53 protein-coding genes, 3 tRNA genes and 1 pseudogene (2 of these 57 only partly in view) are annotated in these 55,687 nt (G+C 68.6%); 26 read left to right on the forward strand and 31 right to left on the reverse strand.

Annotated elements, in window-relative coordinates; translation table 11 throughout:
* From RCO27_RS08455 to RCO27_RS08495, 9 genes are all read left to right on the forward strand, one after another.
* Positions 1–172: the final stretch of a LysR family transcriptional regulator gene (locus RCO27_RS08455; RefSeq protein ID WP_309002237.1), read on the forward strand. The gene continues 710 nt to the left of window position 1, outside the view; 172 of the gene's 882 nt are visible here — the last part of the coding sequence; the start codon falls outside the window, past its left edge; the stop codon is at positions 170–172.
* Between the two features lie 65 nt (positions 173–237).
* On the forward strand, positions 238–1,155 hold the full coding sequence (locus tag RCO27_RS08460; protein WP_309002238.1) for an alpha/beta hydrolase: 918 nt from the start codon (positions 238–240) through the stop codon (positions 1,153–1,155).
* 41 nt (positions 1,156–1,196) lie between these two features.
* Positions 1,197–1,883 (forward strand): type 1 glutamine amidotransferase, encoded by a 687-nt coding sequence (locus RCO27_RS08465; RefSeq protein ID WP_309002239.1) that lies wholly within the window; start codon positions 1,197–1,199, stop codon positions 1,881–1,883.
* 121 nt (positions 1,884–2,004) lie between these two features.
* Entirely contained in the window at positions 2,005–2,850 is an 846-nt protein-coding gene (gene fghA, locus RCO27_RS08470) for an S-formylglutathione hydrolase (RefSeq protein WP_309002240.1), read from the forward strand.
* Positions 2,847–3,524 (forward strand): AraC family transcriptional regulator, encoded by a 678-nt coding sequence (locus RCO27_RS08475; protein WP_309002241.1) that lies wholly within the window; start codon positions 2,847–2,849, stop codon positions 3,522–3,524. Before fghA ends, RCO27_RS08475 begins: the two co-directional genes overlap by 4 nt.
* Positions 3,525–3,580: 56 nt before the next feature.
* Positions 3,581–5,644 carry an alkaline phosphatase D family protein gene (locus RCO27_RS08480; RefSeq protein ID WP_309002242.1) on the forward strand — a complete coding sequence of 688 codons (2,064 nt, stop codon included), beginning with the start codon at positions 3,581–3,583 and terminating at the stop codon, positions 5,642–5,644.
* A 308-nt stretch (positions 5,645–5,952) separates the two neighbouring features.
* The gene (locus tag RCO27_RS08485; RefSeq protein ID WP_309002243.1) at positions 5,953–6,291 is read left to right on the forward strand and encodes a P-II family nitrogen regulator; all 339 of its coding nucleotides are present in this window, start codon (positions 5,953–5,955) and stop codon (positions 6,289–6,291) included.
* Positions 6,292–6,304: 13 nt separating this feature from the next.
* Complete coding sequence (locus RCO27_RS08490) at positions 6,305–7,642, forward strand: ammonium transporter (protein ID WP_309002244.1); 1,338 nt, start codon at positions 6,305–6,307, stop codon at positions 7,640–7,642.
* A 158-nt stretch (positions 7,643–7,800) separates the two neighbouring features.
* Complete coding sequence (locus RCO27_RS08495; RefSeq protein ID WP_309002245.1) at positions 7,801–8,553, forward strand: TorF family putative porin; 753 nt, start codon at positions 7,801–7,803, stop codon at positions 8,551–8,553.
* Here the strand turns inward: RCO27_RS08495 and RCO27_RS08500 are convergent.
* The 3 genes from RCO27_RS08500 to RCO27_RS08510 are packed head-to-tail and all read right to left on the reverse strand — an operon-like array spanning position 8,550 to position 13,982.
* Positions 8,550–9,488, reverse strand: coding sequence for an alpha/beta hydrolase (locus RCO27_RS08500; protein WP_309002246.1), 939 nt, complete (start codon positions 9,486–9,488; stop codon positions 8,550–8,552). The two genes, RCO27_RS08495 and RCO27_RS08500, sit on opposite strands and share 4 nt — an antisense overlap.
* A 10-nt stretch (positions 9,489–9,498) precedes the next feature.
* Positions 9,499–12,591 (reverse strand): TonB-dependent receptor domain-containing protein, encoded by a 3,093-nt coding sequence (locus RCO27_RS08505; RefSeq protein WP_309002247.1) that lies wholly within the window; start codon positions 12,589–12,591, stop codon positions 9,499–9,501.
* A gap of 14 nt (positions 12,592–12,605) precedes the next feature.
* On the reverse strand, positions 12,606–13,982 hold the full coding sequence (locus tag RCO27_RS08510) for a dicarboxylate/amino acid:cation symporter (protein WP_309002248.1): 1,377 nt from the start codon (positions 13,980–13,982) through the stop codon (positions 12,606–12,608).
* Positions 13,983–14,275: 293 nt separating this feature from the next.
* Between RCO27_RS08510 and RCO27_RS08515 the strand changes: the two genes are divergently transcribed.
* A complete protein-coding gene (locus RCO27_RS08515) occupies positions 14,276–15,994 on the forward strand; it encodes an ATP-binding protein (protein WP_309002249.1) in 1,719 nt (572 codons plus the stop codon).
* Positions 15,991–17,328 (forward strand): sigma-54 dependent transcriptional regulator, encoded by a 1,338-nt coding sequence (locus tag RCO27_RS08520; protein WP_309002250.1) that lies wholly within the window; start codon positions 15,991–15,993, stop codon positions 17,326–17,328. The genes RCO27_RS08515 and RCO27_RS08520 overlap by 4 nt, the downstream gene beginning before the upstream one ends.
* Positions 17,329–17,346: 18 nt before the next feature.
* On the opposite strand, the gene RCO27_RS08525 is transcribed toward RCO27_RS08520, so the two are convergent.
* Positions 17,347–17,610, reverse strand: a complete 264-nt coding sequence (locus tag RCO27_RS08525; protein ID WP_309002251.1) for a hypothetical protein — start codon at positions 17,608–17,610, stop codon at positions 17,347–17,349.
* Positions 17,611–17,683: 73 nt separating this feature from the next.
* Positions 17,684–18,613 (reverse strand): subclass B3 metallo-beta-lactamase, encoded by a 930-nt coding sequence (bla, locus tag RCO27_RS08530; protein WP_309002252.1) that lies wholly within the window; start codon positions 18,611–18,613, stop codon positions 17,684–17,686.
* 99 nt (positions 18,614–18,712) lie between these two features.
* Between bla and RCO27_RS08535 the strand changes: the two genes are divergently transcribed.
* A complete protein-coding gene (locus RCO27_RS08535) occupies positions 18,713–19,594 on the forward strand; it encodes a LysR family transcriptional regulator (RefSeq protein ID WP_309002253.1) in 882 nt (293 codons plus the stop codon).
* Between the two features lie 783 nt (positions 19,595–20,377).
* Here the strand turns inward: RCO27_RS08535 and RCO27_RS08540 are convergent.
* Complete coding sequence (locus tag RCO27_RS08540) at positions 20,378–20,998, reverse strand: DNA-3-methyladenine glycosylase 2 family protein (protein ID WP_309002254.1); 621 nt, start codon at positions 20,996–20,998, stop codon at positions 20,378–20,380.
* An 82-nt stretch (positions 20,999–21,080) separates the two neighbouring features.
* On the opposite strand from RCO27_RS08540, the gene RCO27_RS08545 reads away from it, so the two are divergent.
* Positions 21,081–21,398, forward strand: coding sequence for a 2Fe-2S iron-sulfur cluster-binding protein (locus RCO27_RS08545; protein WP_309002255.1), 318 nt, complete (start codon positions 21,081–21,083; stop codon positions 21,396–21,398).
* On the opposite strand, the gene rlmB is transcribed toward RCO27_RS08545, so the two are convergent.
* Together rlmB and RCO27_RS08555 are read right to left on the reverse strand one after the other, a co-directional pair.
* Positions 21,395–22,135, reverse strand: coding sequence for a 23S rRNA (guanosine(2251)-2'-O)-methyltransferase RlmB (gene rlmB, locus RCO27_RS08550; RefSeq protein WP_309002256.1), 741 nt, complete (start codon positions 22,133–22,135; stop codon positions 21,395–21,397). The two genes, RCO27_RS08545 and rlmB, sit on opposite strands and share 4 nt — an antisense overlap.
* Positions 22,135–23,739 (reverse strand): M20/M25/M40 family metallo-hydrolase, encoded by a 1,605-nt coding sequence (locus tag RCO27_RS08555; RefSeq protein WP_309002257.1) that lies wholly within the window; start codon positions 23,737–23,739, stop codon positions 22,135–22,137. Before RCO27_RS08555 ends, rlmB begins: the two co-directional genes overlap by 1 nt.
* A gap of 131 nt (positions 23,740–23,870) precedes the next feature.
* Between RCO27_RS08555 and RCO27_RS08560 the strand changes: the two genes are divergently transcribed.
* Positions 23,871–23,957, forward strand: a tRNA-Tyr gene (locus RCO27_RS08560).
* Positions 23,958–23,986: 29 nt separating this feature from the next.
* On the opposite strand, the gene RCO27_RS08565 is transcribed toward RCO27_RS08560, so the two are convergent.
* The 6 genes from RCO27_RS08565 to RCO27_RS08590 all read right to left on the reverse strand — a co-directional run bounded on the left by RCO27_RS08565 (position 23,987) and on the right by RCO27_RS08590 (position 30,794).
* The gene (locus RCO27_RS08565) at positions 23,987–25,213 is read right to left on the reverse strand and encodes an acyltransferase (RefSeq protein WP_374990374.1); all 1,227 of its coding nucleotides are present in this window, start codon (positions 25,211–25,213) and stop codon (positions 23,987–23,989) included.
* 66 nt (positions 25,214–25,279) lie between these two features.
* A complete protein-coding gene (locus RCO27_RS08570; protein WP_309002259.1) occupies positions 25,280–25,561 on the reverse strand; it encodes a c-type cytochrome in 282 nt (93 codons plus the stop codon).
* Positions 25,562–25,615: 54 nt separating this feature from the next.
* Entirely contained in the window at positions 25,616–27,367 is a 1,752-nt protein-coding gene (locus RCO27_RS08575; RefSeq protein WP_309002260.1) for a YadA-like family protein, read from the reverse strand.
* A gap of 121 nt (positions 27,368–27,488) precedes the next feature.
* Complete coding sequence (gene nhaA, locus RCO27_RS08580) at positions 27,489–28,781, reverse strand: Na+/H+ antiporter NhaA (RefSeq protein WP_309002261.1); 1,293 nt, start codon at positions 28,779–28,781, stop codon at positions 27,489–27,491.
* Between the two features lie 7 nt (positions 28,782–28,788).
* A complete protein-coding gene (locus RCO27_RS08585) occupies positions 28,789–30,495 on the reverse strand; it encodes a cation acetate symporter (protein ID WP_309002262.1) in 1,707 nt (568 codons plus the stop codon).
* Entirely contained in the window at positions 30,492–30,794 is a 303-nt protein-coding gene (locus RCO27_RS08590; protein ID WP_309002263.1) for a DUF485 domain-containing protein, read from the reverse strand. The genes RCO27_RS08585 and RCO27_RS08590 overlap by 4 nt, the downstream gene beginning before the upstream one ends.
* A gap of 275 nt (positions 30,795–31,069) precedes the next feature.
* On the opposite strand from RCO27_RS08590, the gene RCO27_RS08595 reads away from it, so the two are divergent.
* A complete protein-coding gene (locus RCO27_RS08595) occupies positions 31,070–31,681 on the forward strand; it encodes a superoxide dismutase (protein ID WP_309003189.1) in 612 nt (203 codons plus the stop codon).
* A 28-nt stretch (positions 31,682–31,709) separates the two neighbouring features.
* Here RCO27_RS08595 and RCO27_RS08600 read toward each other — a convergent pair whose 3' ends face one another.
* Positions 31,710–32,519: a class I SAM-dependent methyltransferase gene (locus tag RCO27_RS08600; RefSeq protein WP_309002264.1), complete on the reverse strand. Its 810-nt coding sequence runs from the start codon at positions 32,517–32,519 to the stop codon at positions 31,710–31,712.
* Positions 32,520–32,575: 56 nt separating this feature from the next.
* Here RCO27_RS08600 and RCO27_RS08605 point away from each other — a divergent pair, with 56 nt between their 5' ends.
* The 3 genes from RCO27_RS08605 to RCO27_RS08615 all read left to right on the forward strand — a co-directional run bounded on the left by RCO27_RS08605 (position 32,576) and on the right by RCO27_RS08615 (position 35,212).
* Positions 32,576–34,627 (forward strand): TonB-dependent receptor domain-containing protein, encoded by a 2,052-nt coding sequence (locus RCO27_RS08605; protein WP_309002265.1) that lies wholly within the window; start codon positions 32,576–32,578, stop codon positions 34,625–34,627.
* Between the two features lie 13 nt (positions 34,628–34,640).
* Positions 34,641–35,027 (forward strand): MerC domain-containing protein, encoded by a 387-nt coding sequence (locus tag RCO27_RS08610; RefSeq protein ID WP_309002266.1) that lies wholly within the window; start codon positions 34,641–34,643, stop codon positions 35,025–35,027.
* A gap of 111 nt (positions 35,028–35,138) precedes the next feature.
* Positions 35,139–35,212: transfer RNA gene (locus RCO27_RS08615), tRNA-Gly, on the forward strand.
* A 109-nt stretch (positions 35,213–35,321) separates the two neighbouring features.
* Here RCO27_RS08615 and RCO27_RS08620 read toward each other — a convergent pair.
* Together RCO27_RS08620 and RCO27_RS08625 are read right to left on the reverse strand one after the other, a co-directional pair.
* Positions 35,322–36,248, reverse strand: a complete 927-nt coding sequence (locus tag RCO27_RS08620) for a DMT family transporter (protein WP_309002267.1) — start codon at positions 36,246–36,248, stop codon at positions 35,322–35,324.
* On the reverse strand, positions 36,245–37,249 hold the full coding sequence (locus RCO27_RS08625; RefSeq protein WP_309002268.1) for a beta-eliminating lyase-related protein: 1,005 nt from the start codon (positions 37,247–37,249) through the stop codon (positions 36,245–36,247). The genes RCO27_RS08620 and RCO27_RS08625 overlap by 4 nt, the downstream gene beginning before the upstream one ends.
* Positions 37,250–37,463: 214 nt before the next feature.
* Here RCO27_RS08625 and RCO27_RS08630 point away from each other — a divergent pair, with 214 nt between their 5' ends.
* The 3 genes from RCO27_RS08630 to RCO27_RS08640 all read left to right on the forward strand — a co-directional run bounded on the left by RCO27_RS08630 (position 37,464) and on the right by RCO27_RS08640 (position 38,528).
* Positions 37,464–37,874 carry a PilZ domain-containing protein gene (locus RCO27_RS08630; protein WP_309002269.1) on the forward strand — a complete coding sequence of 137 codons (411 nt, stop codon included), beginning with the start codon at positions 37,464–37,466 and terminating at the stop codon, positions 37,872–37,874.
* Between the two features lie 11 nt (positions 37,875–37,885).
* On the forward strand, positions 37,886–38,275 hold the full coding sequence (locus tag RCO27_RS08635; RefSeq protein WP_309002270.1) for a PilZ domain-containing protein: 390 nt from the start codon (positions 37,886–37,888) through the stop codon (positions 38,273–38,275).
* A gap of 88 nt (positions 38,276–38,363) precedes the next feature.
* A complete protein-coding gene (locus RCO27_RS08640) occupies positions 38,364–38,528 on the forward strand; it encodes a hypothetical protein (RefSeq protein WP_309002271.1) in 165 nt (54 codons plus the stop codon).
* A gap of 22 nt (positions 38,529–38,550) precedes the next feature.
* On the opposite strand, the gene RCO27_RS08645 is transcribed toward RCO27_RS08640, so the two are convergent.
* The 3 genes from RCO27_RS08645 to RCO27_RS08655 form a co-directional block, all read right to left on the reverse strand.
* Positions 38,551–38,625 (reverse strand) — tRNA-Thr (locus tag RCO27_RS08645).
* 203 nt (positions 38,626–38,828) lie between these two features.
* Positions 38,829–39,269: a thioesterase family protein gene (locus tag RCO27_RS08650; protein ID WP_309002272.1), complete on the reverse strand. Its 441-nt coding sequence runs from the start codon at positions 39,267–39,269 to the stop codon at positions 38,829–38,831.
* Positions 39,266–41,065, reverse strand: coding sequence for an aminopeptidase P family protein (locus tag RCO27_RS08655; protein ID WP_309002273.1), 1,800 nt, complete (start codon positions 41,063–41,065; stop codon positions 39,266–39,268). The genes RCO27_RS08650 and RCO27_RS08655 overlap by 4 nt, the downstream gene beginning before the upstream one ends.
* A gap of 155 nt (positions 41,066–41,220) precedes the next feature.
* Between RCO27_RS08655 and RCO27_RS08660 the strand changes: the two genes are divergently transcribed.
* The 3 genes from RCO27_RS08660 to RCO27_RS08670 are packed head-to-tail and all read left to right on the forward strand — an operon-like array spanning position 41,221 to position 45,097.
* Positions 41,221–43,311, forward strand: a complete 2,091-nt coding sequence (locus RCO27_RS08660; RefSeq protein ID WP_309003190.1) for a S9 family peptidase — start codon at positions 41,221–41,223, stop codon at positions 43,309–43,311.
* On the forward strand, positions 43,308–44,708 hold the full coding sequence (locus RCO27_RS08665; RefSeq protein WP_309002274.1) for a hypothetical protein: 1,401 nt from the start codon (positions 43,308–43,310) through the stop codon (positions 44,706–44,708). The genes RCO27_RS08660 and RCO27_RS08665 overlap by 4 nt, the downstream gene beginning before the upstream one ends.
* A complete protein-coding gene (locus RCO27_RS08670; protein ID WP_309002275.1) occupies positions 44,705–45,097 on the forward strand; it encodes a thioesterase family protein in 393 nt (130 codons plus the stop codon). Before RCO27_RS08665 ends, RCO27_RS08670 begins: the two co-directional genes overlap by 4 nt.
* On the opposite strand, the gene RCO27_RS08675 is transcribed toward RCO27_RS08670, so the two are convergent.
* From RCO27_RS08675 to RCO27_RS08705, 7 genes are read right to left on the reverse strand one after another with little or no spacing between them, the layout of a single operon-like run.
* The gene (locus RCO27_RS08675; RefSeq protein ID WP_309002276.1) at positions 45,094–45,783 is read right to left on the reverse strand and encodes an alpha/beta hydrolase; all 690 of its coding nucleotides are present in this window, start codon (positions 45,781–45,783) and stop codon (positions 45,094–45,096) included. The genes RCO27_RS08670 and RCO27_RS08675 overlap by 4 nt on opposite strands.
* Complete coding sequence (gene serS / locus RCO27_RS08680; RefSeq protein WP_309002277.1) at positions 45,770–47,029, reverse strand: serine--tRNA ligase; 1,260 nt, start codon at positions 47,027–47,029, stop codon at positions 45,770–45,772. The genes RCO27_RS08675 and serS overlap by 14 nt, the downstream gene beginning before the upstream one ends.
* Before the next feature lie 51 nt (positions 47,030–47,080).
* Positions 47,081–47,680 (reverse strand): Holliday junction branch migration protein RuvA, encoded by a 600-nt coding sequence (gene ruvA / locus RCO27_RS08685; RefSeq protein ID WP_309002278.1) that lies wholly within the window; start codon positions 47,678–47,680, stop codon positions 47,081–47,083.
* The gene (gene ruvC / locus RCO27_RS08690) at positions 47,677–48,171 is read right to left on the reverse strand and encodes a crossover junction endodeoxyribonuclease RuvC (RefSeq protein ID WP_309003191.1); all 495 of its coding nucleotides are present in this window, start codon (positions 48,169–48,171) and stop codon (positions 47,677–47,679) included. Before ruvC ends, ruvA begins: the two co-directional genes overlap by 4 nt.
* Positions 48,168–48,911, reverse strand: coding sequence for a YebC/PmpR family DNA-binding transcriptional regulator (locus RCO27_RS08695; protein ID WP_309002279.1), 744 nt, complete (start codon positions 48,909–48,911; stop codon positions 48,168–48,170). The genes ruvC and RCO27_RS08695 overlap by 4 nt, the downstream gene beginning before the upstream one ends.
* A gap of 50 nt (positions 48,912–48,961) precedes the next feature.
* On the reverse strand, positions 48,962–49,282 hold the full coding sequence (locus RCO27_RS08700; RefSeq protein ID WP_309002280.1) for a heavy metal-binding domain-containing protein: 321 nt from the start codon (positions 49,280–49,282) through the stop codon (positions 48,962–48,964).
* A 13-nt stretch (positions 49,283–49,295) separates the two neighbouring features.
* Positions 49,296–49,538 carry a DUF2312 domain-containing protein gene (locus RCO27_RS08705; protein WP_309002281.1) on the reverse strand — a complete coding sequence of 81 codons (243 nt, stop codon included), beginning with the start codon at positions 49,536–49,538 and terminating at the stop codon, positions 49,296–49,298.
* Between the two features lie 102 nt (positions 49,539–49,640).
* Between RCO27_RS08705 and pyk the strand changes: the two genes are divergently transcribed.
* Positions 49,641–51,119 (forward strand): pyruvate kinase, encoded by a 1,479-nt coding sequence (gene pyk, locus RCO27_RS08710; protein WP_309002282.1) that lies wholly within the window; start codon positions 49,641–49,643, stop codon positions 51,117–51,119.
* A 61-nt stretch (positions 51,120–51,180) separates the two neighbouring features.
* On the opposite strand, the gene RCO27_RS08715 is transcribed toward pyk, so the two are convergent.
* Positions 51,181–53,235 carry a 3-hydroxyacyl-CoA dehydrogenase NAD-binding domain-containing protein gene (locus RCO27_RS08715; protein ID WP_309002283.1) on the reverse strand — a complete coding sequence of 685 codons (2,055 nt, stop codon included), beginning with the start codon at positions 53,233–53,235 and terminating at the stop codon, positions 51,181–51,183.
* A 99-nt stretch (positions 53,236–53,334) separates the two neighbouring features.
* Complete coding sequence (locus RCO27_RS08720; protein ID WP_309002284.1) at positions 53,335–53,949, reverse strand: glutathione S-transferase family protein; 615 nt, start codon at positions 53,947–53,949, stop codon at positions 53,335–53,337.
* 216 nt (positions 53,950–54,165) lie between these two features.
* Here RCO27_RS08720 and RCO27_RS08725 point away from each other — a divergent pair, with 216 nt between their 5' ends.
* On the forward strand, positions 54,166–54,474 hold the full coding sequence (locus RCO27_RS08725; RefSeq protein ID WP_309002285.1) for a hypothetical protein: 309 nt from the start codon (positions 54,166–54,168) through the stop codon (positions 54,472–54,474).
* A gap of 90 nt (positions 54,475–54,564) precedes the next feature.
* Here the strand turns inward: RCO27_RS08725 and RCO27_RS08730 are convergent.
* A pseudogene (locus tag RCO27_RS08730) lies at positions 54,565–54,890 on the reverse strand (GIY-YIG nuclease family protein).
* 75 nt (positions 54,891–54,965) lie between these two features.
* Positions 54,966–55,687: the 3' portion of a dihydrolipoyl dehydrogenase gene (gene lpdA, locus RCO27_RS08735; protein ID WP_309002286.1), read on the reverse strand. The gene runs 676 nt beyond the window's last position; 722 of the gene's 1,398 nt are visible here — the last part of the coding sequence; the start codon falls outside the window, past its right edge; the stop codon is at positions 54,966–54,968.

The raw sequence follows: 55,687 nt of genomic DNA on the forward strand, positions 1-55,687 counted from the left end.
TCTGGAGCCGGGGATGCGGCGCATCGACGGTCATTATGGCCTGCCGCCCCTCCCCGACGCGGATTTCCGGCTGATCTGGAGCCGCGACGGCCGCCGCTCCCCCGCCGCCCGCGCCTTCGGGGAGATGCTGACCGGCATGGAAGCAGCGGAGGCGCCCGCGACCGGCCGGTAGAGCGTCCGGCCGGAACCGCACGCCGCGGCGGCGGGTTCTGACCGGCGGACCGGAAGGAGCCCGCCATGACTGCCGCCGCCGACCCCGATGCCGTCCGCCACCGCTGGCTCGATCTGGGCGACCAGCGCATCTTCTACCGCGAGGCGGGCCGTGAGGACGCCCCTGCCCTGCTGCTGCCACACGGCTATCCCTGCTCGTCTTACGAGTTCCGCAACCTGATGCCGCGACTCGCCGACCGCTGGCGCCTGCTCGCGCCGGACTTTCCCGGCTTCGGCTATTCGGACACGCCGGCCGCGGCCGATTTCGAGAGCTACACGGAGTTTCTCGACCGCTTCGTCGAGGCACTCGGCGTGGACCGGTTCGTCCTCTATCTGCACGATTACGGATCGCAGATCGGCCTGAGGCTCGCGATCCACGCGCCGGCCCGCATCGCCGGACTGATCATCCAGAACGGCGACATCTACGGCGACACGCTCGGCCCCCAGTACCACGCCCTGCTCGACCATTTCGACAGCCCCACACCCGAAAAGCGTCAGAAGCTGGTCGACGCGGTGAGTGAGGAGGGTTTCCGCGAGGAATTCCTGAACCATGTGTCGCCCGAAGTGGCCGCGCGCATCCCCCCGGACCTGTGGAAGCTGCACTGGCCGCTGATGGACACGCCCGAACGGCGCGCGATCTCGGTGGCGCTGATGGAAGGGCTCAAGGCCAATCTCGACTGGTTCGGCCGCTATCAGGCCTACCTGCGCACCCACCAGCCGCCGACCCTGATCCTGTGGGGGCCGCGCGACGGCTACATGCCGGAGGCGTCCGGGCGCGCCTACCTGCGCGACCTGCCCGACGCCGAGCTCCACATGTTCGACGATGGCGGCCACTGGCTGCTCGAGACCCATCTCGACGCCGTCGTGCCGCTGATCCGGGATTTCCTTGGCCGCGTCCACGCGCGGGCCAGCGCAGAGCGCGTGCCTGAGACCGCCGAGGCCTGAAGACGGCGTGACTCCGCCGCCGCGCGCGGTAAGCTGCGGCCATGAAGGTCGCCATCCTCGAGGCCGGCAAGCCGCCCGCGCCGCTGATCGAACGCTATGGTCGCTATCCGGCGATGTTCCGGGACCTGCTGGCCGACGGCTTCGACTATGCGAGCTATGACGTCGAGGCGGGCGAGCTGCCACACGATCCGAGCACGCACGACGCCTATGTGGTCACCGGCTCGCCGGCCGGGGTCTATGACCCGCTGCCCTGGATCGGCGGCCTCATCGATTTCCTGAGCGCCGCGAAGAGCCGCAAGATGGTCGGCATCTGCTTCGGCCATCAGGCGATGGCACAGGCGTTCGGCGGCCATGTCGAAAAATCGACGCGCGGCTGGGGAATCGGCCTCCACACCTATCCGATCGTCGAGCGGACGGCCTGGATGAACGGCGATCAGGCCGCGTCGGTCGCGGTGCCCGCCTCGCATCAGGATCAGGTGGTGATGCAGCCGCCGGCCACCGACGTCATCGCCTCGTCGGTCTTCACCCCCTATGCCGGCCTCGCCTGGCGCGACCGGCCGGCCATCTCCTTCCAGTTCCACCCGGAGCTGTCCGCCGACTTCACCAGGGCGCTGATCGACAGCCGCCGGGAACGCCTGCCCAATCCCGACGCCGCGATCGCCTCACTGGACGCGCCGAACGACAATGCGAAGGTCGGCGGCTGGATCAGGACGTTTCTGAAGAGTTGAACCCAGCCGTCATCCCGGCGAAGGCCGGGATCTCGGGACGAAAAGGCGCCGAGCCCTTCACTCTCTGAGACCCCGGCCTTCGCCGGGGTGACGGATGCAGGGTCGGAAGGAGTGATGCATCGTGACCATCGATACCGTTTCGGTGAATCGCAGCCATGGCGGCACGCAGCATGTGGTGACGCACCGAAGCGACGCGACCGGCACCGAGATGACGTTCTCGATCTTCGTGCCGCCGCAGGCGGACGACGGCACGAAGCTGCCGGTCGTCTGGTATCTCTCCGGCCTCACCTGCACCCACGCCAACGTGACCGACAAAGGCGAGTATCGCCGCGCCTGCGCCGAGCTCGGCCTGATCTTCGTCGCGCCGGACACCAGCCCGCGCGGCGACGGGGTGCCGGACGACCCGGCCGGCGCCTATGACTTCGGGCTCGGCGCCGGCTTCTACGTTGACGCCACCCGGGCCCCGTTCGACCGGCACTATCGCATGTCCAGCTATGTGACCGGGGAGCTTCCCGCCCTCGTCGCCGACATCTTTCCCGTCGACATGGGCCGGCAGGCGATCACCGGCCATTCGATGGGCGGCCATGGCGCACTCACCCTCGCGTTGCGCAATCCCGGCCGCTATCGCAGTATCTCCGCCTTCGCGCCGATCGTCGCGCCGTCGCAGGTACCATGGGGCGAGAAGGCGCTGGGCGGCTATCTGGGCGCCGGCCGCGCCGACTGGCGGGCGCATGACGCGGTCGCGCTGATCGAGGACGGCGCGCGGGTGCCGGAGCTTCTCGTCGACCAGGGCGAGGCCGACCAGTTCCTCGCCGAACAGCTCCGGCCCGAGCTGCTGGAAGCGGCCTGCGCCGATGCCGGCATCGCACTGACCTTGCGGCGGCAGCCGGGCTACGACCACAGCTATTATTTCATCTCGACCTTCATGGAGGACCATCTGCGCTGGCACGCGGCGCGGCTCGGATGAGCTTCCGCCGCATCCGCTACGGGGTCGAGACGATGCCGGCCGGCCACGACGTGCCGCGGCATCGCCATGACGGCGGCTATGCGACCGTCGCCCTTGCCGGCCGTTTTTCCGAGGCGAGCTTCGCTGGCCGCGCGACCGTCGGCCCCGGCGACGTGCTGCTGCACGGGCGGTTCGATTGCCACGGCAATGCGATGATGAGCCATCTCGGGACGACGATCCTCAGATTGCCCTGGCAGGACGACGCGATCGAGGGACTCTACACCATCGCCGATCCCGATGCGCTGGCGCGGCTGTGCGAGATCGACCCCTTCGAGGCGGCTGCCGAGTTGGGGCGGACGATGCGCAAGGCCGCCATGCGCTGCGACCATTGGGTCGACATTCTCGCCATCGATCTCGACGCCATGCCGGACCTCTCCCTCGCGCGATGGGCAGAGGAACGCGACCTTGCTCCCGAGAGCCTGTCGCGGGGCTTCCGCCGCGCCTTCGGTACCTCGCCGAAATCGTTCCGGATGGAAACACGCGCCCGCCGCGCCCGGCTGGCCGCGATGCAGTCGGGGCGGCCGCTGACCGAGATCGCCCACGATCTCGGCTTCGCCGACCTCGCCCATATGACCCACGCTGTGCGCGCCTTCACCGGCCTGCCGCCCTCGCTCTGGCGGGCGGCGCGGGGTTAACTGGCTACAAGCCAGCGGCGCGATCTTCTGGCAGAAAGCGGATCGGGAGAGCGCCGATGAAGCTGAGCCGCCGCCAGTTCCTTGAAACCGCCGCCGCGATCGGCGCCACCGTCGCCTGGGGCGCCGCCGAGGCCCGCCCCTCGCGCACCAACTGGCGGGAACGACGCGATCTCTATCCGGAAGGCGTCGCTTCTGGCGATCCCGCGCCGGACAGTGTGCTGCTGTGGACCCGCCGGGCGTTCGACGGCGTCGAAGCAGCGGATCTGACCGTCGAGGTCGCGCGCGACGCGACGTTCCGCGAGGTGGTGGCGACCGCCCCGGCGCGCGTGTCGGCCGTCGCCGACTGGACCTCCCGGGTGCTGGTCGGCGGCCTGAGGCCGGCCCAAGTCTACTGGTACCGCTTCAGCGATACCCAAGGAAACGGCAGCCGCATCGGCCGCACGATCACCGCCCCGGCGGACCGCGACGGCCGTCCGGTCAAGTTCGCCTTCGTCAGCTGCCAGAACATCAACGAAGGCGCCCAGAACGCCTGGCGCAAGATGATCCATGAGGACGAGCGCCTGCCCGAAGCCGAGCGGCTCGGCTTCGTCCTCCACCTCGGCGACTTCATCTACGAGGTCGTGCAATATCCCGCGGAGGTGCAGACCCGCTACGACCGCCGTATCCGCGACATCGGCCGCGTCCCCGACAGCGTGAAGGTCCGCGACTTCCACATTCCCCAGACCGCGGACGGCTATCGCGCCATCTACCGCGCCTATCTCGCCGATCCGGACATCCAGGACGCGCGGGCGCGCTGGCCGTTCGTGGCGATGTGGGACAATCACGAATTCTCGTGGATGGGCTGGCAGAGCGTGATGAAGGCGCCGCCGATCGAGCGGCCGGCGCAGACCCTCAAGGTCGCCGCGATGCAGGCCTGGTTCGAATATCAGCCGGCGCGGATCGCCAAGCCCGGCCCGTCGCTCGACACTTTCGATCCGCCCACGGTGACCGACGCGCCGATCGAGACCTTCGACGACGACGGCCTCGGCCAGGAACCGAACAACCTCGCCGCGATCGGCAGCCTCACCGGCTACCGGGCGCTGCGCTACGGCCGTCACCTCGACCTCTTCGTCACCGACCAGCACAGCTACCGGATGGAGGAGCCGACCGGCCAGCCGCAATGCGCGCCCCTGAGCAGCCCGGATTTTCCCAACCTGTTCCCGCAGGAAGCGATGGAGATCCTCGATGCGGGTCGCACTTATGACGGCGGCAATCCGCCCGACGAAATCGTCTTCGGCGAGGTGCGCGTGCCCAATTTCCGCAAGGCCGGCGCGCCCTACACCATCCTCGGCGCACAGCAGAAGGCGTGGTTCAAGACGCGGTTGCAGGCCGCCCGCGCGACCTGGAAAATCTGGGGCAATTCACTCGGGACCCTCGACTGGCGCGCCGATCCGCAGAATCTGCCGGAAGGGCTGACCCGACCCTGGCCGGGCAACGGCTATGCCGGCTTCGGCGGCGGCGACCATAGCGGCGCCTATCACGAGCGCGGCGAAATCTACGATCTGGTCCGCGACGCAGGCATTACCGGCTTTGCGGTCGTGTCCGGCGACCGGCACAGCTTCTGGGCCGGCTATGCTGCGAAGGCGCTGCCGCCCCACGACTTCGCGCCGATCGGCGTCGCCTTCATCACCGGCTCGATCTCCAGCCCCGGCCTGGTCGAGGCGTTCGAGCACCGATTCCCGCGCGACCATCCGCTGCGGCCCTTGTTCATGGCCGACCGGCCGGGCCGCGAACGGCCGCAGGCCGCGGTCAACATGCTGCTCCGCCACGGCGTCCGCTCCTGCCTCGAATACGGGCGCACCGGCGATCTCGCGCGGGCGCGCGCGGCCTCCAATCCCGATCTGTCGCCCCACCTCTCCTTCCTCGATCTCGGCGGCCATGGCTATACGACGGTGTGGCTGACGGCCGACGACCTCACCACCGAATTCGTCTGCATCCCGCGTCCGCTCGAGCGCAGCGAGCGCGGGGATGGCGGCCCGGTGCGCTATCGCGTCCGCCATCGCGCTCGGATGTGGTATGCCGGTGAGCGCCCGCATCTCGAACAGCAGCTTGTCGAAGGCGATCCGGAGCTCGCGATCTAGCCGCCTTTGGGGGTTAGGATTCCATCTCGACTCTGCCGAAAATGCCGCGGTTCGGCACGGCGAATCGTGCGGCGCAGCAATGAAACTGAGCCGAGTTTCAACATCCGACCGGTCGGTCGAAGAATAATATTCTCACATAGAAATAATAGCTTATCGACGATCAGGTGAATTCCTCACCTCGCGTTGACGCACTGCAGCAATTTGCGCGATGCAACATGAGCGGCGCCGTGCGGGCTGCCGACACATGGCCCGCCCGAGCCGCTTCAAGCGGCCCGGCATCATGCCTGGCCCAAGGTGAAGGGGGCAGCATGAAGCTGATCATCGCCATCATCAAACCCTACAAGCTCGAGGAGGTTCGCGACGCTTTGGCCGCCATCGGCGTCCAGGGCATGACGATCGCCGAGGTGCGCGGGTTTGGCCGGCAACGGGGGCAAACCGAAATCTATCGCGGCGCCGAATATACGACGAGCTTCGTGCCCAAGGTGCGGCTCGACATCGCCGTGCCGTCCGATCTCGCGCCCAAGGTGCTCGAGACGATCCAGCAAACCGCGTCCACCGGCTCGATCGGCGACGGCAAGCTCTTCGTCCTCGACATCGCGCAGGCGGTGCGCATCCGCACCGGCGAACTCAACGAAGACGCCATCTGACATGGGGGGTGCAATGATCCTTCTTACCCGACTTCGCGCCTTCCTTCCGGCGCTCGCCGCGGTTGCGCTGCCGCTCTTCTTCCCTGCGGCAGCGCAAGCGGCCGCCGCAGCGCCGGAACTGACCGTCGACAAGGGCGACACGGCCTGGATGCTGGTTTCCACCATCCTCGTCCTCGCCATGATCGTGCCGGGCCTCGCCCTGTTCTACGGCGGCCTGGTGCGCGCCAAGAACCTGCTCTCGGTGCTGACCCAGGTGCTCGGCGTGACCTGCGTCGCGCTCGTCGTCTGGTTCATCTGGGGCTACAGTCTCGCCTTCGGGACCGGCGGCGCGCTTATCGGCGACGCCAGCAAGCTGTTCCTCGCCGGCATTCGCGGCGACACGCTGGCGGCGACGTTCAGCGCCGGCGTCGGCATCCCGGAGCTGGTGTTCGTCGCCTTCCAGTCGACCTTCGCGGCGATCACCGCGGCGCTGGTCGTCGGCGCGCTGGTCGAGCGGGTGAAGTTCACGGCGATCCTGCTGTTCGTGCCGCTCTGGCTCACCATCGTCTATGCGCCGATCGCGCATATGGTGTGGACGAGCGGCGGCCTGATCTTCGCCATGGGCGCGCTCGACTTCGCCGGCGGCACGGTGGTGCACATCAACGCCGGCATCGCGGGCCTGGTGGGCGTGTTCTTCGCCGGCAAGCGGATCGGTTTTCTCAAGGAGATGATTCCGCCCCATTCGCTCGGCCTGACGCTGATCGGTACCGGATTGCTGTGGGTCGGCTGGTTCGGCTTCAACGCCGGCTCGAACCTCGAGGCGACGGGCGGCGCGGCGGTCGCGCTGATGAACACCCTCGCCTGTCCGGCGGCGGCGGCGATCACCTGGCTGATCGCCGAGCGCGTCGTTTCCGGCAAGCCGTCGCTGCTCGGCGGCGCCTCGGGCGTCATCGCCGGGCTCGTCGCGGTGACGCCGGCGGCCGGCACGTCGGGCATCATGGGCGCGATGGTGCTGGGCGTGGTCGCGTCGCTCGGCGCCTACTGGTTCGTCGGCAGCCTCAAGAACCGGCTGAAGCTCGACGACAGCCTCGACGTGTTCGGCATCCACGGCATTGCCGGCATCATCGGCTCGATCGGCACCGGCATCGTCTCGGCACCGTCGCTGGGCGGGTTCGGCGCCGACACGTTCGTGATCGCCACGCAGACGGTGACGCAGATCAAGGCGGTGCTGATCGCCATCGCCTGGTCCGGCATCGGTTCGGCGATCGTCTGGGCGATCCTGAAATATACGGTGGGCCTGAGGGTTCCGGACGATGCCGAGCGCGAAGGGCTCGACATCACCGACCATGGCGAGCGCGCCTACAACCTCTGACCTGCTGAACGACTGACGAGAACCATAACGACAACGCCGCCGACGGACCTGCTCCCGTCGGCGGCGGACAGGAGAGGCTTGCCCGCACGAACCGTGGGGACGGGGGAAGCGGACAGGTCTGGGAGGAGCAACCCGTAACCCAAGGGGGGAGAAATCCCATGCGCATCAAGACACTCGTCCACACCGCTATCTGTTCCCTGTCCCTCGCGGCCGTGAGCCCGGCCTTCGCCGCGGAGCTCGGCAGCGGCTTCACGATCAACGGCGGCGCCACGCTCGTCTCCGACTACCGCTTCCGCGGCATTTCGCAGACCGACAAGCGTTTCGCCGTGCAGGGCACCTTCACGCTCGGCCATGCCTCCGGCCTCTACGCGACGGTCTGGGGCTCCTCGATCGACGACTATGTGGCCGCCGGCTCCGACCAGGAGATCGATTTCATTCTCGGCTATCGGCGGACGTTCGGCGCGACCACGATCGACGCCGGCCTGCTCTATTATTACTATCCCGGCTCCTCGAGCGTCGTTCCCGGCTACAGCAGCGACTTCTTCGAGCCCTATGTCTCGGTGTCCCACACGTTCGGGCCGGTGACCGCCAAGGTCACCGCCAACTATGCCTGGAGCCAGTCGGCGCTCTCGATCGGCAACGGCAACGAGGACAATCTCTACCTCGCCGGCGATCTCTCCGCGTCGCTGGGCAGCGGCTTCGCCGTCTCAGGCCATCTCGGCCACAGCTTCGGGCCGAGCTACCTTACCATCGGCGACGAATATACCGACTGGAATCTGGGGGTGAGCTACACGACCGGGCCGCTCACCCTCGGCGTCCAGTATGTCGACACCGACGGCGACTACCTGACCCCCACGGGCCGCAATGCGAGCGGCAGTGGCGTGGTCGGCTCGGTCGGCGTGTCGTTCTAGGAGTCCGGCGTGCCGGCCGGCGTCGCTTGTGGCGCCGGGAACTGATGGCTGCGCAACCACGTCTCGAACAGGGACGGCCAGGCGGCGACCTGGCTGCCGGGCGCGCCCATGCCCCAGCTGTGGCCGCCGCGATCGAAGACGTGGAGCGCGACCGGCCGGTTCGCCGCGCGCATGGCTGCGAACAGGGCGAGGCTGTGCCCGACATCGGCGGTGGGATCGTCGGCGGCGTGGGCGAGGAAGATCGGCGGCGTCGCCGCGTCGACATGCGCCTCGACCGAATAGTCGGAAACCGCATTCGGAAGCCCGGCGAGGTGCCGCGCCGTGCGGGTCGTGTCGAGCGGCGCGCGCAAGGAGATGACCGGGTAGATCAATCCGGCGAAGTCCGGCCGCGCCGGTTGCGCGTCGACGGCATCGACGCGCGCGTAGAAATCATGGTCGCCGCGCGTCGCCAGAATGCCGGCGAGATGGCCGCCAGCGGAGGAACCGAGCACGCCCACCCTGTCCGGATCGATGCCGAGCCGGGCGGCATGGGCGCGCAGGAGCCGCATCGCGCGCTGGCCATCCTGGAACGGCGCATCGGCATTCCAGCCGTCGCCGGGCAGGCGGTAGAAGAGGACGATGGCGTTGATCCCCTGCCCCTGCAGCCAGCGCGCGATCGGGCGGGCAGCGCTGTCGATCTGTATGCGGAAATAGCCGCCGCCGCCGATCACCAGCACCGCCGCACCGGTGGGCCGCTCCGGCCGGTAGACCTCCATCCGCGGCGTCGAGATGTTGGTGTAGGCGCCCTGCCCGGAGCCCTCCCCGCCGACCCGCTCCGGCCCCGCAGGCCGGCCGTGACCCGGCGGATCGCCGGGCCACAGCCGGATCGTCTCCGCACCCGTTTCGGCCTGCGCCGCCGTAGGGAGGAGCAGCGCGGCGAGCAGGGCGAGGAGCATTTTCACGCGTTCAGAACCGCAACGTCGCGCCGGCATAAAAGCGGCGGCCGGCAATGTCGTAGATGCCGTTCTGGTTGGTGAGCCGTCCGCTCTCGGTGCCCGACGGCAGGAACGGGCTGATCGAATTGAACAGGTTGTTGACGCCCGCATAGAGCCTGAGGTCGCTGCCGCTGGCGATGTCGAAGTCGTAGGAGACGAAGATGTCGTGCTCCCAGACGTCGCCGATGTCGAGATAGGAGGGCACTTCCGCCTCCGGCAGCGTCTCGAGCAGCTCGCGGTAGCGGTCGCGCAAGCCGTTGCTGTCGTTGATGTCGCCATAATAGGTGGTCGTCCAGCGCAGCCGGAAGCCGCCGAGCCGCCAGGCGAGCGCGCCGCGGGCGCGGTAGGCGAAGGCGCCCTCGGCGAGATCGCCCCTGAGGTCGTTGACGACAAGCCCGTCGACCCCCTCGAACTCGACCGTCTGGTCGAGCACATGGGTCGCGTCGTAGCGCAGGTCGAACGTGCCCGGGACGCCGAGGCCGTTCAGATCGAAGCGGTAGTTGGCCGCGACGTCGATGCCGCGCGTGTCGAAGCGGGCGAGGTTCACCTGCCGCTGGATGAGCTCGACGATCTGGCCGTTGTTGGGGTTGCGGGTGATGTCGGCGCAGAACGGATTGTCGGCCTGCGGCACGTCCGTGTCGTAGCATTGCAGCTGGATGTCGGTGTTCGTGTAGGCGTCGATCGCGTCGCGGATGCGGATGTCGTAATAATCGACCGCGAGCGTGAACCCCGGCAGGAAGCTGGGATTGAACACCGCGCCCAGGGTGAAGGTGTCGGCCGTCTCCTCCTTGAGATCGGGATTGCCGGCGTTGGGGCTGAACAGGTTCGTGCCGACCTGGGCGAAGACCTGCGGATCGCCGGCGGCCGCCTGCTGCGCGAACAGCGCCTGGATGCCGGGATCCTGCCGGCAGGCCGCCGCGATCCGCCCGGCCGTGGCCGGCGTCACGCCGTCGCACAGGTCGGTCGCCGCCTCGAAATTGCCGCGCGGCGGCGAGAAGATTTCGGCGAGATCGGGCGCGCGCTGGGCGCGGGCATATTGCGCCCGGAAGCGCAGGTCCGGGATCGGCGCATATTGGATGCCACCACGCCACGAGAAGACCCAGCCGACCCGGTCGATGCTGTAATGGGCGGCGCGCGCCGAGGCGTCGACGCTGAGCAGCTCGATGCCCGGGCGATCGCGGACCAGCGGCGCCGAGACCTCGGCAAAGGCCTCGATCGCGCTGATGCTGCCGCCGAAGTCCGGAATGGCGTTGCCGGTCGTGCCGCCTTCGCGCGACAGCTCGTCGCCGCGCAGCCGCTGGCTGTCGCGGCGATATTCGACGCCGATCGCCGCGGAAACCGGGCCGGCGGGGCCTTCGAACAGGTGTCCGGTGGCGAAGGCCTGGGCGTTGTATTGGCGGATGCGCAAATCCTGACGCAGGTCGGCGCGGATCCATTCCGCGGCCTGGGGCGTGATCGATCCTTCGCCGAACAGGTTGATCGGCACGCAGCCCGCGGCGCGCGCATTCGGATCGACGCAGCGCGGCTGGCCGTCGGGGCCGAGCTCGGCATTGAGCGCGGCGGTCAGGTTGGCGCCGTTGATCTCGTTGCGGCGCAGCTGCTCCTGCCGGTACTGGCCGAAACCGGCGCTGGCCTCCCATCTCCAGCTCTCCGTCAGTTGCCCGCGCAGGCTGAGCCAGGACCGGATCGTCTCGCGGTCGTTCTCGGTGATCTGGCCGCCGACCTCGTCGAAGCGGCGGTCCCAGGCGAGGCCGGTGCCGTTGGTCGGCGCATCGGCGCGGATCTCGGCCGGCACGAACGGGTTGCACGGCCCGGCCGAGCCGCCGGTCGCGCGGCGGCAGGGAATGCGGCCATATTCGACCTCGACGGTCTCGCCGGTCACCGGGTCGGTGACGGGGTAGGTCGAATCCCAGCCGATGCCGACCGCCTCGCGCGTCTCCATGGAATAGATGCGCGAATATTGGACCTGCGCCTCGGCGGACACCGCGGGCGAGAATTCGTAGCGCAGCTTGGCGGCCGCGAGATAGCGTTCGCGCGGCAGGATGAGCGAGCGGCCGGTGCGCTGGTTGTAGCCGTCGCGATTGGGCAGGAAATAGCCGCTGTTGCCGTTGTCGCTGGTGCCGACCGGCACGGGCAGGCCGGTCTGGACATCGGGCCCGAGCGGCACGAGCTGGCCGTTCCGGTAGAAACGGTCGCGCGCCGCACTGGCGCCCGAGAACACGCCGCCCGGGATGAAGGAGCTGAGATCGCTCGCGACGTTCGGCGGGAAGGTGCTGAGCGGCTGGTCGCCGCTGGTTGGCACCCCGTTGTTGAGAAACACCGTCTCGAGGAGGTTGGTGCCGGTGTTGAAATCGTAGCCGTAGGCGACCGGCCGGATCGCCCAGTCGCGCTCGACGGCCCGGATGCCCCAGTCGCGGTCGTAGGTGCCGCTCACCAGAAAATAGCCGCGCCGGTCGGCGAAGCGGGCGCCCCAGCTGCCGCTCACCGTGAACTCCTCGCCGCCGCCTTCGTCGCTGACGCCGCCGCGCAGGTTGATGCGGAAGCCGGTCTGGCGGGATTCGGTGATGATGTTGACCACGCCGGCGACCGCGTCCGAGCCGTAGATCGAGGAGGTGCCGCCGGTCACGATCTCGACCCGGTCGATGAAGTCGGTCGGGATGGTCGAGAGCGACACGCGGTTGCCGATGCCGCTGTTGGAGACGGTGCGGCGGCCGTCGATCAGCACGAGCGTGCGGTTGTCGCCGAGATTGCGCAACTGGATGGCGCTGAGGCCCGAATTCTGGGTGTTGCCGGTGACCGTCGCGTCGTTGAGCGTCGAGAACAGCTGCGGCAGGTCGGCAAGCGTTTCGGAAAGCTCGGAATCGCCCGATTCCAGCAGGTCCTCGCGGGACACGCCGATCGTCGGCGCCGGCGTGTCGTAGGTTTCGCGCTGGATGCGCGTGCCGGTGATCACCACTTCCTGCTCCGGTGCCGCAGCATCGCCGGACGGCGGCGCATCCTGGGCCAGCAGCATCGTCGGCGCCGATCCCATGGCCGTGGCGAGAAGCAGGTATTTCAGTTGCATCGGATGTCCCTCCCCTAATCCTGTGGCGCCGTGTCCAGCGCTTCGAGCTCTTGTTGGATCTGGCGTTTGGCCTCGGACGCCCCCGGCATGGCGGGCCCGGGATGGCCGCCGAGCGCGGCGTCGAGCCTGGCCTGGTCGAGCGCCTTGTCCCACTTGGCGACAACGATGGTGGCGACCGCGTTGCCGATGAAGTTGGTGAGGCTGCGGCACTCGCTCATGAACCGGTCGATGCCGAGGATGAGCGCCATGCCGGCCACCGGCACGCTCGGCACGATCGAGAGCGTGGCGGCGAGCGTGATGAACCCGGCACCGGTGACCCCGGCCGCGCCCTTCGAGCTGATCATGGCGACGAGGAGCAGCGCGACCTGGTCCCAGAGGCTGAGTTCGACCCCCGTCGCCTGGGCGATGAACAGGGCGGCCAGGGTCATGTAGATGTTGGTGCCGTCGAGGTTGAAGGAATAGCCGGTCGGCACGACCAGCCCAACGACGCTCCGCGAGCAGCCGGCCCGCTCCATCTTGTCGATGAGATTGGGAAGCGCCGCCTCCGACGAGGAGGTCCCGAGCACGAGCAGCAGCTCGGCCTTCAGGTAGCGGATGAGCTTGAGGATCGAGAAGCCGGCGATCCGCGCCATCGTCCCGAGCACGACCAGCACGAAGATCAGCGAGGTGAGATAGAAGGTGCCGACCAGCGCGCCCAGGTTGGCGAGCGTGCCGATGCCGTAGGCGCCGATGGTGAAGGCGATCGCGCCGAACGCGCCGATCGGCGCCGCCCGCATCAGGATTCCCACCAGCCGGAACACGACGAGGCTCAACCGCTCCAGGAAGTCGAGGACCGGCCGGGCCGGCTCGCCGACCAGCGACAGCGAGATGCCGAACAGGATCGCGACGAACAGCGTCTGGAGGATCGAGCCCTCGGTCAGCGCCGAGACCATCGTGGTCGGGATGATGTCCAGGAGGAAGCCGGTGATCGTCGTCTCGTGCGCGCGCTCGGAATAGGCGGCGACCGCGCCCGCATCGAGCCGCGCCGGATCGACGTTCATTCCCGCCCCGGGCTGCACGACATTGGCGACGATCAGCCCGACCACCAGCGCCAGCGTCGAGAAGAACAGGAAATAGGCGAACGCCTTGCCGGCCACGCGGCCGACCGACGCCATCTCCTTCATGCCGGCGATGCCGGTGACGAGGGTGAGGAAAATCACCGGCGCGATGATCATCTTGACCAGCTTGATGAAGCCATCGCCGAGCGGCTTCAGGGATTCGCCGAACTGGGGCCAGAAATGGCCGACGATCGCGCCCAGGACGATCGCGACGAGCACCTGGACGTAAAGATGACCCAGCAGGCGGTGCCGGCTGGCCCCGGGTGACGCAGGGACGGCGGAAGCCGTGAGCATGATGGTGCCTCTCCTGACAGCGCACGCCTGCGCAGGCCGATCGACGGCTGTTGCGCCTGTGTGCGGATGATATACTTGGCCGCCGGTGGGACGGCCGGTGAACGAGAAATACTTATATGTATCTGAAAATACGTGATATTCTTAGTCTATCCGTGCTGAGGTTGGACACTGGATGTGCGAAATTCCGCACGATCTGATGCCATTTTGTGTGATAATACGCACATGACCGCCGAGTCGCTTTCGTGCGCCGGATAGACCGCTCCTTCGCACTCGCCGCATTCGCGGGCCTCATCATGCTAGTCGGCTTTGCCTTCGCGGCCAATCGGTGGGCGGCGCGCCATGCCCTTTCGAACAGCGACGTCGCAGCCGGCCAGATGGCGCGCGGCCAGGCCGGCCTGCTGGCGAGCGAGCTCCAGAAGTTTCGCCTGCTGCCGCTCGTCCTTATCGAATATCCCGATGTCCGGGCGGTGCTGGGCGGCGCCGGTCCGGATGCGGTCGCGCGGCTCAACGGCAAGCTCGAACTGCTCTCGGATCGCACCGACGCGGCGGTGATCTATGTGATCGACAGGAACGGCCGCACGCTGGCGGCCAGCAACTGGCGGCGGCCGACCAGCTTCGTCGGCCAGGTCTACGGGTTCCGACCCTATTTTCAGGGCGCGCTCCGCGACGGGGCGGCCGAGCTGTTCGCGCTGGGCACGGTGAGTGGACGGCCGGGCCTGTTCATCGCGCGCCGGGTCGAGAGCGAGGGGCGCGTGCTCGGCGTCATCGTCGTCAAGGTCGAGTTCGACCGCCTGGAGGCGGTCTGGGCGCGCCAGCCGGGCACGACCTTCGTGACCGACCGGCACGGCGTCATCATCATCACCAGCCGGCCGGAATGGCGCTTCCGGCGCACCCGGCCGCTGAGCGCCGGGGCGATCGCCGAGATCCGGCGCACGCTGCAGTTCGGCGACCTGCCCCTGCCGCCCGTCGCCCTCGTGCCGGATGGCCCCGCATTGCGGGAGGCCGGCAGCGACGCGCGCTACCGCGCCGCACGGGTCGCGGTTCCGCTGGAAGGCGGCCTGCTGCGCTACCTGCAGCCGCTCGCCGCGGCCGAGGCCGGAGCCGCCGCGACGGCGCGCGCCGCCCTCCTCGCCGCCTTCGTCCTCATCGCGCTGGCGCTTGCCTGGCTCTATCGCGCCCGCGAGAAGCGCCTGCTCCAGATCGAGGCGCGGCGCGCGCTGGAAAGCGAGGTGGCGCTGCGCACCGCCGAGCTGCGCGAGGCGAACGCACGGCTCACCGAGGAATCGCGCGAACGAACGCGCGCCGACCATCGCTATCGTGCCGCGCGCGAGGAGCTCGCCCAGGCCAACCGGCTCGGCTCGATCGGGCAGATCACCGCCGGCGTCGCGCACGAGATCAACCAGCCGGTCGCGGCGATCCGCACCTTCGCCGAGAATGCCGGCCGCTTCCTCGATACCGGCAAGGAGGATCGCGCACGGCAGAATCTCGGCCATATCGTCGACCTTACCGGCCGGATCGGCACGATCACCGCCGAGCTGCGGGCCTTCGCCCGCCGCGGCACCCCGGCGATCGACGCGGTGGAGCTCTCAGGTGTGATCGACGGCGCCCTGCTGATGCTGGGCGACCGGCTGCGGGCCGCGAAGATCGAGGTCGAGCGCAGCGGCGAGCAGCCGGGCCTGCGCGTCGTCGCCGATCGCGTGCGGCTGGAGCAGGTGCTGATCAACCTGCTCCAGAACGCGCTCGACGCGCTGGCGGGCCGGGCGGCGTCGCGGATCGCCATCACGGTCGCGGCGGGAGAGGACATTGCGATCGAGATCTCCGACGACGGCCCCGGCATCCCGGCCGCGCTGGCCGACGAGCTTTTCACGCCCTTCGTCACCGGCAAGCCGGACGGCCTCGGACTCGGGCTCGGCATCGCCCGCGACATCGCCCGCGAGTTCGGCGGCGATCTCGACCCGGTCCCCTCCCCGCTCGGCGGCGCGGCGTTCCGGATCAGGCTGAGGCGCGCATGACCTTCTTCACCGACACCCAGACCGTCTTCTTCGTCGACGACGACGCGACCTTGCGCGAGGCCAATGTCCAGTCGCTCGAGCTTGCCGGAATCGATGTCGCCGCCTTCGGGGATGCGGCGGACGCGCTGGCGGGGATCGGCGCCGACTTTCCGGGTGCGCTCGTCTCCGACATCCGCATGCCGCGCATGGACGGGCTGCAGCTCTTTGCCAGGGTGCGCGAGATCGATCCCGAAATCCCCGTCATCCTGATCACCGGACATGCCGACGTGCCGACGGCGATCGCGGCGCTCCGGGATGGCGCCTTCGACTTCCTGACCAAGCCCTTCGCGGCCGATCATCTCGTCGCCTCGGTGCGCAAGGCGCTCGAGACGCGGCGGCTCGTTCTCGACAACCGCCGGCTGCGTGCGGCGGCCGAGGACAGCGGCGACAGCCCGCTGATCGGCGACAGCCCCACCATGGCGCGGCTGCGCGACACGATCGCCCAGGTCGCCAAAGCCGACATCGACGTCCTCGTCGAAGGCGAGACCGGCACCGGCAAGGAGCTGGTCGCCCGCCTGCTCCATCGCCTCGGCCCGCGCCGCGGCAAGCCGTTCGTGGCGGTCAATTGCGGCGCATTGCCGGAGGCGCTCGCCGAGGCCGAGCTGTTCGGTCACGAAGCCGGCGCCGGTCCGCATGGACGCTTCGAGCGGGTCGGCCGGATCGAGGCCTCGAACGGCGGCACCCTGTTCCTCGACGAGATCGACAGCATGGCGCTCGCCGTCCAGGCCAAGATGCTCCGCGTGCTCGAGGAGCGCGAGATCCTCCGGCTCGGCGCCGAGACGCCGCGCGTGGTGCGGCTAAGGGTCGTCGCGGCGGCCAAGACCGATCTCGATGCCGCCATCGGCGCGGGCCGGTTCCGGAGCGACCTCTTCTATCGCCTCAACGTCGTGCGCCTGCGCATCCCGCCGCTGCGGGAGCGTCGCGCCGACGTCCCGCAGCTGTTCGCCCATTTCGCCGGCGAGGCGGCGGAGCAGGTCGGCAGCGGACGCTACGTGATGAGCGACGCGGTCCGCCGCCGCCTGGTCGACCACGACTGGCCAGGCAATGTGCGCGAGCTGCGCAACTTCGCGTTCAGCGCCGTGCTCGACCTGCCGGGCCAGGGCGCGACGCCGGCGTCCGACTCAGCCCTGGCCCTGCCCGAACGGGTCGGCCGGTTCGAAGCGTCAATCATCCGCGAGAGCCTCGCCGCCACCGGCGGCTCGGTCGCCGAAACCCTCAGGCTGCTCGGCATCCCGCGCAAGACCCTCTACGACAAGATGGCGCGGCATGGCATCGAGCCCAGGGATTTTCGATAGCCGGCGCGGGGCCGGCGCTCAGCGCTGCGGCGTCTCGGCCGGCTTGTTCGCCGCTGCCGCCTCGGGCTGATCGCCCGCCGGGGCTGGCTTGTCGGCGGCGGCCTCGGGCGCGTTCGATTCGGCCGGGGCGCTGCGGGTCGCGCTGATCCGCGGGCTGGACTCGGCGGCCGGCTTGCCCGCCGGCGCCGCTTCGTTCTGTGCGTTGGACTGGGCATTGTTCTGCGCGGCGGCCGGAGCAGCGAACAGGCCGGCGGCCAGGAGCGCGGCAATCATCGTCTTCATCACAATCCTCATTTCGTCCGGGGAGCTGGGGAAGCCCGGGTGGCGCGTGGTGTACGCCCGCACGCGCCCGTCCTCAAGAGCCGGGCGAGGCCGCCTGCCCCGCTTCCGTGGCGAGCCGCGCGTCGAGACGCTGCTCGGCCCGGTCGGCATAGGCGCGGCAGGCATTCGGATCGATCAGCGGATTCGGCTGCTCCCCCGCCTGGAAGCGGCGGTAGCGCGCGTCGAGCCCGAACTGGTCGGGATGCGAGGTGATCAGGATGTCGCAGGGCAGGGCGCGCATCGCCGCGAAGCTGCTTCGGAAGGATTCGACGACCGTCCGATGCGCCGGATCGGAGAAGCGGTAGCCGTCGGCCGAAACGGCGTTGAGGCTCGCGCCGAACACGACGTCGAGGCAGCGCGCGCCCTCGCAGGACCGCCACGACCAGCTCATGCTGCCCGCGGTGTGGCCGGGAGTCGCGCGCGCGGTGACGGTCGTGTCGCCGAGCCGCAGCATCTCGCCGTCCGCCATGGCCCGCACGTTCGCGACCGCGGGGAAGGGGGTCAGGTGCGCCGACTGCGGGTCGTCGCTGCCGACCCGGCCGGTGCGGAATACCTCGGCGGCAGGCGCGCCCGCCACCACGATCGCGCCGCTGTCGCGGGCCAGCGCCGCGACGCCGCCGACATGGTCCCAGTGCGGTTCGGTGGTCAGGATGTAGCGGATGTCCTCGACCCTGAAGCCGAGGCGGCGGATGTTCGCCTCGACGTCGCGCACCGCCTGCGGCACCGCCCCGTCGAGCAGGATCAACCCGTCGCTGGTGCGGATCAGGGCGACGCCGAGCCCGGCGAAGCCCACGAAATAGGTATTGCCGTGCACATGGGCCGGCGGCAGCGGGGTCAGCCAGCGCTGCGCATAGTCCGGCGCGATCGGCCGGGTCAGCGGGTCGTCCGCCTGGTGAGCCTGAGCGGCGCAGCTGGCGAGAGCAGCGCCGAGAATTGCGCCGATGATCGAGACGTTCTGTTTCACGCCGTTCTCCCTTGTCACCGGCAGAGAATGGCGGCGCGCGCGGACCGGCGCAAAGCATGATCTCTCGACAGAGTCATGAGATGAATTCATGGATGGCGCATGGACCGTGCCAAGCTTCCCCTCAACGCCCTGCGCGCCTTCGAGGCGTCGGCGCGCCACCTCAACTTCACCCGCGCGGCGATCGAGCTGTGCGTCAGCCAGGGCGCGGTGAGCCATCAGGTCGCCGGGCTCGAGCGGCGGCTGGGCGTCGCCCTGTTCCGCCGCCTGCCGCGCGGCCTGGCGCTCACCGACGAGGGCGCGGCGCTCGTGCCGGTGCTCGCCGACGCCTTCGACCGGGTCGGCGCGACGCTGGAACGTTATGCGGGCGGGCGGGTCCGCGAGGTGCTGAGCCTCGGCGTGATCGGCACCTTCGCCACCGGATGGCTGCTGGAGCGGCTCGACGATTTCGCCCGCGCCCATCCCGAGGTCGATCTTCGCCTCATGACCAACAACAACCGCGTCGATCTTGCCGGCGAAGGCCTCGATTATGCGATCCGCTACGGCGACGGCGCCTGGCACGGCACCCATGCCGAGCCGATCCTGGCGGCGCCGCTGAGCCCGCTCTGCGCGCCGCACGTCGCGGCCCGCCTTGCCAACCCGGCCGACCTCGCCCGCGAAACCCTGCTCCGCTCCTACCGCGCCGACGAATGGCCCCGCTGGTTCGCCCTCGCCGGCGCCGCCGCCCCGCCGCTCCGCGGCCCCGTCTTCGACAGCTCGGCGCTGATGGTCGCCGCCGCGATCGCCAGCCACGGCGTCGCCCTCGCCCCGCCCGTCATGTTCGCCCGCGAGCTCGCCGCCGAACGCCTCGTCCAGCCCTTCCCGGTCGAGCTATCGGCAGGGCGCTACTGGCTCACCCGCCTGATGTCGCGGCGCGAGAGCGTGGCGATGCTGGCGTTCCGGGATTGGTTGCTGGCGCGCGCGGACCGAAACGAGCCCGCATGATGCCCGCAACGGGTCGAAAGCGGACGCTGATGGCACATGTCGCTTCAGCGACGCCGATCCCAGAATGCGAACTCTTCGGCCTCAGTCATAGGTGTGAACTCAACGCTTCGCACCGCGCTAATCCGCAGACTCGGGGGATCTTGCATCAGCCCGAATCGACCAGGGCCGTAGGAACGGCCCAACCGTCCTTCCACCGTTATGCGAAGCACCCCGTTACGAGAGAATGCGCTGTCCAGCGCCTGTTGAAACGCCCTTGCCCCGATCGTGTCGTCACTCCAGTCAATCGCAATGCCGCCAGCGCGGTGCTCGCAACCAAGAACATAACCGTGATGAGGCCCGCCAATCACTACGCCGGTCCAGCTAACTTGTGCTCCCGTCAGCTGCGATAGCGAGGAGGCATGTCACAAAGTGGGGGTACGGGAACTTCCACGGCGCAGCCCGTGAGCGTGGCTGCCAAAATCATGATCAACCTCATCAAGTGACGGATGCATTGCGCCTGCGACGTCTGCAATGGGTGGAAGGCAGCCGCTTATTCCCCTCCCTGCAAGGGAGGGGAGCCACGTCCGCAATGGGTCGAAAGCAGACCCTGCCGATTGTTGGATACAAATAGGATTTGGCCTGACATGCTGACGACATGACGCTCCACCTCGCAACTCGCGGAGCAAGCCGGTCCCCATCGCTTCGAAGTTTCATGTGCGGCCCGGATTTTTTCGCCCAGGGAAGCTGAAACTTATGAAACTTCCGGGCCGAATCGCCGAACCATCCGGCCGATCCGGCCCCGACTCACAGCGGCACGATGTGCCGGTGGTGCCAGGCGAAAATCGCTGCGGCGCCGCGATGGGGGCGCCAGGCTTCGGCGAGGGCGCGGATGTGCTTCTCGGTCGGGTTGGCGTCGTCGAGGCCGAGGATGCGGCCGATCTCCTGGCGCACCGCCAAGTCGCCCGCCGGCCAGACGTCGGGCCGCCCTTCCGCGAACAGCAGATACACTTCGGCGCTCCAGCGGCCGATCCCCTTGACCCGGGTCAGCGCTGCGATCGCCTCTTCGTCCTCCCCGGGCAGATGGGCGAAGTCGAGCCGCCCGGACAGCACCTCCTCGGCCAGGCTCTTCACATAGGAGATCTTGCCCCAGGAGAGGCCCGCCGCCCTCAGATCCCCGTCGCTGGTCCGCGCGACATTGGCGGGATCGCCGCAGCCTCCGGTCGCGTCCTCGACCCGCGCGAGGATCGCCGCGGCCGCCTTGACGCTGACCTGCTGGCTGACGATCGCCTGGAGCAGGGTCCGGTAGCCGCGCGCGCGGATGCGCGGCGGCGGGTCGCCGATCCGGGCGCGGGCCGCCGTGAAAGCGGGCTCGATCTCGCCCAGCGCATCGAGCGCCGCCGCCAGTCTCTCCGCCGTCAGCTCCATGTCCGCTCCGTCTTGATCCGAAACCCGCCGCCTAGCATAGGCGCACCCGACTCCCTCCCGTTTCTTGCGTTCAAGGATTGCCATGGCCAAGCTCACCATCGTCGGCCGCGACGGCACCGAGAAGATCGTCGACGGCAAGGTCGGCTGGAGCGTGATGGAGAACATCCGCGACAGCGGCTTCGACGAATTGCTCGCTTTGTGCGGCGGCTGCTGCTCCTGCGCGACCTGCCACGTCCATGTCGATCCGGACTGGACCGGTCAGGTCGGCGGGCCGAATCCGGACGAGGACGACCTGCTCGACACGTCCGACCACAAGAACGAGACCAGCCGCCTTTCCTGCCAGATCCTGTTCACGGAAGGCCTGGACGGCCTCCGCGTCCAGATCGCGCCGGAGGACTAGCGGGCCACACTCGCCGCGTAGAGTGCGATCGCGGCGGCGTTCGACACGTTGAGGCTCTCGATCCTGTCGCTGATCGGCAGCTTCGCCAAAGCGTCGCAATGCGCCTCGACATTCTGCCTGATGCCCTCGCCCTCGGCGCCGAGGACCAGCGCGACGCGCGGCGGGCCGAGCGCGTCGGCCAGCATCGTCTCCGCCTCGCCGGCAAGGCCGATGCGCCAGAAGCCGGCCTCGGCCATCTCGTCGAGCGCGCGGGCGAGGTTCACCACCCGCACCCAGGGCACGGTCTCCAGCGCGCCGGAGGCGGCCTTGGCGAGCGCGCCCGATTCGCCCGGCGCATGCCGGTCCTGCGTGACGATGCCGAGCGCGTCGAATGCCGCGGCCGAGCGCAGGATCGCGCCGACATTGTGCGGATCGGTGACCTGGTCGAGCACCAGCAATGGCCGGCCGTCCTCGGCCCCGTCGAGCAGATCGGCGAGCAGGAGGTCGTCGAGCCGCTCGACCTCGGCAACGATGCCCTGGTGCGGCGCGTCGCGCGGCACCATCCGGCCGAGATCGGCAACGTCCGCATAGGTGACCGGCACGTCCGGCCGGAGCTCGAGGCCCGCCGCCGCCTCGCGCGTCGCCCAGATGCGGACGATGTCGCGGTCCGGGTTGGCGAGGGCGGCGGCCACCGCATGCCGCCCCCAGAAGCGCGGACGGTTCTCCGGCTTGGTCGCCTGGCGTGCCTTGCGCCGCATCAGTCCTCCTCGGGATATTCGAACGGGTCGCTCGGCCGCGGCTGGGTCGGCAGCGGCATGCGCGGCAGCGGCTCGTCGCGGTTGGCGGCATTGAGGAGGAAGCTCGCCATGATGATCGCCGCCTGACGCAGGTCCTCCGGCTTCAGATGGTCGTAGCTGTCCAGGCTGGTGTGGTGGATGCGGCTGCCATAATCGAGCGGGTCCTGGATGAACTGGTAGCCCGGCACGCCGACCGCCTGCATGTAGACATGGTCGGTGCCCCCGGTGGCGCGGATGCCGACCGTCGTCGCGCCCATGCTGGCGAAGGGCGCCAGCCAGTCCTGGAAGATCGGCACGGCGGCGACATTGCCCTCGGCATGGATGCCGCGGATCTTCCCCGAGCCGTTGTCGAGGTTGAAATAGGCGACGAGGTCGCGATGGCCCGGCTGCGGCGTCAGCGGCCAGCGATAGCGCCAGGTGCGGTTGTCGGGCAGCCGCGTACGCGCGGGATCGGTCTCCGGCGGCCGGGTGGCCAGATAGCGTTCGGTATAGGCGAGTGAGCCGAGCAGGCCCTGCTCCTCGCCGTTCCACAAGGCGAAGCGGATGGTCCGCTTCGGGCGCACGCCGAGCCGGGCGAGGATGCGCGCCGCCTCCATCACCACCGCGGTGCCGGCGCCATTGTCCTGTGCGCCGTCGGCGGCGACCCAGGAATCGAGATGGGCGCCGGCCATGACATAGCCGGCATTGCGGTCGGTGCCCGGAATCTCGGCGAAGATGTTGTAGGAATTGACGTCCTCGTCGTTGAAGCGGACGTCGTTGGTGATCTCCAGCGTCGGCGGCGCATCGGTCAGCGCGAGGCGCGCGAGCCGGCGATAATCCTCCGCAGCCATCTCGATCGCCGGCAGGCGCGGCGTCGCGCCGACCTGGTAGAGATAGCCCTCGCCATGGACGAGCCGGCCGTCGCGGCGCGCCATGCGCACCCAGGCGAGCGCACCCTCCTCGGCGAGGAAGGCGTCGCGCTCCGCCTCGAAGGACGCCCGCTCGAGATTGCGGGCGACCTCGGCCGGCGAATAGGTGGGCTGGCGGAACTCGTTGCGCTCGCGCAGGTCCTCATCGCTCAATCGGCGGAACGGGGCCTCGGAGGGCTCCGAGCCGCTGTCGGGCCGCGTGATCAGGACGATCTTGCCGCGCAGCTTGCCCCGCCATTCGGCGAAGTCCTCGGTCTCGGAAAGCGGCGCGACGATGATGCCGGCGCTGATCGTGCCGTTGGTCGGCGGCGTCCAGGCGATCGGGATCGCGGTGAGGGTGAGCGGGCGGGGCGCGGTCATCCGCGCGCTCGAGGAGACGATCGACCAGCCGCGGCCGAACTCGAAGCCCTCGGCGCGGACATTGCTGAGACCCCAGTCGCGGAAGCGCTGCTGGGTCCAGCGCTCGGCCTCGCGCATCTGCGGCGAATTGGTGAGCCGCCCGCCGATCCGGTCAGTGAGGTAGGCCGCCGTCTCCATCACCTCGCTATGGTTGGTGCCCTGGTCGATGATCCGGTTGATCGCGCTGCGGTCGACCGGCTGGGCAAGGATGGGCGCGGCGGCGAGCGTGACGGAGAGTGCGGCGGCGACAAGGCGCATGGAAGACCCCCTGAACGGAATTGGCGATGCCGGTCTAGGGTCCGCCCTTCCGACAGGCAAGCGCGCCGCATCCGTTGACAGGCGGCTTCCCTTTCGCCAATGGAGCCGCCTTCCTATCTAGGCGCTCCCACGGACAGGTGGCCGAGTGGTTAAAGGCAGCAGACTGTAAATCTGCCCGGGTTTCCCGTACGCTGGTTCGAATCCAGCCCTGTCCACCACCCTTGAGTCTGAAGCGCGCGCCATCGGCTCAGCGGGTGTGCGGCCTGAGGTCGGCCGGCCGGTCGACTTCGGCGGCAGGTTTGAGCCGTCCACCGCTCAGCACTGTCGCCAGCGCCGGCGACGTCGCCGCCAGCAGGCGGCCGAGGAGCAAGGTGGCGGCGAGCACCAGCAGCGGCTGCACCAGCAGGAAGACGGGATAGAGCGGCGCGCCAAGCGGCCCGGTCAGCCGGCCGATGAGCGGTCCGCCGAGCCAGATCATGATCAAGTGCGCACTGAACATCAGGAAGGCGAAAGGCTCGAGGCCGAGCAGAGCTCCGGTAAAGCGGCTGCCGGCGAGGCGCCAAGCGATCGACCAGAAGAACAGGGCGGTGACGCAGCGCATCGCGAGGTCGATGGAGGACAGCAGGAGCGGATTGTCCACGCCGCGGGCGATGCCCGCCGTCTCCAGCCAGATCTGCAGCGCGGCGAGCAGCGCATAGGCGACGCCGGTCACCGCCATCGGCTGCATCGCCACCCAAGCGGCCAGATCGCGGCGGCGGGCGAGAATACCGGCAATGAAGAACAACAAGATCGCGGGCCTCAGCAGCAGCACGAAGGCCACGCCCGAAACCGACCAGGCCAGTGCGACCAGAGCCGCGATGCCGAGCGCCCAATTCGGCAGGCGCATCAGCAGCGGCGCCAGCAGCATGCAGACGAAGAGGTCGCGCAGGAACGACATCTGGACGTTGATGTCGTTCGGGCTGGCGAGACAGAGAAGCTCGTCGATCGTCCACCACAAGGTGGTGGGCATCGGCGCCTGGATCCAGCCGAGCCGCGCCGCGCCGGAGACCAGGACGATGGCGAACGCATTCCACAGGATCATCGGCAGGATGATGGTCCGGGCCTTCGCCGGCAGGAAGCTTCGCCAGCCGCGCCTGGCCAGGGAGGCCGCGACCAGCCAGCCCGAAATGACGCTGAGCAGCGGCACGGCGCCGCGGCCGAGCAGATCGATGAGGGCCCAGCGCAGGATGCCCTGCGGCGTGTCGTTCAGCCGGGCGAGGTCGCCGCCGGGCAGGCCGGTCCAGGCGTGGACGTAGACGATGCCGAGAATGCACAGCACCCGCGCGATGCCGATGGCCGATGAGAGATGGCGCCGCCGTCCTGCCGATACCGGATCGCGCGCCGTGGATGCTGAAGTCGTCAAAATGCGGGGACTTGTTCCGGACTGGAGGATCCCAGCGTTCCGCCCCGTCCGGAGCCGGTCAACCCGACGCACCCGATTTTCGTACGGACCGGGGCACGAATCCGATCAATGAAGTTCCGGGTGTCTGCCCGCGGTCTTTCACTCCGGCCCCTGGGTGCGCGTCAGAAAGGCCACGATCCGCGAAGACTCCTCGTCGCTCATCTCGGCACCATAATCGCGCATGCGGGTCACCGTCTCGGCCCACTGGGCCTCGGTGCGGCGCGCTCCGGTGACGAGCGACAGGCTGTGGCAGCCCGCGCAATGCGCCTCGACCAGTGCCTGTCCGGGGTCAGGCCCGGGCGCCGGCGGCGCGGCCGGCGTGCCCGGGCCTTGCCGGGAGAGGGCGATCAGCCCGACGGACAGACAGACGAACCAGTGCATCGACGCGGGCTTCTAGGGCGGAACCCGCGTCGCGCCAATGGTGATCGGCGACGGCTACCAGCCCAGGGTGACGCCGGCACGGCCGCCGGTCGAGCCGCGGACGGTCGACCCCGCGATCCCGCCGCTCACCCACACGCGCTCGGTCACCCGGGCGACCATCGCGCCGGAAAAGCCCTGCTCGCCGCGATAGGTGGCGAGGTTGAAGGAAACGGCGAAGCGGCTGTCCGGTGGCATGACCGCGCCGCCCATCGCCATGGCCGCGGCAATGCCGCCATTGCCGCGCCTGAGGCCGAGATCGAGCGCGGCATCGAGCGCCGATATCTCGCCCTCGATCTCCGTCAGACGCGCGCCCGCGTCCTGGAGGGCGCTGACGTCGAGGTCGAGCGTGGCGAGATTGCCGGCGAGGTCGCTGGTCACCAGCCTGACCGCGCCGCTCTGCGCGGCGCGGCTCGCGTCGCTGCCGATGCCCGCGGCGGTGTAGGTCGAGCCTGACGTGCCCAGCGCGATCTGGTTCGCGCGCGTCGCCGAAGCACCCGCACCGATGGCGACCGACCCGGCCTGGGCAGCGACTGCGCCATTGCCCAGGGCCACCGCGCCGTCCCCGGTGGCGCTGTTGGCATTGCCGATGGCGACTGCGCCGGTACCGATGGCGCTGTTGTTGGCGCCCAGCGCGACGGCGCCGGTCCCGGTCGCGACATTGGGATCGCCGATCGCGACGGCGCCGTTGCCCGACGCGACATTGCCGAATCCGATCGACACCGCCTGCCCGTCGACCGCCTGCGCACCGACCCCGATGGCGACCGACTGGGCACCGCTCGCGACACTCGCCTCACCGAGCGCGATCGCGCCGGCGCCGGTCGCCTGCGGCGCCGCGCCGCTGCCGGTCACGCGGACATAGGCGGTGCCGGCGAGTGCCGCACTGGCGGTCGATTGGGCGACGGACGCGGCGCTGGCCGCCGCTTCCGCGCTATATTGCGCGATCGCGGCCTCGAGGCGGGCGAGGTCGGCGATGTCCTGGGCGAGGTCGGCCACCGCCACGGCGGCGCTGGCCGTGATCCGGGCAGCGTCGGCATCGACCTGCGCAGCGTCGGCGGCAACGCGCGCGGCATCGGCCGAAGCCTGCGACGCCGTCCCGCCGGCAAGTGCGGCGTCTGCGACCGTCCGGGCTGCGTCGGCGCGCGCCCGCGCGTCGATGGCGTCGGCGACGGCCTGATCGGCCCTCGATTGCGCGACGGCGGCATTGGCGATGGCCTGGTTGGCCGTGCCCTGCGCAGCATTGGCGCTTCCCTGGGCCGTGGCGGCGGCGATGACTGCGCCGTCCGCAGTCGTCTGGGCCGCGGCCACGTTCTGGTTGGTGGTGAAGAGTTGCCCTCCGGTGACCGCATCCCCGCTGCCGGCTGCCAGCGTGCCGTTCGCGACATTGACGATGCGCCGCTGCGCGCTGGCGGTGCCGACCGACACAGTGTCAGCGACGTCGGCGACGGCGCCGCTGCCGAGCGCGACCGCGTTGGCTGCGCTCGCCTGGGCGCCCTGCCCGATCGCGGTCGCATCATTGCCGGTCGCGCTGGCCGAAACGCCGAGTGCGGTCGAGCGCTCGCCCGTCGCCACAGAGCTCGATCCGCAGGCGAACCGGTTGGAGCTCGCGGTGATGCGTTGCCGGCAGGCGGCGGCGACACTGTTGGGCCCGACATTCGGCGTCACCTGCGCAAGGGCGGGCGTGGCCGGCGCCAAGGTGGCCGTCGCACAGAGAAATCGGACCATCGATCCGGCATGGCGGCTCGAGCCGCCCTTGACGCACCGTTTCATCACAACCCCCACCATGCCCGCATGAAGCCGCGGGCCACCCCGTCAAATTACGGCCGGAGGCGCTAAGAAGCCGTTAATCATGAACGCCTAGGCAACCCTGTTCGGTCGCGCCGCGCGCTAGCTAGCTGCGCCGGTCTTCGGTCCCTTCGACGTCGCCGTCGCCGTCGATTTCCCGGCCGATCCGCTCCTCCTGGGCCGCATGATCTCGCGCCGCGGGCGCGAAGCGCAGGAGGACATAGCCGGCCAGTGCCGACAGCAGCGAGCCGAGCAGGATGCCGACCTTGGCCTCCTCGGCGAGCTCGGGCCGACCGGGGAAGGCGAGCCCGCCGATGAACAGGCTCATGGTGAAGCCGATGCCGCACAGGATGGAGACGGCGTAGATCTGCAGCCAGGTCGCACCCCTGAGCTTGCCGGCGAGGCCCATCCGGACCGACAGCCACACCGCGCCGAAGATGCCGAGCTGCTTGCCGAGGAACAGGCCGGCGGCGATGCCGAGCGGCAGCGGCGCCAGGACGGCACCGAGGCCGAGCCCCGCCAGCGACACGCCGGCATTGGCAAAGCCGAAGACCGGCACGATGGCGAAGGCGACCCAAGGCGCCAGCCCATGCTCCAGGCGGTGCAGCGGCGAATCGACCGCGTCGGGCGCTCCCGGCGTCTTCTTGATCGGGATCGCGATCGCGGCGAGGACGCCCGCCACCGTCGCATGGACGCCGGAGAGCAGCACTACGTACCAGAGCAAGGCGGCGGCGATCAGATAGGGCCAGAGCCGCATCACGCCCATCCGCCCCATCGCGAACATGGCAGCGAGGATCGCCGCGGCCGCGGCGAGCGCGGCGAGCTTGAGCGAGGCCGTATAGGCGATCGCGATGATCGCCACCGCGCCGAGATCGTCGGCGATCGCGACCGTCGTCAGGAAGAGCTTGAGCGAGGTCGGCGCACGCTTGCCGAGCAGTGCCAGCACGCCGATCGCGAAGGCGATATCGGTCGCCGCCGGGATCGCCCAGCCATTGTAGAGGTCCGGCAGGTCGCGCACGACGGCGAGATAGATGAGTGCGGGCAGGATCATCCCGGCCGCCGCCGCGATCACCGGCAGGCGGCGCTTGTCCCAGCTGGCGAGATTGCCGTCGACGAACTCGCGTTTGATCTCCAGCCCGACGAGCAGGAAGAAGACCGCCATCAGGCCGTCGTTGATCCACAAATGGACCGTCATCGGGCCGAGCTTGGGGGTCAGCACCGGCCCGGTCTCGGCGTGGAGCAGGTCGTGATAGGCGTGGGCGAGGCCGCTGTTCGCGACGATCAGCGCCAGCGCCGCCGCACCCATCAGCAGGATGCCGCCCGCCGCCTCGCTGGCGAGGAAGTGGCGCAGCGCCGATCGTGCGCGCTTGGGAACGACCCTGGGCAGAACGTCGACCATCGTCTCGCTAGTGCCCACTCGCCTGATAGGCACCAACCCCTGTTTCGGAACGCACCTCCTGATCGGCGAAGCCGGCGCGGTCGACCGCGGCGCGCGGGCTCCGGTCGGTGACCGAGAACAGCCAGATGCCGAGGAACGCGACCGGCACCGAGAAGATCGCCGGCGAGGAATAGGGGAAGACCGGCGCGGCATTGCCGAGCACCGCGACCCAGACCGCAGGCGAAAGGATCGTCAGCACCAGCGCCACCGTGACGCCCAAGAGGCCGCCGATCACCGCGCCGCGTGTCGTCATGCCCGGCCACATCAGCGAGAGGATCAGCACGGGGAAGTTGCCCGAGGCGGCGAGGGCGAAGGCGAGGCTGACCATGAAGGCGACGTTCTGCGTCTCGAACAGGATGCCGAGCAGGATCGCGACCACCCCCAGCACCAACGTGGCGATCCGCGACACTTGGAGCTCCCGCGCCGGATCGTCGCCCTCCTTGCGGAACAGGGTGGCATAGAGATCGTGCGAGATCGCCGAGGCGCCCGACAGCGTCAGGCCCGCGACCACCGCGAGAATGGTGGCAAAGGCGACGGCCGAAATGAAGCCGAGGAAGACGTCGCCGCCGACCGCGTCGGCGAGATGGATCGCCGCCATGTTGCCGCCGCCCCTCAGCGCGCCGGCGCCGTCGAGAAATTCCGGATTGGTCGCGACCAGCACGATCGCGCCGAAGCCGATGATGAAGGTCAGCAGGTAGAAATAGCCGATCCAGGTCGTCGCCCAGAGCACCGACTTGCGGGCCTCCTTCGCATCGGGGACGGTGAAGAAGCGCATCAGGATGTGCGGCAGGCCGGCCGTGCCCAGCATCAAGGCCAGGCCGAGCGAGATCGCCGAGACGGGGTCGCGGATGAAATTGCCCGGCCCCATGATCGACCGACCCCGCTCCGCCGCCTCGGCCGGATCCGCGCCGGCCGCTGCCGCCAGCCCCGTCTTCACCTCGACCGCTCGGGCGAACAAGGCCTCCAGCGAGAAGCCGAATTGCGCCATCACCATCACCGCCATGAAGGTGGCGCCGGAGAGCAGCATCACCGCCTTGATGATCTGCACCCAGGTGGTCGCGGTCATCCCGCCGAACAGGACGTAGACGACCATCAGCGCGCCGACGATCATCACCGCATAGCTGTAGGGGAGGCCGAACAGCAATTTGATGAGCTGCCCCGCGCCGACCATCTGCGCGATCAGGTAGAAGGCGACAACGATCAAAGTGCTCACCGCCGCGAAGCTGCGGACCGGCGCCTGGGCGAAGCGGTAGGAGGCGACATCGGCGAAGGTGAAGCGGCCGAGGTTGCGCAGCTTCTCCGCCATCAGGAACAGGATGACCGGCCAGCCGACGAGAAAGCCGATCGAGTAGATCAGCCCATCATAGCCGTCGACGAAGATCTGGGCCGAGATGCCGAGGAAGGACGCGGCCGACATATAGTCGCCGGCGATGGCGAGCCCGTTCTGGAAGCCGGTGATGCCGCCGCCCGCGGTGTAGAAGGCGGAAGCGGTCTTCGTCCGCCGTGCCGCCCAGCGGGTGATCCACAGCGTCAGCGCGACGAACGCGGCGAACATCGCGATCGCCGTCCAGTTGAGTCTCTGCTGCTGCGCCGCGCCGGTCAGCCCGTCGGCGAGGGCTGCGGCGGGGAGCGAAACGGTGAGCGTGGCGAACGCCGCCAGCCACAACGTCCTCATTCGCCCGTCTCGTCGAGGACGGCCTTCAGCCTCGCATCGAAATCGCCATTGGCCCGGCGGACATAGAAGGCGGTGAGCGCGACGCCGAGCATGATGATCCCGAAGCCGATCGGGATGCCGAGCGAGGTCACGCCGGCCCCGATCGGTCGCGCGAGCAGCGCCTTGTCGAAGGCAATCAGCAGAACATAGCCGAAATAGGCGACGAGCATGATCGCCGAGAGCGTCCAGGCGAGCCGCCGCCGGCGACGCACCAGCTCATGATATCCGGGATGCTCCCTGATCCGGCCGATCCGATCCATGCGCCCTCCCTTTTCGAAAGGCATAGCGACGGTCCGGGACGAGGACCAGCCGAACCGGCCTGATCGGCCAGGTGATTGTCGAAGTTCGAATGGTGATATAATGATATATCATCTATCCTACACGGCCCTAGGGAGGCATTGTGACCGGAAATTCTTTTCTCCGTCGACTGGCGGTGCTGAGTGCGATCGTGCTTGGCCTGCCATTTTCTCATGGGGCGTGGGCTCAGGCACCGGTCCGGTCCGCGGCGGCCGCACCGGTTGAGGCGCCATACGGCCTGCCGCCGCTGCCATACTCCGCCGATGCATTGGCTCCGGCGATCGATGCGCGGACGATGGAGATCCATCACGGCCGGCATCACCGCGCCTATGTGGACAATCTCAACCGCGCCCTCGCCGCCGATCCGACTCTGGCACGTCAGCCGCTGGAGAGGCTGCTCGCCCGGGCCGGAACGCTGGCGCCGGCCATCCGCAACAATGCCGGCGGCCATTGGAACCACAGTTTCTTCTGGACCATCATGGCGCCGCCCGGACGGAGGGGGCAGCCCTCGCCTGCCCTCGTCGGCGCGATCGATCAGGCGTTCGGATCGATGGACGCGTTCCGGACGGCCTTCGAGACCGCGGGCGCGGGCCGGTTCGGCTCCGGCTGGGTGTGGCTGATCGTCACGCCCGAGGGCCGGCTCGCAATCACCTCGACGCCCAACCAGGACAATCCGCTGATGGACGTCGCCGAAATGCGGGGATCCCCGATTCTCGGCAACGACGTCTGGGAGCATGCCTATTATCTCACCTACCAGAATCGCCGGGCGGATTATCTCGAGGCCTGGTGGCGGGTGGTGAACTGGACGGAGGTGTCGCGGCGATACGAGGCGGCCGCGGCCGGTCCGTAAGGCCTACCAGGAAACGGCCTGCGTCGCCCTACGGGACGATCTCGCAGGCGACGACATAATCGGAGCCGCAGGCGAGGCCGCCTTCCGCGCGGCACAGCGCCACGCCGTGCGTCCGCGTCTCGCCGATGCGGTCCTCGAGCGCGGTTGCCAGAGCCCGATCCGTCACCTTCGCCAGCCGGCGCAGGCCCATGTCGAGCTGACCGTGAACCCATTTCTCCCGATAGCGGTTGGCGAAGCGTCGGGCGGAAGTGATGCGGAAGCCCGCGTCGGTAAGTGCGTTCACCGCCCATTCCAGCGGATATTCGCGATAAGGCGTCTCGTCGGCGAGGATCAGGCAGGCGTCGCGGAGACGGCCGACCTCGCGCACCATGCGCTCCGCCGGCGTGCGCGCCGGCCCGACGACATATGGATCGAGCCCGATCACGTAGAGCATGCCGCGACACAGCGGACGCAACCGCCGGAACAGTTGCGACTGGAAATAAGGCGAGAAGCCCTCGATCGCCCCCACCAGATAGTCGGCGAGCACGGTGTCGAACCTCTCGTCCGTGAGCAGCTCGGGATCGAGCCAGTTGCCGACGATCAGCCGGTCCTGTGGCCGCAGCCGATCGCCAACCACCTTTCGCACCTGCGCCGCATGGGCGCGCGATCCGGTCACCGCGCACCAGCGGCTGGTCGGCAGGCTCATGCCCCACAGGCTCGAATTGACCCCCGTGCCGGCATCGAGGAACGCACCCCAGTCGCGTCCGGCGTGGAGATGCTCCACATGCCGGAAGAGAGCGGATGGCGCCGTGTTCTCAGATTTGCGCTCCGGACCCTGTTCCGGCTTGACCTGCTTCATAAATGTGATGTTATAACATTATATATATTTCGCAACTCCAGCAGCAGGATGTGATCATGCACTCCAGAACGATGTTTCTTGCCGCCGTCGGCTCGGCCGCCTGGGCCGCCGACGCTAAGGCCAATGAGATGGGCCAGTCGGGGCCGGGCGCGTCGGCCGAGGAGATCGTCATCACCGCCGATCCGCTCGGCCGGTCGGGCGACGACGTCGCCTCGAGCGTCGCGGTGCTGCGCGGCGACGACCTGGTCCAGCGCCGCCAGGGCACGCTGGGCGAGACGCTGACCGGCCTGCCCGGCGTCAGCTCCGACACGTTCGGCGGCGGCGCGAGCCGCCCGGTGATCCGCGGCCAGACGGCGCCCCGGGTCAAGGTGCTGACCGACGGGGCGGCGCTGCTCGACGCCTCGGACGTCTCCCCGGACCACGCCGTCTCCGGCGAGCCGCTGCTGCTCGACGGCATCGAGATCCTGCGCGGGCCCAGCGCCTTGCTCTACGGCGGCGGCGCGATCGGCGGCGCGGTCAACCTCATCGACCGCAAGATTCCGACGACGCTGCCGCAAGGTCCCGTCGAAGGCGCCGCCGAGCTGCGCCTCGGCACCGCAGACAATGAAACCTCGGCGGTCTTCGGCGTCACCGCCGGCCTCGGCAATCTCGCGCTGCGCCTGGAAGGATCGGGGCGCCGGACCGACGACTATACGATTCCCGACTGGGACGAGGACCGGCTCCCCGGATCGTTCAGCCGCAGCCGGACCGGCACGATCGGCCTCTCCTGGGTCGGCAGCCAGGGCTATATCGGCGCGGCCTATACCGAGCAGCGCAGCGACTATGGCCTGCCGGGGCACAGCCACGAATATGAGGATTGCCATCCGCACGGCTCCAGCCTCCATTGCGGCGGCCACGATCATGGCGGCGATGATCATGATCACGACCACGAGCACGATCACCAAGATGGCGATCATGTCCCGACCGTCGATCTGGTGAGCCGGCGGGTCGATGTGCGCGCCGAGATCAACGATCCGGTCGCGGGCGTCGAGCGCATCCGGTTCCGCGGCGGCTATTCCGACTATGCCCATGACGAGATCGACGACGGCGAGGTCGCCACCACCTTCACCAACGAGGGGTACGACGCGCGGATCGAGGTCCAGCATGCGCCGCTCGCCGGACTCAGAGGCGTGGTCGGCGCCCAGCTCTCGCGCAGCGACTTCGCCGCGGTCGGCGCCGAATCCTTCATTCCCGAAAGCCGCACCACCAGCCGCGCGCTGTTCCTGGTCGAGGAATATGCAATCGGCGACTGGACGCTGGAAGGCGCGCTCCGCCAGGAATGGCAGGACGCCCGCGCCGCCAACCGGCCCGACACCAGCCACAGCCCCTTCTCGATCTCCGGCGCGGTGAACTGGCGCTTCGCCCCCGGCTTCGTCGCCACCGTTTCGCTGTCCCGCTCGCAACGCGCGCCGACCGCGCAGGAACTCTATGCGCGCGGTGTCCATCTCGCCACCAACACGTTCGAGATCGGCGATCCCGCGCTGGGCGTCGAAACCTCGCGGGCGATCGAGCTCAGCCTGCGCAAGACGCAGGGCGCGCTCACCTTCTCGGCGAGCCTCTACCGCTACGACTATGACGGCTACATCTTCGCCCGCACCCTCGACCAGTTCGAGGATTTCCGGCTGATCCGCTACAGCCAGGCCGACGCCGTGTTCACCGGCGTCGAAGGCGAGGTGCGCCAGCGCGTTCTCCCCGGCCTGTCGCTCGCTTTGTTCGGCGACTATGTTCGCGCCAGGCTCAAAGACAATGGCGGCAACCTGCCGCGCATTCCGGCCGGCCGCCTAGGCCTCCGCGGCGATTTCAGCCGGGACGCCTGGTCGGTGAACGTCGAATATATCCGCGTCTTCGAACAGGACCGCATCGCCGCGTTCGAGACCGAGACACCGGGCTACCACATGGTCAATGCGACCTTCGCCTATGATCTCGACATCGGCCCGGTGCGCAGCCAGGTCTTTGTGCGCGGCACGAACCTGCTCGACGAGCTCGCGCTCAACCATGCCTCCTTCCTCACCAACCTGGCGCCACTCAGGGGACGCAACATCGTCCTCGGCCTGCGCGCCGCCTTCTGATCCGGAGATCTCGATGCCCGCCCTCATCCCCTCCCGGACCGGCGATGCGCTTGCCATCGGCCTCTCAGGCCTGTGCCTCGTCCATTGCCTCGCCCTTCCCGTCCTCGCGAGCCTGCTTCCCATGCTCGGCGCCTGGACACAGGCGGAATGGGTGCACTGGGGCTTCGCCGCCGTCGCGGCGCCGGTCTCGCTCTGGACACTCACCCGCCCCAATGCAGCCGGGCCGAGCAAGGCGGCGATCGCCCTGGCGTCCGCCGGCATAGCGCTGCTCTTCGCCGGCGCAGCAGAGCTGCCGACGCATGACGCCGGGACCCCCGTCACCGTCGCCGGAAGCCTGTTGCTGGCGACCGCCCACCTGCTGAACTGGCGCCGGCGCGGCGGGGTCTGCGCCAAAGGCTGATTCTTGCCCCAACCCGTGTTGACGTCGCCCCCATGCCGGTGGCACTGAGCGGGCGCGCCGGCGCGCAGGGTTAAGCGTCAATGCGTGAGAGCGGCTCCGGGCGGCCGGTTCGCGGGTATAGCTCAATGGTAGAGCACTAGCCTTCCAAGCTTGTGATGCGGGTTCGATTCCCGCTACCCGCTCCACCGCCGCCTTCCTATAACCGGCGCGCCGCATGGGCGCCGGCGGCGGGTGGGTGACGGGCGAGACGCTCTATTTCCGCGCGATCGCGGCGCGCGAGTTGCGCGCCGGCTCCTAGCCCCGTGCAGTCTCCGCTGCGGGCCGTCCGGCGCGCAAGGCGATGACCAGCCCGAGGATCGCGAGCATCCCTCCCGCCGCGGCGAGCGGCGACCAGCGATAGCCCTCCGCGACGGTCGAGATCGCCATGGCGAGAATCGGGATGAGCACCGCCGAATAGGCCGCCTTGCCGGGGCCGATCCGGCGGATCACGTCGAAGTAGAGCGGGAAGGTGAGCGCGCTGCCGATCAGGCCGAGATAGAAGAGACCGGCCCAGTAGCCGATTCGCCCCTCCGCCACCGGCGCACCATACAGGGCGAAGGCGACGGCCGCATCGAGGATGGCGCCGTAGAGCATCGCCCAGGCGAGCAACGCGACGAGCGGCCTCGCCTTCACCCGCTCGGACAGCTGCATCACGTTCGCGGCGGACGCGCAGAGCACGCCGAGCAGGGTGAAGCCGATGCCGGTCAGCGTCGCGGCCGAGGACGCCGCGCTGGCCCGCGCCTCCTGGACGAAGAGCAGCGCCACGCCGACAAGCGCGACCGCCGAGCCGGCGAGAAAGCGCCGCCCGACCCGCTGGTCGAAGAAGATCCGCGCGAACAAGGCGTTGGGCACCATCAGCAGTGCGAAGACGACCGCGACGAGGCCGGAGGTCACATAATGCTCGGCGGCATAGACGAAGTTGAAGTTGAGCCCGAACTGGGCGGTGCCGAGCAACGCGGCCAGCACATGCCCCTCACGGCCGATGGCGAGCCGCGCGCCAGTCGCCGCGGCGATCACGAACATCGCCGCGGCGCCGATCAGGAAGCGATAGGTCACCGACCAGGGCGAGGGCACCGGGCCGATCTGGTCCTTGATGACGATCCAGGTCGAGCTCCAGATCAGGGTGACGAGGAGGAAGGGGACGAGGACCTTGGGGTCGCGGAAGCTCCCCGCTGCGCTCACAGGGCGCGGATCGCCGCCGCGAGGGCGTCGACATGGGCGGGATCGCTGTCCCAGCTCGTCACCAGCCGCGCCTCGCCCGGGCCCCAGTCGTAGAAGTCGAACCCCTTCGCTCTCAGCGCCGCCGCCTCGTCCGGCGTCACCCGGACGAACACCTCGTTCGCCTGAACGGGCAGAACGAGCCGGTCCGACCCAGCGGCCGCAGCGATCCGCGCAGCGGCCGCGTTCGCCGCACGGGCGTTGCGCAGCCACACGTCATTCTCGAGCATCGCGAGCAGCTGGGCACCGAGATAGCGCCCCTTGGACAGCAGGTGCCCCGCCCGCTTGCGGCGATAGCGCGTCGCCGCGGCGAGCGCCGTGTTGAAGAAAATGAGGCATTCGGCGAAGAACCCGCCATTCTTGGTGAAGCCGAAGGACAGCGCGTCCGCGCCAGCCCGCCAGGTGAGGTCGGCAGGCGTGCAACCAAGATGCACGACGGCATTGGCGAAACGGGCGCCGTCGATGTGGAAGCCGAGGTTCCGCGCCTTGCACAGCGCGCCGAGCGCGGCCGTCTCCTCGGGCGTGTAGACGAGGCCATATTCGGTGGCATTGGTGATCGACAGCGCCGCCGGCTGCACCCAGTGCACGGCGTCGCGGACCGTCCCGAGGAACGCCGCCACCGAATCCGGATTGAGCTTCGCGCCTTCACCCGGAAGGGGCATCAGCTTAGCGCCATGCGTATAGAATTCCGGCGCCCCGCATTCGTCATTCTGGATATGCGCGTCGCTGTTGCAGACCACGCCGCCATGCGGCGGACAAAGCGCCGCAAGCGCCAAGCTGTTGGCGGCCGTGCCCGTTGCGACCCAGAGCGCTTCCACTTCGGTTTCGAACAAGTCCGAAAAGGCCCGGTTGAGCCGCCCGCTCCAGGCGTCGCCATCATAGGCCGTGTCGATCCGGTTGGCCGTCTCTATCGCAGCCAAGGCTTCAGGACAGCCGGCTGCCGCATTGTCGGAAAAGAAGCGCATGCTGGCGCCATAGAGCGATTTCGCGGGCTGTGAAGATGCTCCATTAAGTCACTGTGCCGCCGAGGACACGCCGCGCCGGCTAAGTCGTCGGACCTGCGGGTTTTTCATCCATACGTTAACCAAAAATTTCGTTTCGCCCCGATATCCGCGCTCGCACGAAGGAGGCCGGTTCTCGATGGGCGTTGAAACATTTCTGACTTCCACGGCAAGCGGCATGAACGGCAAGCGCGGCGCCAGGCGCGCCCGTGTCCTGCTCGCGGCCAAGATCGAGACCCCTGGAGGCCGGATCGACGGCCGCTTGCGCGACATTTCGCGAAAAGGGGCACTGATCGAATGTGCCACCGTGCCGCCGGCCGGAACGGAAGTGACGTTCGTGCGCGGCAAGACGACGGTCCCGGCACGCATCGCTTGGGCGGCCGACGGCCGCGTAGGCCTCGAATTTCATTATATGATCGACGAGAACGAGCTCTTGGTCCATATCGGCCGCGCCAAGGAACCTCCGGCGAGTCCGCCGCGTTACGAGGGCCGCTCCGCCATCACGCTGGGCATGAATGCGAAGGAACGCAAGCTCGCCAAAGCGTGGAGCGTCACCGTCGGACTCAATCTGCCGGAACGTGGAGACTGAGAAGGTTTTGAATGAATCCCGGGGAGAAGAACGGCCCGCCCCCACCGGAAGGATCCACGCCCCCTCTCAGCGGCGAACTCTCGATCCAGGTTTCGGTTTCGGATCCCGACCAGACGGAACGTAAATCCTCGCGCATCCCGGTCGATTTCTCGGCCGGTCTGCGGCAGCGCGGCGGTGCGGCACCGGTTTCGGTGCAGATACTGGACCTGTCGACGCACGGCTTCCGGATCGACAGCCTGCTCGACCTTTCCGTGGGGACGGACGTCTGGCTGCGCCTGCCCGGACTGGAGCCGTGTCATGCCAAGGTGGCGTGGACCGAGGGCTATCTCGCCGGCTGCGCGTTCGAGCGTCCGCTCCACCCGGCAGTCCTCGATATGATCGTCAGTCGGATCAAGGGCTGAAACTCGGCGTTTCCAGAAGGTTGAACGACGATTCGGAGATTCGCCTGAGCCATGTTAAGCACCCCGAGTCGATTTGGGAGGCATCGGCATGGAGTCAGATTACCGCTATTATTGCAGGCGGGCAGCGGAGGAGCGGTCCCGGGCGGCGCGCGCCGTGACCGCCGAGGCGCGCCAGCGTCATGTCGAGCTGGCCAGCCTCTTCGCGAGCAAGGCGGCCCGCTATGTCGAGCCGGAGAATCAATTCGCCCGCTGACCGTCTTTCCGGAAACAGGCGATGGTGCTGCCGGTGAGGATTGAACTCACGACCTCAGCCTTACCAAGGATGCGCTCTACCACTGAGCTACGGCAGCTTATCGCCTGAAGGACGGTCCGTCCGCGGACGCGGCGCTATGGCCGCTTGCTCCCCTATATGTCAAGGCAGGCCATGGCCAAGGACGACGACGAGAAGAAACAGCGGCTCGCCGCGGCACTGCGCGAGAATCTGAAGCGGCGCAAGGCGCAGGCGCGCGAGACCGATGCGAAGAAGAAGGGAGACGCGTAGGGCCGTCCCGAACTATCCGCGCACCGGCGCCACCGCTTCGAACGCCTCGATTCGCGTGACGAAATCCACCGGCAGCGGACGTGCGCCGCCGCCGTCCGGCGCGGCGTTGACATAGGTGCTCCGGATCGCGGTGAGCAGCGCGTCGTCCCGGCGGACCTCAAACTCCATGGTGAAGCTCGACCGGCCGATCCGCGCCGTCCGGACCGCGACCGCGATCACCTCGTCGAATCGGGCGGAGCCGCGGAAATCCACCTCCGAACGAACCGCGAAAAGCTCCGTGCCCGCATCCTTCGTCGGCATCGGATAGGGATAGCCGAGCGCGCGCAGATATTCGGTGAAGCCGACGTCCGCGTAGAGCAGGTAGTTCGCGTTGAACACGATCCCCTGCGGATCGGTCTCGCTCCAGCGGACCCGCAATTCGTGCGCGAAGGCGAACCCGTCGGGAAGGCTCACGCGCCGAGCGGCGCGCACTGCGCCCCCAGCCAGGCGAGCGCCTCACCCTCCAGCTGCGGTCCGACCATTTCCAGTACCCGGGCGTGATAGGCGTCGACCCAGGCGCTTTCGTCGGCGCTGAGCATGGAGCCCTCGATCAGCCGCCGGTCGATCGGCGCGAAGGTCAGTGTCTCGAAACCGAGCAGCTTCTTCTCCGCGCCCTCGACCTCCTGCGGCACGACGAGCACCAGATTCTCGATCCGGATGCCGTAGGCGCCGGTCTTGTAATAGCCGGGCTCGTTCGAAAGGATCATGCCGGCGCGGAGCGGCTCGTCGCCGCCCGGCTGGCTGGAGCCGACCGGCGAGATGCGCTGCGGCCCCTCATGGACCGACAGGAAGCTGCCGACGCCGTGACCGGTGCCGTGGGCGTAGTCGAGTCCGACCTCCCACAGATACTGCCGGGCGAAGCTGTCGAGCTGCGAACCGCGGGTGCCCTCGGGGAAGCGGGCGCGGGCGATCGCGATATGGCCCTTGAGCACGCGGGTGAAGCGGTCGCGCATCTCCGCCGTCGGCGTGCCGATCACGACGGTGCGGGTCACGTCGGTCGTGCCGTCCGGATACTGGCCGCCTGAATCGACGAGATAGATCGAATCCATCTCGAGCGGCCGGTTGGTCGCCTCGCTCACCCGATAGTGGACGATGGCGCCGTTCGGCCCCGCGCCGGAGATCGTGTCGAAGCTGAGGTCCCTGAGGTCACCGCCCTGCTGGCGGAGCGCGTGGAGCTTCGCGGCGGCGGACAGCTCGTCGACGCCGCCCTTCGGCGCCTCGATCGACAGCCAGTGAAGGAAGCGCGACAGCGCGGCGCCGTCGCGCGCCTGCGCCGCCTGGTGCCCGGCGATTTCCACCTCGTTCTTGATCGCCTTGGGGAGCACCGCAGGATCGCGCCGCGTCACCACCTTCGCGCCGGCCTTCTCCAGCGCTTCGAAGATCGCCGCTACCGACCGCTCGGGATCGACGACCACCGTCTTGCCCTTGAGCGCCGCCAGCGCCGGCTCGAACGCGGTGCGCTCGTGCAGCCGCACGCCGTTGCCGAGATGCTGGCGCACATCGTCGCCGACCTTCTCGGAGGCGACGAACAGGTCCGCCGTGCCGTCGTCATTGACGAGAGCGAAGGCCAGGGCGACCGGGGTCCGCTCCACGTCCTGCCCGCGCACGTTGAACGTCCAGGCGATCGAATCGAGCGCCGCCAGCACCGCCGCGTCGGCCTTCTCTTCCTTCAGCCAGTCGGCCATCTCGTGCCGCTTGGCGGCGGAGGACTTGCCGGTATGCGCATCGGCCTGGACCATGAGCCGCGCCCGCGACGGCTCCGGCTGGTCGGCCCAGATCGCATCGATCGGGTTGCGGCCTACGGCGACCAGCTCCGCGCCCTTGTCCGCAAGCGCCGCGCGCGCCTTGGCGACCCAGTCCTTCGTATGCAGCCAGGGATCGTAGCCGATCCGGCCGCCGTCCGGCGCGTGGGCCTTCAGCCAATCCGCCACGCTGGTCTCCGGCACCGACTGGTAGCTCCAATGCTTGCCGTCCACCTGGTCGCGTACCTGTAGCGTGTAGCGGCCGTCGACGAAGATCGCCGCTTCCTCGGGCAGCACCACCGCGGAACCGGCGGAGCCCTGGAAGCCGGTCAGCCAGGCAAGGCGCTGGGCGTAGCTGCCGACATATTCGCTCATATGCTCGTCGGTGAGCGGTACGACGAAGCCGTCGAGCCGGTCGGCCTTCAGTTGCTCGCGCAGCGCGCGCAGGCGATCTTCATGCGTGGACATGGGGTCTTTCCCGATTGCGTGATCCGCCGCTAGATAGGCCGGTTTCCGACCCCGCGCCAGCCCGGCGCCTTGCCAGGATGCCCCTGATGCGCCTGCTCCTCGCCGCTATCCTGCTCGCCGGCGCTCCCGCCGCGGCCCAGACCCAGAGTGAGACGATGACCGCCACCAATTCCCAGGCCTCCCCGCTTCCCACGCCGCCGCGCGCCGAGCAGCGCCCGCACAGCTTCACCCGCCACGGTGTCACCATCGACGATCCGTGGAACTGGCTGCGCGATTCCTCCTATCCGACCGTCGACGACGAGGACGTGCTCTCGTACCTGCGCGCCGAGAACGCCTATTTCGAGGCAGCGATGGCGCCGCATCAGGGGCTCATCGACACGTTGTTCGGCGAGATGCGCGGGCGCATCCAGGAGGACGATTCCTCCGTTCCCGCACGCGACGGCGACTTCACCTATTGGTGGGCCTTCCAGTCCGGCGCGCAATACCGCATCTGGTATCGCCGCCCGGTCGCCGGTGGCGAGGCGCAGACGATCTTCGACGAGCCGGCCGAGGCTCAGGGCAAGCAATATTTCCGCCTCGGCGCGCTGCAGGTCAGCCCCGACGGTCGCTACGCCGCCATCATGGTCGACGACGACGGGTCCGAGCGCTTCCAGCTCAAGATCCGCGACCTCGCCACGAACCGGGACATCGAGACGATCACCCAGGTCGGCATCGGCGCGCCGGTCTGGACCAGCGACAGCGGCGGCGTCGTCTTCACCGAGGTCAACGAGAACTGGCGCAGCTACCGCGCCCGCCTGCACCGGCTGGGTCAGCCGGTCGCGAACGACCGCACGCTCTATGAGGAAACCGAGAACATCGCCTTCACGGTCGGCGTCGGCCTCACCCAGGATCGCAAGTACATCCTCATCAACACCGGCGAGAATTCGTCGAACGAGATCCGCCTCATCCCCGCCGACAATCCGGAGGCGCCGCCGGTCCTGATCGCCCGCCGCCGCCCGCTGATCCAATATTCGGTGGACGCGAGCCATGGGAAGCTCTGGATCCTGACCAACGACACGCACGTCAACTTCCGCCTCGCCGAAGCCGATCCGGCGCGGCCCGGCGAGTGGCGCGACGTGATTCCGGGCACGGACACGGCGTATCTCCGTGGCGTCACGGCCTTCCGCGACCACCTCGTCATCACCGAGCGGGTGAACGGCCGCGACCAGATCCGCCTGCGCCAATATGACGGCCGCGAGGAGCGCATCCCGTTCCGCGAGGCGAGCTACACCGTCGGCCTGGACTCCAATCCCGAATATGCGCCGGCCGCCTATCGCCTCGGCTACAGCTCGATGGTGACGCCGCCGACGGTCTACGATTATCACCCGGCCGACGACCGGCTGGAGACGCTCAAGGTCCAGCCGATTCCGTCCGGCTACGACCCGAGCCAATATGTGACCGAGCGGTTGATGATGCCGTCGCGCGACGGGTGGCAGATTCCGGTCTCGATCGTCTACAGGCGCGGCTTCGAGCGCAACGGCCGGGGCCGGCTCTTTCTCTACGCCTATGGCGCCTATGGCTATGCGACGCCGCCGGCGTTCAACACCAACCGGTTCAGCCTGCTCGACCGCGGCTATGCCTTCGCCATCGCCCATATCCGCGGCGGCGACGACATGGGCTACCAATGGTATCTCGACGGCAAGCTCGATCGCCGGACCAATACGTTCAACGACTTCGTCGACGCCGCCCGCGGCCTCGTCGCCCAGAACTACACCCGCGCCGGCCATATCGCGATCCAGGGCGGCTCCGCCGGCGGCGAACTGATGGGCGCGGTGGTGAACAGCGATCCCGGGCTCTGGGGCGCGGTCGTCGCCGACGTGCCGTTCGTCGATGTCGTCAACACGATGCTCGACGAGAGCCTGCCGCTGACACCCGGCGAATGGAACGAATGGGGCAATCCGATCACCGATGCCGCCGCCTTCCGCTACATGCTGAGCTACAGCCCCTACGACAATGTGACCGCGCAGGCCTATCCGCCGATGCTGATCACCGGCGGCCTCAACGATCCGCGCGTCACCTATTGGGAGCCGGCCAAGTGGGCGGCGCGGCTGCGCGCGACCCGCACGGACGACAACCTTCAGCTGCTCAAGATCAACATGGGCGCCGGCCATGGTGGCCAGTCGGGCCGCTGGACGCGGCTCAGGGAGGTTGCCGAATCCTATGCGTTCATCCTCACCCAGATGGGAGCGGAGGGCGCCGCCCGGTGAGGTTGCTGGTCGCGGGCCTGGTCGCCTGGCTTGCCGTCCTCCCCGCGCCCGCCCTGGCGCAGGCGCCGGTCGCGATGGAGGCGGAGATCGTCCGTGACGGCGACCGCTGGACGGCGGAGCTGCGCTTCCTGCGCGACGCGCCCGCCTGGGTGTTCGTCCGCTCCGCTCTCACCCGCGAGGGTGAGCGGCCCTGGCGGCCGCAGAGCTGGACGGTCGAGACGCGCGGCGTCCGCCTTGAGCGGCGCGGCCGCTACGACGTGCTGGTCGCCACGAACGGCGGCGATGTGCCGCGCCGGGTCCGCGTCCGCTTCACGCCGTTCACCCGCGATCTCATCGCCGATTATGATCCGGCGCTGGTTTTCACCGACGGCTCGGTGGCGCTCTACAGCGAGCAGTTCGACGCCTTTCCCTTTGAAAGCGCCGCGGCGGCCGCGCGGCTTCCCATCGACCTCGCCGCGACGGATGTCCCTCTAAGTCGCACGCGCGTCACCTTCCGCGACGACAATGGTCGCGTGCTCCACGCCGGGCGGCGCCTGGCCTCGGTGACGATCGACGATGATGACGGCTCCTACATCCTGTTCGGCCCGCTTCAGCCGATCGTCACCGACGCGATGGCCGCAATCATCGACCCCGCGCTGCCGGCCTGGATCCGGGCGACGCTGGGCCGCGCAGTGCCGGATATCCTCGATCGCTATACCCGCGCGCTCGGCCCCGCGCCGGGCCCGAAGCCGACGATCATCGCCAGCTGGGCCGGCCCGACGCCGGGCGTCACCAGCATGGGCGGCAGCGTCCTGCCCGGCATCGTCACCATGGCGTATGAAGGCTCCGGCGTGACCCAGGAGACGCCGCAGGCGCGCAGCTATGGCCTCTGGTTCATCGCCCACGAGACCGCCCATTTCTGGCTCGGCCAGGCGGTGCGCTACCAATATTCGCGCGAGGCGTGGATCTACGAGGGCGGCGCCGATCTCATCGCCTTCCGCACCGTCGCGGAGGTTGATCCCGATTATGACTGGCGCGGTGCGCTCAACCAGTCGATCGCCGACTGCGCTGCGCTCGCCAGCAACCGGGGCATCGCCAGCGCCGAGGATCGCAACGAGCAACGCGCCTACTATGCTTGCGGAGCCGTTTTCGGGCTGGTCGCCGAGGCGGCATCGCGCCGCCCGTTCATCGCCTTCATCCGCGACCTCATCGACGCCAACCGCACCGACCGGATCATCAACCGCGCGGAATGGCTCGCCGCGCTTGACCGCGTCTCGGGGGATCGATCGCTGAGCCGCGATATCGGCATATTGCTCGATCGCGGCGCCGCCGATCCCAAAGCGACGATCGCCGGCCTGTTCCGCCGCGCCGGCGTGCGCTTCGCGCGCGGCGCCGACGGCCTGCCGAGGCTGCTGTGACGCCCTTCGAGAAACGGATCACCGCGCGGGACGAGGACATCGACGAGCTCGGCCATGTCAACAATGCCGCCTGGGTGCGCTGGATCCAGGACATGGCGACGGCCCACTGGCATGCCGTCGCGCCGCAGGCCCATGTCGATGCCTATGTGTGGGTCGTGACCCGCCACGAGATCGACTATCTCCGCGCCGTCGGTCCCGGCGAGACCGTGACCGGCCGCACCTGGGTCGGCGAGGCTCCCAGAGGCGCCCGTTTCGACCGTCATGTCGAGTTCGTCGGGGACGACGGCAAGTCGCGTGTCCGCGCCAGGACCACCTGGGCGATCCTCGACAAGTCGACCGGCCGCCCTTTGCGCGTCCCGCCCGAGGTGGCTGCGCCTTTCCTTGCCTAGAAGTCGCGGATCGCGGCGACGATCCTCGGATAGGCACGGCCGCTGACCGCAAAGCCCATATGGGTGCAGTCGAGCTCGATCTGCCGGTCGCTCTGGCAGGCTTCGCCGCGCGCGCAGGCCGGCGCGACGATGCCGTCGCCGCGCGACCAGATGGCGAGTGTCGGCACAGGCGGCTTGATCCCGAGCTCGACCTCCATCGGCGGTTCGTCGACCGGATGGCCGGCCATCATCTCGTACAGCCGCCAGGCATTGTTGCCGCGCGGGTCGCCGGAGAAGGGCGAGCCGAGGGTAATCACCTTCGCCACGAGATCCGGACGCAGCTTCGCGACCTCGCGGGCATAGACGCCGCCGAGGCTCCAGCCCACGAGCGTGACCTTCTCGCCGCGGCCGAACGCCTCCAGCGCCGCAGCGATCCGTTCGCGCGTGTCGGGCCTTACCCCGCTGTTGATGCCCAGCCCCCAGCCGGTCACCCGCCACCCATCGGCGGCGAGCGCCCGTTGCAGGCCGAGCGTCGTCCGGTCGGTGGCGACGAATCCGGGAATGACCATCAGCGGGCGCCCGGCGGGCGGACCGCGCTCGCCGATCGCGCCGAACGCCCGGTAGAACCGGGCGGAGAGCGCCAGTCCCTCGCGCACCATCAGCCAGAGCGACGGCGGCGCCGTGTCGGGGCGTCTAGAGATAGTCACCGCCCATCAGATCGCACAGCGGGGCGGGAAGTTTCACCCGTCCGTCCGCGGTCTGGTGGTTCTCGAGCAGCGGCACCAGGATGCGCGGGCTCGCGAGCGCGGTGTTGTTGAGCGTGTGGACGAAGCGCACCTTGCGCTCCTCGTCCCGCCACCTCAGGTTCGCGCGCCGCGCCTGCCAGTCGTGGAGCGTCGAGCAGCTGTGCGTCTCGCGATACTTGGCGAGGGACGGCACCCAGCTCTCGATGTCGTTCATCCGGAACTTGCCGTTGCCCATGTCGCCGGTCGAAGCCTCGATCACCTGATAGGGGATCTCCAGCGCCCGGAGCATCCCTTCCGCATTGGCGAGCAGGCGTTCGTGCCAGCGCGCGCTCTCTTCGTCGTCATCCCGGCAGATCACATATTGTTCGAGCTTGTAGAATTGGTGAACGCGCAGCAGCCCGCGCACGTCGCGGCCGGCGCTCCCCGCCTCGCGGCGGAAGCAGGGGGAATAGCCGGCATAGAGGATCGGCAGCTTGTCGGGGTCGATGATCTCGCCCGCATGGAGCGAGGTCAGCGCGATCTCGCCGGTGCCAGCGAGATAGAGGTCGTCGGCCGGCATGTGATAGGCCTCTTCCTCGTGCCCGGGAAAGTGTCCGGTGGCGACGAATGCCTGCGGGCGGGCGAGCGCCGGCACCGTCATCAGCGTGAAGCCGTCCGCCGCCAGCCGCTGCTGCGCCCAGAGCATCAGCGCCTGCTCCAGCATCGCGAGCCGCCCCTTGAGGCAGTAGGTGCGCGAGCCGGCGACCTGGGTGATGCGCGCCAGATCGGCCCAGTCGTTCTTCTCGATCAGCGCGACATGATCGCGCGGCTCGAAATCGAAGCTCGGAATGGTCCCTTCCTGGCGGACGACGATGTTGAAGCTCTCGTCCGGCCCGACCGGCGCCCCCGCCCAGGGGATGTTCGGCACGCGCAGCAGCAGCGCGTCGAGTTCGGCCTGCTTGTTTCCAAGCGTCCCCTCGAGCTCGCCGATCTCCGCGCCGATCGCCTTCGCCTTGGCGCCGAGTGCCGGCCGCTCCTCCGGGGCGGCGCTCTTGAAGCCGTCGCTGATCGCATTGCGCTCCTGGCGGAGCGTGTCGACCCGCGTCTTGAGGCCGCGCACCTCGCCATCGAGCGCCAGAAGCGCATCGAGATCGAGCGTCACGTTCTTCTGCGCGATGGCGGTGCGGACGGCGTCGGGATTGTCGCGGATGAACTGGAGGCTGAGCATGGGTCCGCGCGTACCAGCGCGCCACGAAAACTCAAGCGGGCGTCGTTCCGGCTAGCGCGCCGCCTTCTTGAGCGCACTGCGGACCAGCGCGTCGAGGCTCGCCTCGGGACCTAGCTCGCTTTCCGCCTTGGCGACCGCCGCAGCGGCCTCGGACGGGCGGAAGCCGAGATTGGTGAGGGCGGAGACGGCATCCTGCGCAAGGCTGCCCATCGGCGTGGCCGCGCCTCCGGACTGCGGACCCAGCGCGATGCCGCCCGCCTTGTCCCTGAGCTCGTGAACGATGCGCTGGGCGAGCTTGGGGCCGACGCCCTGGGCCCGCGCGACCATCGCATGGTCGCCGCTGGCCACGGCGCGGTGGACCTCGTCGACGGTAAGCGCCGAGAGGATGGCGAGCGCGACCCGGGCGCCGACGCCCTGGACGGAGATCAGCAGGCGGAACCAGTCGCGCTCGGCCGCCGACGCGAAGCCGACCAGGCGCTGGAAGTCCTCGCCGACCAGCATCTCGGTGTGCAGCACGACTTCGTCGCCGATCGCGCCCAGTTGCGAGAGGGTGCGGGTCGAGGCCGAGACGAGATAGCCGACGCCCTGGACGTCGATCACCGCATGGTCGGCGCCGAAGCTGTCGAGCAGGCCTCTCAGCTTCGCGATCACGCCGCGTTCCCCAGCGCGCGCCGCGAGGCGAGATGGTGGGCATGAGTGATAGCCACCGCCAGCGCGTCGGCCGCGTCCGCCCCGGCGATCTTCGCGCCGGGCAGCAGGCGCTGCACCATCGCGTGGACCTGCGCCTTCTCGGCGCCGCCGGTTCCGACCACCGCCTTCTTGACCAGCCGCGCGGCATATTCGCCGACCGGCAGCCCGCGGCGCGCTGCAGCCAGCAGCACGACGCCGCGCGCCTGGCCGAGCTTCAGCGTCGATTGCGGATTCTCGTTGAGAAACACCTCCTCGACCGCCGCCTCGTCCGGGCGATGGTCGACGATGACCGCGCCAAGTACGTCGTCGAGGCGCACGAGCCGACCCGGCAATGCCTGCTTCGGATCGGTCCGGACCTGTCCGTTGGCGATGTGCGACAGCCGGTTGCCCTCGGCCCTGATCACCCCCCAGCCGGTGCAGCCGAGACCTGGATCGAGGCCGATGATGATCAGGCGAGCTTCTCCATCACCGCGTCGGAGACTTCGTAATTGCCCCAGACGGTCTGGACGTCGTCATCGTCCTCGAGCGTGTCGACCAGCTTGATCAGCAGGCCGGCATCCTCCTCGCCGACGTCGACCGAGGTCTGCGGCCGCCAGGCGAGCTTGACGCTCTCCGGCTCGCCAAGCGCCGCCTCGAGTGCGCGGGCGACGCCGTGGAGGTCGTCGATCGAGGTCCAGATCTCGTGGCCGTCCTCGTCCGATTCGACATCGTCCGCACCCGCCTCGATCGCCGCCTCGAACACCTTTTCGGCGTCACCGGCCTCGGCCGGATATTCGATCAGCCCGACCCGGGCGAAGCCGTGGGTCACCGACCCGCTCGCGCCCAGGTTGCCGCCATTTTTGGAGAAGGCGGTGCGCACGTTGGTCGCGGTGCGGTTGCGGTTGTCGGTCAGCGCCTCGACGACGAGGGAGACGCCGCCCGGGCCGAACCCTTCGTAGCGGACTTCCTCGTAATTCTCGGCATCGCCGCCCGACGCCTTGTCGATCGCCCGCTGGATATTGTCCTTGGGCATGGACTGGGCCTTGGCGGCGGCGACGGCCGCGCGCAGACGCGGGTTCATGTCCGGATCGGGCGATCCCATCTTCGCCGCGACGGTCAGTTCGCGCGACAATTTTGAGAACATCGCCGAGCGCTTTTTGTCCTGCGCGCCCTTGCGGTGCATGATGTTCTTGAACTTGGAATGGCCGGCCATTGAATCCCGTTCTGGCTGTTGCGCTTCAGATGATAGCGGCGCGGGCGCGATCAGCCCAGCTTCACCGCCGTTCCCGAGGCGCTGACCATCAGCATCGAGCCGCCCTGACCCAAGACCTCATAGTCGAGGTCGATGCCGATCACCGCATCGGCGCCGAGCGCACGCGCTTCCTGGCTCAGCTCGTCGAGCGCGGTGCGCCGCGCATCGCGCAGCGTGCTCTCGTAGGAGCCCGAACGGCCGCCGACGACGTCGCGGACGCTGGCGAACAGGTCCTTGAAGATGTTCGCGCCGACGATCACCTCGCCGGTGACGACACCGAGATATTGCTGGACCGGGCGGCCCTCGAGAACTGTGGTCGTGCTGAGGATCATCTCGTCAGTCTCCTTAGGCGAGGCCAAGCGCGGCCTTGTAGGTTTCGAGCAGCGCCTCCGCCTCGTCGCGGGCGTGCTTCTCCATCTTCCTGAGGCGCACGATCGCGCGCATCGTCTTGGTGTCGTAGCCGCGCGCCTTCGCTTCGGCATAGACGTCCTTGACGTCGTCGGCGATCGCCTTCTTCTCTTCCTCGAGCCGCTCGATCCGCTCGATCAGCAGCCTCAGTTCGTCCGCCGCGACATTTCCTTCCGACAATTCACGCTCCATCGATTCCGGTTGAGCGGCAGCCTGTAGGGCCTGTCGCAAACCCGCTCAAGCGGGTTGAACTGTCACCCTGAACGGTTATGGCGCCAAGTCATGCCGACCCGAGAGACCAGCCCAAGCCAGTTCGTTCCGCGCAGCCGCAAGGTGCGCATCCTGGCGACGCTCGGCCCGGCCAGCGACACGTCCGAGATGATCCGCGCGCTGGCGATCGCCGGCGCCGATGCCTTCCGCATCAACATGAGCCACGGCAATCACGAGGACCATGCCCGCCGCATCGCGGCGATCCGCGCGCTGGAAGGCGAGCTCGACCGGCCGACGACGATCCTCGCCGACCTGCAGGGGCCGAAGCTGCGCGTCGGCCGCTTCGAAGGCGACAAGGCGGTGCTCAAGAAGGGGCAGAAGTTCATCTTCGACCGCGCCAAGGCGCTCGGCGATTCGAAGCGCGTGACGCTTCCGCACCGCGAGATTTTCGAGGCGATGGAGCCCGGCGTTCGCCTGCTTGTCGACGACGGCAGACTCGTCTTCCGGGTGCTTGATTGCGACGGGACTGAGATCAGGTGCGAGGTGGAGGTCGGCGGCACGATCTCGAACAACAAGGGCCTCAACGTCCCCGACGTGGTGCTGCCGCTCGCGGCGCTCACCGACAAGGATCGCGCCGACCTCACCTTCGCGCTGGAACAAGGGGTCGACTGGATCGCCCTCTCGTTCGTGCAGCGGCCCGAGGACGTGGCCGAGGCACGCCGGCTCATCGCGGGCAAGGCACTGCTCCTCGCCAAGATCGAGAAGCCGGCCGCAATCGAACGCCTGGACGGCATCCTGGAGCTGGCCGACGCGGTCATGGTCGCGCGCGGCGACCTCGGCGTCGAGCTGCCCCCTGAGGCAGTGCCGCCATTGCAGAAGCAGATCGTCGAGGCGGCGCGACGGCTCGGCCGGCCGGTCGTGGTCGCGACCCAGATGCTCGAATCGATGATCGCCAGTCCGTCACCGACCCGGGCCGAGGTCTCGGACGTCGCGACCGCGGTCTATGACGGCGCCGACGCGATCATGCTCTCTGCGGAAAGCGCCTCGGGCCAGTTCCCGCGCGAGGCGGTGACGATGATGAACTCCATCGCGACCAGCGTCGAACAGGATCCAAGCTACAACGCCCGCGTCCATTTCACGGAGACGTTGCCCGACGCCACGACCAACGACGCCATCGCCCGCGCCGCGAGCGAGATCGTCCGCACCGTCGGCGGTTCTGCCATCGTCTGCTTCACCACCTCCGGTTCGACGGCCCGCCGCGTCGCGCGCGAGCGGCCGACCGTGCCGCTGCTGGTGTTGACCCCCTCTCTCAAGACGTCCCGGCGGCTTGGCCTGCTCTGGGGCGCCCATGCCGTGCGCACCCGCGACGTCCACAGCTTCGAGGAGATGGTCGGCAAGTCCAAGCGCATGGCGCTGCGCCACGACATGGCGAAGGCCGGCGACCGGATCATCGTCACCGCCGGCGTGCCGTTCGGCGTGCCGGGCTCGACCAACGTGGTGCACGTCGCCCGCCTGATCGGCGACGAGCTCGAGAAGCACCGGCCGAGCTGAATCAGGGTCGCGCCGGTCGGCGTGCCGATGGGCCCGGCGGACACGCCTGCCGCGAACGGCGTCAGCGCGTGAATTTCTCTCCGGCTTCGGCCTTGCTCACCAGCAGCTCGGACAGCTTGAAATCCTTGCCGAGGCGGGGGAGCTGGTTGCGGATGCCCTCGACGATCCTGGACAGGCCTTCGGTGTCCGCCCAGAACATCGGGCCGCCGCGATAGACCGGCCAGCCATAGCCGTAGACCCAGACCACATCGATGTCGGAAGCACGTTGCGCAAAGCCGCCCTCCAGGATCAGCGCGGCCTCGTTGACCATGGTGTAGAGGGTGCGCTCGACGATCTCCTGATCGCTGATCTCGCGCTGCGCGGTGCCGGTCTTTTGGCGGAACTCGTCGATGATCTCGGCCACGCGCGGGGATGGGCTCGGATTGCGCTTGTCGTCATAGTCGTAGAAGCCCGCGCCCTTCTTCTGACCCCAGCGACCCTCGGCGGCGAGTGCGTCGCGGATGTTCTCGATCCGGGTCGGATCGCGGTGCCAGCCGATGTCGACGCCGGCGAGGTCCGACATCTGGAACGGGCCCATCGGCATGCCGAACTCGACATGGACCTTGTCGATCTGCTGCGGGGTGGCCCCTTCGAGGAGGAGCTGCATCGCCTGCATCTGGCGCGGGATCAGCATCCGGTTGCCGATGAAGCCGTAGCAGACACCCGCCACCACGGCGACCTTCTTGATCCGCTTGGCGAGCTGCATCGCCGTCACCAGCACGTCCGGGGCAGTCCTGGCGCCACGCACCACTTCCAGCAGCTTCATCACGTTGGCCGGCGAGAAGAAATGGAGGCCGACCACGTCCTGCGGCCGGCTCGTCACCGCGGCGATGTCGTCGATCGAGAGGTAGGAGGTGTTGGAGGCGAGGATCGCGCCCGGCTTGGCGATGGCGTCGAGCTTGGTGAAGATGTCCTTCTTCACGTCCATATTCTCGAACACCGCCTCGATGATGAGGTCGCAGTCGGCGAGGTCTTCCAGCTTCAGTGTCGGGGTCAGCAGGCCCATCGCCTGGCCGACCTGCTCGGCGGTCATCCGGCCCTTGGCGGCGGTCGCCTCGTAATTCTTCAGCATCACGCCGGTGCCGCGGTCGAGCGCGGCCTGCTCCATCTCGACGATGGTGACCGGGATGCCCGCCGACAGGAAGTTCATCGAGATGCCGCCGCCCATCGTGCCGGCGCCGATCACGCCGACCTTCCGGATGTCGCGCGGCTTGGTATCTTCGGGGACGTTCTCGACCTTCGCCGCCTTGCGCTCGGCGAAGAAGAAATATTGCTGGGCGCGGGCCTGGGTGCCGGTCATCAGCTCCATGAACAGCCGGCGCTCGTCGAGCACGCCCTCGGCATAGGGCTTCAGCGACGCCTCGACCGCCTTGATCACCGCTTCCGGCGCCTCGAAGCCGCGGAACTTCTTCGCGTTCGCCTTGCGGAACTCGTCGAAGATCGCCGGGTTGGCGCGCGCCTCGGCGACCTTGTCGTCGCGCTCGCTGGTCTTGGGCAGCGGGCGGATGTCGCGCACCTCCTCGGCGAAGGCGACGGCATGCGGCTCGAGGTCGCCCTCGATGATCCGGTCGACGAGGCCGACGTGCGCCGCCTCCTTCGCGCCGATCGGGTTGCCGCTGGTTGCCATCTCCAGCGCCTTGAGGACGCCCGCGATGCGCGGCAGACGCTGCGTGCCGCCGGCGCCGGGCAGAATGCCGAGCTTGACCTCCGGCACCCCGAACTTCGCGGTGGGGACGGCGACGCGATAGTGACAGGAGAGCGCCACTTCGAGCCCACCGCCGAGCGCGGTGCCATGGATCGCGGCGACCACCGGCTTGGTGCAGGCTTCGATCCGGTCGACCACGATCGGCAGCATCGGCATCTGCATCGGCTTGCCGAACTCGGTGATGTCGGCGCCGGCGAAGTAGGTCTGGCCCTGGCAGATGATGACGACCGCCTTCACCGACTCGTCGGCATCCGCCTCCTCGATCGCCTTGACCAGCCCTTCGCGCACCGCGTGGCCGAGTGCGTTCACCGGCGGGTTGTTCGAGGTGACGATCAGGACGTCGCCATGCTTCTTCGTCGAAATCGGACTCATGCTTCCCTCTCCATGGGGCCAAAGAATGTGGCCTTGTGGATAGGCGCAGCTTTACGTTTACGTCAATCGACGAACGATCGAGCCATTGAATGAACGCCGTTAGTCGTGCGTATCCCCCGACAAGGGCGTCGCCCGCATCGAGGGGCGCCCCGCAAATTCGTCGAACCAGGCCGACAGCCGCGGGCAGTCCCGGAACGAGGGCAGGTCGCGGAACTCCAGCCAGTCGAGCGCGGTCGCCAACGCGATCTGGCCGACGTCGACATCCCGCGCGCGCGCAATCATCTGGTCCAGCCAGCGATAGCTCTCGACGAGCTTCTTCTCATGGCCCGCCCGGAGCGGCGGATAGCGCAGATGCTCCGGCCGGCGCACGCTTTCCCAGCGCACCGCGATGCCGGCCTCCGCCAGCCCCTGCGCCACCGCCTGCAGCTCCAGCGCCCGCCAGCGCGCTTCGCCGGTCGGGGGGATCAGTGGCGGCCGACCGTGCAGCGTATCGAGATAGCTGCAGATCACGTCCGAATCGAACACAGGCGCAAGGCCCGGCCGCAGCAGCACCGGCACCTTGCCGAGCGGATTGTGCGCGAACACCTCTTCGTTGGCATTGGTCGGACTGGTCTCGTGATGCGCGACGGCCACGCGGTCGGCGAGCCCGGCCTCGTGGAGGAAGACGAGCACCTTGCGGGCATAAGGCGAATGGGTCTGGTAGAGGAGCTTCATGGTCGGGCCTTCGACTTAGGGGAGAGCGGCGCCGACCCTAGGGCACCCTCGCGCGGCCCCGCCGCAAAGTCGCCGCGCCTTGCGCCGCAAATCCGCGGAAGCGACGGCGATTCCGCCGGACTCGGGCTAGCCGGCCGGCCGTTGCGATCGGAAGTCGCGAATGTCATTCTCGAACGCGATCAGCCGGATTTCCGGGAGGAGCGCCAGGCCGAGGCCATGATGTTCACGAAACGCTTTCGCGAAGGCGTCCGCGAAGGCCGGATCATCTGCAGTGTGCGCATCTGGAAGACGCCGCGCGTCAAACCGGGCGGCGTCTATCCGATGGAGGACGGACATATCGTCGTCGACTCCATCCGCCAGATCGCCCTCGCCGACATCACCGGCGAGCTGGCGCGGCGCTCAGGGTTCGACGGGGTCGTGGACCTGCTGAAGGTGGCGAAGCACGGCGCCGGGACGAATGTCTATCTGGTCCATTTCCACTATGTGCCGCCGCACGTGCCGCTTTCGCCGAACACTGGGCTATAGTGCCAGGTCCAGTTTCGGCTTTCGACTTGTTGCCAACATCAACCCCTCGTCATTCCCGCGAAAGCGGGAACCCAGATTCGACTCCGGGCATCAATCGCCGCCATTCGGCTTCAGCGGCTCGAACCCCAGGTCTTCCGCAAGGTCGCGCCAATCGGGATTGTCCGCCTCAATGAGCGCTAGCTTCCACGCCCGGTTCCATTTCTTGATCCGCTTCTCGCGCACGATCGCCGCTTCCATCGTCGGATGCGGTTCGAACCAGACAAGCAGTTTCACGTCATAATCCCGGGTGAAGCCCGGCAGAAGCCCGTTACGGTGTTTGTGGATGCGGGCCAGCGGGTCCGACGGACGCCCACGTACAAGGTCCCGTTGCGCCGCGAGGCGAGAATATAGACCGTCGGAGCGAAATCGGACCGCATGCTGATTGTTAGCTGGGTTCCCGCCTTCGCGGGAATAACGAAATTGGGCGCATTCGCCTTCCCGGAACCGGCCCCTCAGATATGCAGTGTCCGCCCGTAAGCCGCGAGCACGCTTTCGTGCATCATCTCGCTGAGCGTCGGATGCGGGAAGGTGGCGCCCATCAGCTCGACCTCGGTCGTCTCGAGTTCGCGCGCGACCGTATAGCCCTGGATCAGCTCGGTCACTTCCGCGCCGACCATATGGGCGCCAAGCAATTCCCCGGTCGCCTCGTCGAACACGGTCTTGATGAAGCCCTCCGCCTCGCCGAGCGCGATCGCCTTGCCGTTGCCGATGAAGGGGAACTTGCCGGCCTTGACCTTGTAGCCGGCTTCCTTCGCCTTCGCCTCGGTGAGTCCGACGCTGGCGACCTGCGGGCGCGAATAGGTGCAGCCCGGGATGTTGGCGTTGGTGAAGGCGTGGACGTCCTTCACGCCGGCGAGCTTCTCGACGCAGACCACCGCCTCGTGCATCGCCTTGTGGGCGAGCCAGGGCGGGCCGGTGACGTCGCCGAACGCGAGCACGCCGTCCACATTGGTGCGCCCGTAGCCGTCGACGACAATATGGCCGCGGTCGGTTTTCACGCCGAGTGCTTCGAGGCCGATATTCTCGGTGTTGGGGACGATGCCGACGGCGACGATGACATGGCTGAACTCGCTGGTCGCGGTCTTGCCGTCCTTGCTCTTGATCGTCGCCTTGACGCCGGTCTTCGAGGCCTCCAGCTTCTCGACGCCGGCGCCGACCTCGATCTTCATCCTCT

Origin of the sequence: Sphingosinicella sp. LHD-64 (genome assembly GCF_031157375.1) — a bacterium.
GTDB lineage: Bacteria > Pseudomonadota > Alphaproteobacteria > Sphingomonadales > Sphingomonadaceae > Allosphingosinicella.

Bases quoted from the DNA above. Each gene is read 5' to 3' on its own strand.
- RCO27_RS08545 (WP_309002255.1), top strand. From the start codon at position 21,081: ATGGCCAAGCTCACCATCGTCGGCCGCGACGGCACCGAGAAGATCGTC.
- RCO27_RS08610 (WP_309002266.1), top strand. From the start codon at position 34,641: ATGCCCGCCCTCATCCCCTCCCGGACCGGCGATGCGCTTGCCATCGGC.
- RCO27_RS08725 (WP_309002285.1), top strand. From the start codon at position 54,166: ATGATGTTCACGAAACGCTTTCGCGAAGGCGTCCGCGAAGGCCGGATC.
- RCO27_RS08525 (WP_309002251.1), bottom strand. From the start codon at position 17,610: ATGAAGACGATGATTGCCGCGCTCCTGGCCGCCGGCCTGTTCGCTGCT.
- pyk (WP_309002282.1), top strand. From the start codon at position 49,641: ATGCCGACCCGAGAGACCAGCCCAAGCCAGTTCGTTCCGCGCAGCCGC.
- RCO27_RS08640 (WP_309002271.1), top strand. From the start codon at position 38,364: ATGGAGTCAGATTACCGCTATTATTGCAGGCGGGCAGCGGAGGAGCGG.
- RCO27_RS08695 (WP_309002279.1), bottom strand. From the start codon at position 48,911: ATGGCCGGCCATTCCAAGTTCAAGAACATCATGCACCGCAAGGGCGCG.
- RCO27_RS08635 (WP_309002270.1), top strand. From the start codon at position 37,886: ATGAATCCCGGGGAGAAGAACGGCCCGCCCCCACCGGAAGGATCCACG.
- RCO27_RS08715 (WP_309002283.1), bottom strand. From the start codon at position 53,235: ATGAGTCCGATTTCGACGAAGAAGCATGGCGACGTCCTGATCGTCACC.
- RCO27_RS08570 (WP_309002259.1), bottom strand. From the start codon at position 25,561: ATGCACTGGTTCGTCTGTCTGTCCGTCGGGCTGATCGCCCTCTCCCGG.
- RCO27_RS08465 (WP_309002239.1), top strand. From the start codon at position 1,197: ATGAAGGTCGCCATCCTCGAGGCCGGCAAGCCGCCCGCGCCGCTGATC.
- RCO27_RS08520 (WP_309002250.1), top strand. From the start codon at position 15,991: ATGACCTTCTTCACCGACACCCAGACCGTCTTCTTCGTCGACGACGAC.
- serS (WP_309002277.1), bottom strand. From the start codon at position 47,029: ATGCTCAGCCTCCAGTTCATCCGCGACAATCCCGACGCCGTCCGCACC.
- RCO27_RS08720 (WP_309002284.1), bottom strand. From the start codon at position 53,949: ATGAAGCTCCTCTACCAGACCCATTCGCCTTATGCCCGCAAGGTGCTC.
- RCO27_RS08555 (WP_309002257.1), bottom strand. From the start codon at position 23,739: ATGCGCCTTGTCGCCGCCGCACTCTCCGTCACGCTCGCCGCCGCGCCC.
- RCO27_RS08535 (WP_309002253.1), top strand. From the start codon at position 18,713: ATGGACCGTGCCAAGCTTCCCCTCAACGCCCTGCGCGCCTTCGAGGCG.
- nhaA (WP_309002261.1), bottom strand. From the start codon at position 28,781: ATGGTCGACGTTCTGCCCAGGGTCGTTCCCAAGCGCGCACGATCGGCG.
- RCO27_RS08660 (WP_309003190.1), top strand. From the start codon at position 41,221: ATGACCGCCACCAATTCCCAGGCCTCCCCGCTTCCCACGCCGCCGCGC.
- RCO27_RS08500 (WP_309002246.1), bottom strand. From the start codon at position 9,488: ATGCTCCTCGCCCTGCTCGCCGCGCTGCTCCTCCCTACGGCGGCGCAG.
- RCO27_RS08515 (WP_309002249.1), top strand. From the start codon at position 14,276: ATGCTAGTCGGCTTTGCCTTCGCGGCCAATCGGTGGGCGGCGCGCCAT.
- RCO27_RS08655 (WP_309002273.1), bottom strand. From the start codon at position 41,065: ATGTCCACGCATGAAGATCGCCTGCGCGCGCTGCGCGAGCAACTGAAG.
- rlmB (WP_309002256.1), bottom strand. From the start codon at position 22,135: ATGCGGCGCAAGGCACGCCAGGCGACCAAGCCGGAGAACCGTCCGCGC.
- RCO27_RS08475 (WP_309002241.1), top strand. From the start codon at position 2,847: ATGAGCTTCCGCCGCATCCGCTACGGGGTCGAGACGATGCCGGCCGGC.
- RCO27_RS08700 (WP_309002280.1), bottom strand. From the start codon at position 49,282: ATGATCCTCAGCACGACCACAGTTCTCGAGGGCCGCCCGGTCCAGCAA.
- RCO27_RS08540 (WP_309002254.1), bottom strand. From the start codon at position 20,998: ATGGAGCTGACGGCGGAGAGACTGGCGGCGGCGCTCGATGCGCTGGGC.
- RCO27_RS08485 (WP_309002243.1), top strand. From the start codon at position 5,953: ATGAAGCTGATCATCGCCATCATCAAACCCTACAAGCTCGAGGAGGTT.
- RCO27_RS08625 (WP_309002268.1), bottom strand. From the start codon at position 37,249: ATGCGCTTCTTTTCCGACAATGCGGCAGCCGGCTGTCCTGAAGCCTTG.
- RCO27_RS08505 (WP_309002247.1), bottom strand. From the start codon at position 12,591: ATGCAACTGAAATACCTGCTTCTCGCCACGGCCATGGGATCGGCGCCG.
- RCO27_RS08575 (WP_309002260.1), bottom strand. From the start codon at position 27,367: ATGAAACGGTGCGTCAAGGGCGGCTCGAGCCGCCATGCCGGATCGATG.
- RCO27_RS08460 (WP_309002238.1), top strand. From the start codon at position 238: ATGACTGCCGCCGCCGACCCCGATGCCGTCCGCCACCGCTGGCTCGAT.
- RCO27_RS08510 (WP_309002248.1), bottom strand. From the start codon at position 13,982: ATGCTCACGGCTTCCGCCGTCCCTGCGTCACCCGGGGCCAGCCGGCAC.
- RCO27_RS08605 (WP_309002265.1), top strand. From the start codon at position 32,576: ATGCACTCCAGAACGATGTTTCTTGCCGCCGTCGGCTCGGCCGCCTGG.
- RCO27_RS08495 (WP_309002245.1), top strand. From the start codon at position 7,801: ATGCGCATCAAGACACTCGTCCACACCGCTATCTGTTCCCTGTCCCTC.
- RCO27_RS08480 (WP_309002242.1), top strand. From the start codon at position 3,581: ATGAAGCTGAGCCGCCGCCAGTTCCTTGAAACCGCCGCCGCGATCGGC.
- RCO27_RS08600 (WP_309002264.1), bottom strand. From the start codon at position 32,519: ATGAAGCAGGTCAAGCCGGAACAGGGTCCGGAGCGCAAATCTGAGAAC.
- RCO27_RS08590 (WP_309002263.1), bottom strand. From the start codon at position 30,794: ATGGATCGGATCGGCCGGATCAGGGAGCATCCCGGATATCATGAGCTG.
- RCO27_RS08630 (WP_309002269.1), top strand. From the start codon at position 37,464: ATGAACGGCAAGCGCGGCGCCAGGCGCGCCCGTGTCCTGCTCGCGGCC.
- RCO27_RS08490 (WP_309002244.1), top strand. From the start codon at position 6,305: ATGATCCTTCTTACCCGACTTCGCGCCTTCCTTCCGGCGCTCGCCGCG.
- RCO27_RS08585 (WP_309002262.1), bottom strand. From the start codon at position 30,495: ATGAGGACGTTGTGGCTGGCGGCGTTCGCCACGCTCACCGTTTCGCTC.